General features: G+C 61.6%; 52 protein-coding genes and 1 pseudogene (2 of these 53 running past the window's edge). 31 read left to right on the forward strand and 22 right to left on the reverse strand.

Translation table 11 applies throughout. The annotated features are described in order from the left end of the window. Window positions 1–1,062, reverse strand: the 5' portion of a protein-coding gene (gene sbcB / locus HKK54_RS03285) for an exodeoxyribonuclease I (protein WP_169386137.1). Its footprint begins 366 nt before the window's first position; 1,062 of the gene's 1,428 nt are visible here — the first part of the coding sequence; the start codon lies at window positions 1,060–1,062; the stop codon falls past the left edge of the window. A 192-nt stretch (window positions 1,063–1,254) separates the two neighbouring features. Between sbcB and HKK54_RS03290 the strand changes: the two genes are divergently transcribed. From HKK54_RS03290 to HKK54_RS03315, 6 genes are read left to right on the forward strand one after another with little or no spacing between them, the layout of a single operon-like run. Then, window positions 1,255–1,947 carry an RDD family protein gene (locus HKK54_RS03290; RefSeq protein WP_169386138.1) on the forward strand — a complete coding sequence of 231 codons (693 nt, stop codon included), beginning with the start codon at window positions 1,255–1,257 and terminating at the stop codon, window positions 1,945–1,947. Further along, window positions 1,944–2,924, forward strand: coding sequence for a stage II sporulation protein M (locus tag HKK54_RS03295; RefSeq protein WP_169386139.1), 981 nt, complete (start codon window positions 1,944–1,946; stop codon window positions 2,922–2,924). Before HKK54_RS03290 ends, HKK54_RS03295 begins: the two co-directional genes overlap by 4 nt. Then, window positions 2,911–4,440, forward strand: a complete 1,530-nt coding sequence (locus tag HKK54_RS03300; protein WP_169386140.1) for a DUF4129 domain-containing protein — start codon at window positions 2,911–2,913, stop codon at window positions 4,438–4,440. The genes HKK54_RS03295 and HKK54_RS03300 overlap by 14 nt, the downstream gene beginning before the upstream one ends. After that, complete coding sequence (locus tag HKK54_RS03305; protein WP_169386141.1) at window positions 4,437–5,594, forward strand: DUF4350 domain-containing protein; 1,158 nt, start codon at window positions 4,437–4,439, stop codon at window positions 5,592–5,594. The genes HKK54_RS03300 and HKK54_RS03305 overlap by 4 nt, the downstream gene beginning before the upstream one ends. After that, a complete protein-coding gene (locus HKK54_RS03310; RefSeq protein WP_169386142.1) occupies window positions 5,591–6,571 on the forward strand; it encodes an AAA family ATPase in 981 nt (326 codons plus the stop codon). Before HKK54_RS03305 ends, HKK54_RS03310 begins: the two co-directional genes overlap by 4 nt. A 7-nt stretch (window positions 6,572–6,578) precedes the next feature. After that, window positions 6,579–7,910 carry a DUF58 domain-containing protein gene (locus HKK54_RS03315; RefSeq protein ID WP_169386143.1) on the forward strand — a complete coding sequence of 444 codons (1,332 nt, stop codon included), beginning with the start codon at window positions 6,579–6,581 and terminating at the stop codon, window positions 7,908–7,910. 40 nt (window positions 7,911–7,950) lie between these two features. Here the strand turns inward: HKK54_RS03315 and HKK54_RS03320 are convergent, their stop codons facing one another. Both HKK54_RS03320 and HKK54_RS03325 read right to left on the reverse strand, forming a co-directional pair. Next, window positions 7,951–8,310, reverse strand: coding sequence for a PilZ domain-containing protein (locus HKK54_RS03320; RefSeq protein WP_169386144.1), 360 nt, complete (start codon window positions 8,308–8,310; stop codon window positions 7,951–7,953). 226 nt (window positions 8,311–8,536) lie between these two features. Beyond that, entirely contained in the window at window positions 8,537–8,911 is a 375-nt protein-coding gene (locus tag HKK54_RS03325) for a tetratricopeptide repeat protein (protein ID WP_003214151.1), read from the reverse strand. Between the two features lie 177 nt (window positions 8,912–9,088). Here HKK54_RS03325 and pyk point away from each other — a divergent pair, with 177 nt between their 5' ends. Continuing rightward, window positions 9,089–10,540, forward strand: coding sequence for a pyruvate kinase (gene pyk / locus HKK54_RS03330; RefSeq protein ID WP_010169982.1), 1,452 nt, complete (start codon window positions 9,089–9,091; stop codon window positions 10,538–10,540). Window positions 10,541–10,736: 196 nt separating this feature from the next. On the opposite strand, the gene HKK54_RS03335 is transcribed toward pyk, so the two are convergent. Together HKK54_RS03335 and HKK54_RS03340 are read right to left on the reverse strand one after the other, a co-directional pair. Then, entirely contained in the window at window positions 10,737–11,486 is a 750-nt protein-coding gene (locus HKK54_RS03335; protein WP_169386145.1) for an enoyl-CoA hydratase-related protein, read from the reverse strand. 30 nt (window positions 11,487–11,516) lie between these two features. Continuing rightward, entirely contained in the window at window positions 11,517–12,449 is a 933-nt protein-coding gene (locus HKK54_RS03340; protein ID WP_169386146.1) for an iron-sulfur-binding ferredoxin reductase, read from the reverse strand. Window positions 12,450–12,665: 216 nt separating this feature from the next. Between HKK54_RS03340 and HKK54_RS03345 the strand changes: the two genes are divergently transcribed. The 4 genes from HKK54_RS03345 (at window position 12,666) to HKK54_RS03360 (ending at window position 19,082) form a co-directional block, all read left to right on the forward strand. Further along, window positions 12,666–14,189 (forward strand): fumarate hydratase, encoded by a 1,524-nt coding sequence (locus tag HKK54_RS03345; RefSeq protein ID WP_003214142.1) that lies wholly within the window; start codon window positions 12,666–12,668, stop codon window positions 14,187–14,189. A 201-nt stretch (window positions 14,190–14,390) separates the two neighbouring features. Then, window positions 14,391–16,157: an ATP-binding protein gene (locus HKK54_RS03350; RefSeq protein WP_169386147.1), complete on the forward strand. Its 1,767-nt coding sequence runs from the start codon at window positions 14,391–14,393 to the stop codon at window positions 16,155–16,157. After that, window positions 16,151–17,476 (forward strand): sigma-54-dependent transcriptional regulator, encoded by a 1,326-nt coding sequence (locus HKK54_RS03355; protein WP_169386148.1) that lies wholly within the window; start codon window positions 16,151–16,153, stop codon window positions 17,474–17,476. The genes HKK54_RS03350 and HKK54_RS03355 overlap by 7 nt, the downstream gene beginning before the upstream one ends. A gap of 286 nt (window positions 17,477–17,762) precedes the next feature. Beyond that, complete coding sequence (locus HKK54_RS03360) at window positions 17,763–19,082, forward strand: MFS transporter (protein WP_010169987.1); 1,320 nt, start codon at window positions 17,763–17,765, stop codon at window positions 19,080–19,082. A gap of 63 nt (window positions 19,083–19,145) precedes the next feature. Here the strand turns inward: HKK54_RS03360 and HKK54_RS03365 are convergent, their stop codons facing one another. Then, window positions 19,146–19,901 carry a COG4705 family protein gene (locus HKK54_RS03365; protein WP_169386149.1) on the reverse strand — a complete coding sequence of 252 codons (756 nt, stop codon included), beginning with the start codon at window positions 19,899–19,901 and terminating at the stop codon, window positions 19,146–19,148. Between the two features lie 194 nt (window positions 19,902–20,095). Between HKK54_RS03365 and HKK54_RS03370 the strand changes: the two genes are divergently transcribed. Continuing rightward, the gene (locus HKK54_RS03370; RefSeq protein ID WP_010169989.1) at window positions 20,096–20,719 is read left to right on the forward strand and encodes a flavin reductase family protein; all 624 of its coding nucleotides are present in this window, start codon (window positions 20,096–20,098) and stop codon (window positions 20,717–20,719) included. Here HKK54_RS03370 and HKK54_RS03375 read toward each other — a convergent pair. Further along, a complete protein-coding gene (locus HKK54_RS03375) occupies window positions 20,716–20,961 on the reverse strand; it encodes a hypothetical protein (RefSeq protein WP_169386150.1) in 246 nt (81 codons plus the stop codon). The two genes, HKK54_RS03370 and HKK54_RS03375, sit on opposite strands and share 4 nt — an antisense overlap. Window positions 20,962–21,004: 43 nt before the next feature. Continuing rightward, on the reverse strand, window positions 21,005–21,346 hold the full coding sequence (locus tag HKK54_RS03380; RefSeq protein WP_010169991.1) for an antibiotic biosynthesis monooxygenase family protein: 342 nt from the start codon (window positions 21,344–21,346) through the stop codon (window positions 21,005–21,007). A 326-nt stretch (window positions 21,347–21,672) separates the two neighbouring features. Between HKK54_RS03380 and HKK54_RS03385 the strand changes: the two genes are divergently transcribed. Continuing rightward, window positions 21,673–22,602 carry an AraC family transcriptional regulator gene (locus HKK54_RS03385; protein ID WP_010169992.1) on the forward strand — a complete coding sequence of 310 codons (930 nt, stop codon included), beginning with the start codon at window positions 21,673–21,675 and terminating at the stop codon, window positions 22,600–22,602. A gap of 178 nt (window positions 22,603–22,780) precedes the next feature. Here HKK54_RS03385 and HKK54_RS03390 read toward each other — a convergent pair whose 3' ends face one another. The 4 genes from HKK54_RS03390 to edd form a co-directional block, all read right to left on the reverse strand. Further along, window positions 22,781–24,250 carry an ATP-binding protein gene (locus HKK54_RS03390; protein ID WP_010169993.1) on the reverse strand — a complete coding sequence of 490 codons (1,470 nt, stop codon included), beginning with the start codon at window positions 24,248–24,250 and terminating at the stop codon, window positions 22,781–22,783. After that, the gene (locus HKK54_RS03395; protein WP_010169994.1) at window positions 24,240–24,971 is read right to left on the reverse strand and encodes a response regulator; all 732 of its coding nucleotides are present in this window, start codon (window positions 24,969–24,971) and stop codon (window positions 24,240–24,242) included. Before HKK54_RS03395 ends, HKK54_RS03390 begins: the two co-directional genes overlap by 11 nt. Window positions 24,972–25,111: 140 nt before the next feature. Beyond that, complete coding sequence (locus tag HKK54_RS03400; protein ID WP_010169995.1) at window positions 25,112–26,068, reverse strand: glucokinase; 957 nt, start codon at window positions 26,066–26,068, stop codon at window positions 25,112–25,114. Beyond that, on the reverse strand, window positions 26,065–27,891 hold the full coding sequence (gene edd, locus HKK54_RS03405; protein ID WP_169386151.1) for a phosphogluconate dehydratase: 1,827 nt from the start codon (window positions 27,889–27,891) through the stop codon (window positions 26,065–26,067). The genes HKK54_RS03400 and edd overlap by 4 nt, the downstream gene beginning before the upstream one ends. 221 nt (window positions 27,892–28,112) lie before the next feature. Here edd and gap point away from each other — a divergent pair, with 221 nt between their 5' ends. From gap to HKK54_RS33915, 9 genes and pseudogenes are all read left to right on the forward strand, one after another. Next, window positions 28,113–29,114, forward strand: a complete 1,002-nt coding sequence (gene gap, locus HKK54_RS03410; protein ID WP_003214117.1) for a type I glyceraldehyde-3-phosphate dehydrogenase — start codon at window positions 28,113–28,115, stop codon at window positions 29,112–29,114. Window positions 29,115–29,118: 4 nt separating this feature from the next. After that, on the forward strand, window positions 29,119–29,583 hold the full coding sequence (locus HKK54_RS03415; RefSeq protein ID WP_010169997.1) for a methylglyoxal synthase: 465 nt from the start codon (window positions 29,119–29,121) through the stop codon (window positions 29,581–29,583). Window positions 29,584–29,798: 215 nt separating this feature from the next. Beyond that, complete coding sequence (locus tag HKK54_RS03420) at window positions 29,799–30,317, forward strand: RNA polymerase sigma factor (RefSeq protein ID WP_003214115.1); 519 nt, start codon at window positions 29,799–29,801, stop codon at window positions 30,315–30,317. Between the two features lie 61 nt (window positions 30,318–30,378). Then, window positions 30,379–31,347: a FecR family protein gene (locus HKK54_RS03425; RefSeq protein WP_169386152.1), complete on the forward strand. Its 969-nt coding sequence runs from the start codon at window positions 30,379–30,381 to the stop codon at window positions 31,345–31,347. A gap of 118 nt (window positions 31,348–31,465) precedes the next feature. Next, window positions 31,466–34,045, forward strand: a complete 2,580-nt coding sequence (locus tag HKK54_RS03430) for a TonB-dependent receptor (RefSeq protein WP_010170001.1) — start codon at window positions 31,466–31,468, stop codon at window positions 34,043–34,045. 130 nt (window positions 34,046–34,175) lie between these two features. Next, a complete protein-coding gene (locus tag HKK54_RS03435; protein WP_169386153.1) occupies window positions 34,176–34,784 on the forward strand; it encodes a biliverdin-producing heme oxygenase in 609 nt (202 codons plus the stop codon). 171 nt (window positions 34,785–34,955) lie between these two features. Further along, a complete protein-coding gene (locus HKK54_RS03440) occupies window positions 34,956–35,357 on the forward strand; it encodes a YbaN family protein (protein ID WP_169386154.1) in 402 nt (133 codons plus the stop codon). Window positions 35,358–35,620: 263 nt separating this feature from the next. Then, window positions 35,621–36,760, forward strand: a pseudogene (locus tag HKK54_RS33910) (PDC sensor domain-containing protein); the annotation flags it as partial. Window positions 36,761–36,862: 102 nt separating this feature from the next. Next, window positions 36,863–37,618 carry a methyl-accepting chemotaxis protein gene (locus HKK54_RS33915; RefSeq protein ID WP_442962329.1) on the forward strand — a complete coding sequence of 252 codons (756 nt, stop codon included), beginning with the start codon at window positions 36,863–36,865 and terminating at the stop codon, window positions 37,616–37,618. Here HKK54_RS33915 and HKK54_RS03450 read toward each other — a convergent pair. Beyond that, entirely contained in the window at window positions 37,615–38,178 is a 564-nt protein-coding gene (locus tag HKK54_RS03450; protein WP_010170004.1) for an NAD(P)H nitroreductase, read from the reverse strand. The two genes, HKK54_RS33915 and HKK54_RS03450, sit on opposite strands and share 4 nt — an antisense overlap. A 139-nt stretch (window positions 38,179–38,317) precedes the next feature. Between HKK54_RS03450 and HKK54_RS03455 the strand changes: the two genes are divergently transcribed. The 3 genes from HKK54_RS03455 to HKK54_RS03465 are packed head-to-tail and all read left to right on the forward strand — an operon-like array spanning window position 38,318 to window position 41,941. After that, complete coding sequence (locus HKK54_RS03455) at window positions 38,318–39,745, forward strand: di-heme oxidoreductase family protein (RefSeq protein WP_169386156.1); 1,428 nt, start codon at window positions 38,318–38,320, stop codon at window positions 39,743–39,745. A 31-nt stretch (window positions 39,746–39,776) separates the two neighbouring features. Then, complete coding sequence (locus tag HKK54_RS03460; RefSeq protein WP_010170006.1) at window positions 39,777–40,841, forward strand: imelysin family protein; 1,065 nt, start codon at window positions 39,777–39,779, stop codon at window positions 40,839–40,841. Between the two features lie 2 nt (window positions 40,842–40,843). Beyond that, a complete protein-coding gene (locus HKK54_RS03465; protein ID WP_169389240.1) occupies window positions 40,844–41,941 on the forward strand; it encodes a DUF1513 domain-containing protein in 1,098 nt (365 codons plus the stop codon). A gap of 920 nt (window positions 41,942–42,861) precedes the next feature. Here HKK54_RS03465 and HKK54_RS03470 read toward each other — a convergent pair. From HKK54_RS03470 to colR, 5 genes are all read right to left on the reverse strand, one after another. Next, window positions 42,862–43,092, reverse strand: a complete 231-nt coding sequence (locus HKK54_RS03470; protein WP_010170008.1) for a hypothetical protein — start codon at window positions 43,090–43,092, stop codon at window positions 42,862–42,864. Next, window positions 43,092–43,808 (reverse strand): lipopolysaccharide kinase InaA family protein, encoded by a 717-nt coding sequence (locus tag HKK54_RS03475; RefSeq protein WP_029615863.1) that lies wholly within the window; start codon window positions 43,806–43,808, stop codon window positions 43,092–43,094. Before HKK54_RS03475 ends, HKK54_RS03470 begins: the two co-directional genes overlap by 1 nt. Window positions 43,809–43,812: 4 nt before the next feature. Further along, window positions 43,813–44,493 carry a class I SAM-dependent methyltransferase gene (locus HKK54_RS03480; RefSeq protein ID WP_003208584.1) on the reverse strand — a complete coding sequence of 227 codons (681 nt, stop codon included), beginning with the start codon at window positions 44,491–44,493 and terminating at the stop codon, window positions 43,813–43,815. 188 nt (window positions 44,494–44,681) lie between these two features. Continuing rightward, on the reverse strand, window positions 44,682–45,962 hold the full coding sequence (locus HKK54_RS03485) for a sensor histidine kinase (protein WP_169386157.1): 1,281 nt from the start codon (window positions 45,960–45,962) through the stop codon (window positions 44,682–44,684). Next, window positions 45,952–46,635: a two-component system response regulator ColR gene (gene colR, locus HKK54_RS03490; RefSeq protein WP_003175870.1), complete on the reverse strand. Its 684-nt coding sequence runs from the start codon at window positions 46,633–46,635 to the stop codon at window positions 45,952–45,954. Before colR ends, HKK54_RS03485 begins: the two co-directional genes overlap by 11 nt. 201 nt (window positions 46,636–46,836) lie before the next feature. Here colR and HKK54_RS03495 point away from each other — a divergent pair, with 201 nt between their 5' ends. The 5 genes from HKK54_RS03495 (at window position 46,837) to HKK54_RS03515 (ending at window position 53,154) form a co-directional block, all read left to right on the forward strand. After that, window positions 46,837–48,786, forward strand: a complete 1,950-nt coding sequence (locus HKK54_RS03495) for an LTA synthase family protein (RefSeq protein WP_169386158.1) — start codon at window positions 46,837–46,839, stop codon at window positions 48,784–48,786. A gap of 54 nt (window positions 48,787–48,840) precedes the next feature. Then, the gene (locus tag HKK54_RS03500; RefSeq protein WP_169386159.1) at window positions 48,841–49,551 is read left to right on the forward strand and encodes a phosphatase PAP2 family protein; all 711 of its coding nucleotides are present in this window, start codon (window positions 48,841–48,843) and stop codon (window positions 49,549–49,551) included. 74 nt (window positions 49,552–49,625) lie between these two features. After that, complete coding sequence (locus HKK54_RS03505; RefSeq protein ID WP_169386160.1) at window positions 49,626–50,324, forward strand: response regulator transcription factor; 699 nt, start codon at window positions 49,626–49,628, stop codon at window positions 50,322–50,324. After that, window positions 50,314–51,609 (forward strand): sensor histidine kinase, encoded by a 1,296-nt coding sequence (locus HKK54_RS03510; RefSeq protein WP_169386161.1) that lies wholly within the window; start codon window positions 50,314–50,316, stop codon window positions 51,607–51,609. Before HKK54_RS03505 ends, HKK54_RS03510 begins: the two co-directional genes overlap by 11 nt. A gap of 117 nt (window positions 51,610–51,726) precedes the next feature. After that, on the forward strand, window positions 51,727–53,154 hold the full coding sequence (locus HKK54_RS03515) for a glycosyl hydrolase family 8 (protein WP_169386162.1): 1,428 nt from the start codon (window positions 51,727–51,729) through the stop codon (window positions 53,152–53,154). A gap of 70 nt (window positions 53,155–53,224) precedes the next feature. Here HKK54_RS03515 and groL read toward each other — a convergent pair whose 3' ends face one another. The 4 genes from groL to HKK54_RS03535 form a co-directional block, all read right to left on the reverse strand. Further along, on the reverse strand, window positions 53,225–54,868 hold the full coding sequence (groL, locus tag HKK54_RS03520; RefSeq protein WP_003208597.1) for a chaperonin GroEL: 1,644 nt from the start codon (window positions 54,866–54,868) through the stop codon (window positions 53,225–53,227). A 50-nt stretch (window positions 54,869–54,918) separates the two neighbouring features. Beyond that, window positions 54,919–55,215, reverse strand: coding sequence for a co-chaperone GroES (locus tag HKK54_RS03525; protein WP_003208599.1), 297 nt, complete (start codon window positions 55,213–55,215; stop codon window positions 54,919–54,921). A gap of 248 nt (window positions 55,216–55,463) precedes the next feature. Continuing rightward, complete coding sequence (locus HKK54_RS03530; RefSeq protein WP_008433587.1) at window positions 55,464–55,940, reverse strand: FxsA family protein; 477 nt, start codon at window positions 55,938–55,940, stop codon at window positions 55,464–55,466. A gap of 66 nt (window positions 55,941–56,006) precedes the next feature. Continuing rightward, a complete protein-coding gene (locus tag HKK54_RS03535) occupies window positions 56,007–56,738 on the reverse strand; it encodes a HugZ family pyridoxamine 5'-phosphate oxidase (protein ID WP_169386163.1) in 732 nt (243 codons plus the stop codon). Window positions 56,739–56,813: 75 nt separating this feature from the next. On the opposite strand from HKK54_RS03535, the gene HKK54_RS03540 reads away from it, so the two are divergent. Then, on the forward strand, window positions 56,814–56,877 hold the 5' end (the start) of the coding sequence (locus tag HKK54_RS03540; RefSeq protein ID WP_169386164.1) for an SDR family oxidoreductase. 695 nt of this gene lie beyond the right edge of the window; 64 of the gene's 759 nt are visible here — the first part of the coding sequence; it begins with the start codon at window positions 56,814–56,816; the stop codon falls past the right edge of the window.

A 56,877-nucleotide genomic window follows, 5' to 3' on the forward strand; every position in this document is an offset into this window, starting at 1 on the left:
CGGATCGGCGCTCGACGCAAAATCTTCCTCGGCATAAATCGCCGCTAATTTATCGCGCCATAGTTCTTGTGCGTCGCTTAGCCGCAGGGCACGGGCAGCGTACTCATCCATATCCAGTTGCAGACGCTCACGGTCTTGCGCCCGAAGCACACTTAACGGCGCAACCACCGGGCAGCGATTGATGTGCAGCAACTTGAGCGGCACCGGCAACTGACCTTCGGCAAGGTCGTCACGGCGGGTATACAGACGCTTGCGCAAGGTATCGGCGTCCTCGTCCAGCAACCCCTGGGGATCAAGCCCCAGGTCGCAGACGATCAACGCATTGCGATTGCGTGGATGCCAGGCCAACGGCAGCACCACGCCCAGGTAATGACGCTCGGCAGAAAAACGACCGGAAATGTGCACCATCGGCTGCAACAAGCGCACCTGGTCCATGACCTGCTGCTTGCTGCGCAATTTAAACAACCAGTCGTAAAGCTTGGGCTGCTTCTCGCGGACCAACCGGGCCAGGGCGATGGTGGCACGCACATCGGACAAGGCATCGTGGGCCTGCCCGTGATCGATGCCATTGGCGGCGGTCAATCGCTCAAGCTTGAGGGTGACGCGCCCGTCCTGTTCCGGCCAGACGATCCCGTCCGGGCGCAGCGCGTAGGCGGTGCGTACCACGTCGATCAGGTCCCAGCGGCTGTTACCGCCTTGCCATTCCCGGGCATAAGGATCAAAAAAGTTGCGGTACAAACTGTAGCGCGTCATCTCATCGTCAAAACGCAAGGTGTTATAGCCGGCCCCGCAGGTGCCGGGCGCCGCCAGTTCAGCGTGCACCCGGGTCATGAAGTCGGCTTCGGCCAGGCCCTTCTCCGCCAGCACGCCGGGGGTGATGCCGGTAATCGCGCACGCCGCCGGGTGCGGCAGGATATCGTCGCTGGGCTGGCAGTAGAGGTTGACGGGCGGCCCGACCTCGTTGAGCTCAAGGTCGGTGCGAATGCCGGCTACCTGCAGCGGGCGGTCGGTACGCGGGTTGATGCCGGTGGTTTCATAGTCGTACCAGAAAATGGTGGTCACGGGCTATTCCTGTGCTGAAGACCGCCAAAGTCTAGGCGCTTGAAGGTACCGGGGGCCAGCGCTGTGTTCACTGTACAAACATTCAGTAAATCGTTGAGTGGTTGCTTCCACCGTCGACACTGCTAGCATCCGTGTTTCCAACCCCGCCGCCGCCGCCGCCCAGGCGCCAGCGCTGCACTGCCAAGGACCGCGATGCCACCTGCGCCACTGGATACCCGCTACCAGATCGAGACCCCGGAGGGCGTCGACCTGCCCCTGCGCCCCGCCGGGCTGCTGGTACGCTCGCTGGCCTTTGCCTTCGACCTGGGGTTGCGCGGCCTGATTCTCGGCATCCTGTTCATCGCGCTGGCCTTTCTCGGCAACCTGGGCATTGGCCTGGGTTCGCTGCTGCTGTTCCTCGTCAGTTGGTGGTACATGGTGCTGTTCGAAGTGCTCAACCAGGGCTGCTCGCCCGGCAAGCAGATCATGGGCCTGCGGGTGGTACAGGACGATGGTACGCCCATCGGCTGGTCCGCCTCGCTGGTCCGCAACCTGCTGCGCTTTGTCGACATGCTGCCCTTCGGCTATTTCCTCGGCGCCATCAGTTGCCTGCAACACCCCCACTTCAAGCGCCTGGGCGACCTCGCAGCAGGGACCCTGGTGATCTACCGCGAACAAACGCTTTCCCGTCCGCAAGTACCGCAAGCCCCGGCACTGCGCCTGCCATTCGCCCTTGAACTGAGCGAGCAACGAGCCATTCTCAGCTTCGCCGAACGCCAGGGCGAACTGTCCGCCGAGCGGGTCAATGAACTGGCTGCGATCCTTGCCACGCCCCTGCAAGTCTCCCCTGCCCGCGCCGTAGCGGAACTCAATGGCGTGGCCCGCGGATTGTTGGGGCCAGCATGAAGCAGAGTCTCTTCGAAAGCCGCCACCAGCCACGATGGCAAGCCTTTGCCACACAGCTGACACAGCTCGAAAAAGGTCAAGCCAGGCACGCTGATTTCGCCGACTTCCCTCATCAATACCGGCAGCTGTGCCAGCACCTGGCCCTGGCACAGGAGCGCGGCTACAGCAGCTACCTGGTTGACCCGCTGCAGCAACTGGCCTTGCGTGGCCATCAACAGTTGTATCGACATCGCAGCCAACTGGGAGCAAACGTGCTGGGCTTCCTGCTGGCCGACTTCCCCAGGCTGGTTCGCGCGCAATGGCCATTTGTGCTGGCCGCCAGCCTGCTGTTCTTTGGCAGCCTGATCGGCATCGCCTTGCTGGTGTACCTGTTTCCGGACCTGATCTACAGCATCGTCAGCCCGCAACAAGTGGCCGAGATGCAGGGCATGTACGATCCCGATGCCAGCCGGTTGGGCCGGGCAGCCGAACGCGCCTCAAGCGAAGACTGGATGATGTTCGGCTACTACGTCATGCACAACATCGGTATCGCCTTCCAGACCTTTGCAGCCGGGCTGCTGTTCGGCCTGGGCAGCGTATTTTTCCTGTTCTTCAACGGCCTGATAATCGGTGCCGTTGCCGGGCACCTGACACAAATCGGCTATGGCCAGACCTTCTGGTCGTTTGTGATTGGCCATGGCGCCTTCGAACTCAGCGCCATTGCCCTGGCCGGCGCAGCAGGCCTGCAAATGGGCTGGGCATTGATTGCACCGGGGCAACTGACAAGAGGCGAATCCCTGCGACTGGCTGCGCGCAAAAGCGTGCAAATGATTTGTGGGGTGATGGTGTTCCTGCTGATCGCCGCGTTTATCGAAGCGTATTGGTCCTCCACCACTGCCGTGGCACCGTGGATCAAGTACCTGGTGGGCGCCGCGCTGTGGTTGCTGATGGCTGCCTACCTGCTGTTTGCCGGACGGAATCGCCATGCGCCTGAGTGACGCCAGCGTCGTGATCCGCCCGCGTACCTCGTGGGAAGCCATGGACCTCGGCATCCTGCTGGCCCGCGAACACCGACTGCTGCTGATGAGCAGTTGGGCCATCGTGACCTTGCCGGTCTTCGCCCTGTTCAGCGTGCTGCTGTGGAACCACCCCTCCACCGCGCTGTTGCTGTTCTGGTGGTTGAAACCCGCCTTCGACCGCCTGCCACTGTATATCCTGTCCAAGGCCCTGTTCGGCGAAACACCCAGCCTGAAGCAGGCTCTGCGCCAATGGCCGCGCCTGCTCAAGAGCCAAATGCTGGCCAGCCTGACCTGGCGGCGCTTCAGCCTGAGCCGTAGCTTCGAGATGCCGGTAGTCCAGCTCGAAGGCCTGCACGGCCAGGCGCGCCAACAACGTCTTGGAGTGCTGCAACAACGCAACGCGGGGGCCGCCCGCTGGTTGACCCTGATCGGGGTGCACCTGGAAATCGCCCTGTGGTTCGGGTTGATGGCCGCGTTCTATTTCTTCCTGCCGCAACAGGTCGAGCGGGACTGGGATTGGCAACAGCTGGTGCTCACTGCGGGACACGACTGGCGGTGGCTGGAACACCTGACCAATGCCTTCTATGTCCTGATCCTGGTGCTCTGGGAACCCATCTATGTCGCCTGTGGCTTCAGCCTGTACCTGAACCGCCGCACCGTACTGGAAGCCTGGGACCTGGAACTGGTGTTCCGCCGATTGCGCCAGCGCCTGAGTGGTGTGGCACCGGTCCTGCTGCTGATGATCGGGCTGATGCTGGTCCCGACGGCGCCACCGGTGTGGGCGGATGAGCCGGTTCCCCAAAAGCCCCTGAGTACGCAATCGGCCAATCAGTCGATCAAGGCGCTGCTGGAGCAGCCACCGTTCAAAAACCCGGAAACCGTCACCCGCTATCGCTTCGGCGAAGATAAAGCCACAGACAAAAACAAAGCGGCAGGTGACGCCAAGCTGCCGGCCTGGCTGGAAGCATTCCTGAAAAACCTCAACAGCGATTCGTTCAAGCACATCGCGAAAGGGCTTGAGGTACTGCTCTGGGGATTGCTTGTGGGTGGGCTGGCCCTGGTGATCTGGCGTTATCGCGACTGGCTGCATGCGTTTGTCAGCCGACGCAGACCGCACAAGCCCAAGGCTGCCAACCCAGCTCCCCCACAACTGTTCGGCCTCGAACTGGGGGCCGACACGCTGCCGGAAGACATCGCCGGCACCGCCGAACAGCTCTGGGCAACCCAGCCCCGGGAAGCCCTCGGTTTGCTTTACCGTGGCTTGCTCAGCCGCCTGCTGCACGACTTCAACCTGCCGCTGAAAAGCGCCGACACCGAAGGTCAGGTCCTGGAGCGTATCCGCCAACTGCAACAACCGCAGTTGCTGGCATTCAGTGATGAGCTGACCCGCTACTGGCAAAACCTTGCCTATGGCCACCGCCTGCCGCCCGCACTGGCGCAACAACAGCTGTGCAGCAACTGGCGAGCCCTGTTCGGCTCCGGAGCGGCGCAATGAACCGGCCATTGCTGTGGGTGGGGCTGCTTGTTGCATGTCTGTTGGCCGCAGGCGGCTTTTATGCCTGGCATAAGGCGATTCCCTACCAGGAGGTGGTCGATCGCGGCCCTTCGCCTGAAGCCCTCGCCAACCCCTACCTCGCGGCGGAACACTTTCTGCGCCAGCAAGGCCTGGTGGTGGAGCAGACCAACAGCCTGGAGCGGCTGGCCAGCCTTTCGCCCGAAGGCAACAGCCTGTTGTTGCTGGGCGAGCGCAGCAACATGAGCCCGCCGCAGGTGGATCAACTCCTGCAATGGACCCGGGCTGGCGGCCACCTTCTACTGGTAGCCGAAGCGTTGTGGGATGAGGACACCGGCAAAAGTGGTGACCTGCTGCTGGATCGCGTGCAGATACATCAATCCTTCAGTGAAGAATTCGACGCTCCAGCGCCCGCGCGTAAAAAGAAAGCGCCGGACCTGACCAAACTCTATGTGGATAACGAAACGGCGCCGGCCTATTTCAGCTTCGACACCGACTTCAACCTCACCGATCCCAGGCACCTGGCGCAATTCTCGGCCAACAGCGCCCGGTCGACGCACCTGATGCAGGTCAACCTCGGGCAAGGCCGCGTCACCGTGGTCACCGACAGCGACCTGTGGAAAAGCCCGGCCATTGGCAAACACGATAACGCCTGGCTGCTCTGGTACCTGAGCCAGGGCACTCAGGTTACGCTGCTGTTCAACACCGACGTCGAGGATCTGTTCAGCCTGTTGCTGCGCTACTTCCCCCAGGCCCTGGTGGCACTTGCCGCACTGATCGCCCTGGGGTTATGGCACGCCGGCATGCGCCAGGGCCCGATCCGGCCACCGGCACCCAAGGCACGCCGGCAACTGCAGGAACACTTGAAAGCCAGTGCCGACTTCCTGCTGCGACGCAGTGGGCAAAACAGCCTGTTACTTGCCTTGCAGCGCGACATCCAGCGCACAGCCCGGCGCCGTCATCCCGGGTTCGAACACCTCGACACCGCCGAACAATTGCAGGTCCTTGAACGCCTGACCCGCCAACCCGTCCTCATCATCAGCCAGGCCCTCGGCCCACTCCCGGCGAAACGGCTTTCCAGCGCCGACTTCAGCCGCCAGGTGGCCTGCCTGCAAACCCTCAGGAATGCCCTATGAGCGAATTTCCAGCCGCTGACCCTATTCAGCGCGCCAGCCAACTGGCCCAGGCCTTGCGCGTGGAATTGCGCAAGGCAGTCATCGGCCAGGACCCGGTAATCGATGACGTGCTCACTGCGTTGATCGCAGGCGGCCATGTCCTGCTTGAGGGGGTGCCCGGGCTGGGCAAGACCTTGCTGGTACGGGCCCTGGCTCGTTGCTTTGGTGGCGAGTTCGCGCGCATCCAGTTCACACCGGACCTGATGCCCAGCGACGTGACCGGCCATGCCGTGTACGACCTGCATACCGAACAGTTCAAGCTGCGCAAGGGGCCGCTGTTTACCAACCTGCTATTGGCCGACGAGATCAACCGCGCCCCGGCAAAAACCCAGGCGGCACTGCTGGAAGCCATGCAGGAACGCCAGGTGACCCTCGAAGGCGAGGCGCTGCCCATCGGCCAGCCGTTCATGGTGCTGGCCACCCAGAACCCCATCGAGCAGGAAGGCACTTACCCGTTGCCCGAAGCCGAGCTGGATCGTTTCATGCTCAAGGTGCGCATGGACTACCCCGAGGCGCAGCAGGAACTGGACATGGTGCGCGAAGTCACCCGCTCGTCCCGGGCCGACATGCTCGATGTCCAACCGCTGCGCACGGTGCTGCACGCTGAAGACGTGCTGCTGTTGCAACAGATTGCCAGCGAACTGCCGCTGGATGAGCAGGTACTCGACTACGCCGTACGCCTGGCCCGCACCACCCGCAGTTGGCCAGGCCTGACCATCGGCGCCGGCCCCCGGGCCTCCATCGCCCTGGTGCGTGGCGCTCGGGCCCGGGCCTTGCTGCGCGGTGGCGAGTTCGTGACCCCGGACGACATCAAGGGCTGCGCCCTGGCGGTGTTGCGCCACCGCGTGCGGATCGCGCCGGAGCTGGATATCGACGGGTTGGAAGTCGACCAGGTGCTCAGGCAACTGCTGGACCAAGTCCCGGCGCCACGGCAATGACACGCCCATGAGACCGGCCCGCCTGCTATTGATCTGGCTCAGTGTGCTGCTGGGCCTGGGCATCGTGCTCGGCGCGTTGGTGGCGCTGCAGTTCAAGGTACCCGGCACCCTGCACTCAGTAACCTGGGGCTTGCTGCTCGCCCTGTTGCTGCTGGCCTTGCTGGACGCCAGCCGCTTGCGCCGCCGGCCCTCCCCGCGCGTACGACGGCAGATGCCCGGCAGCCTCGCTTTGGGTCGCTGGGGAGATGTGCGGGTGACACTGGAACACGATTATCGACAGCCGCTGGTAGCCCGTGTATTCGATCATGTGCCTGACGGCTTGGCGGTGGAGAACCTGCCACAGTCCATCGAACTGCGACCCGGTGAGCAGAGTGAATTGGGTTATCGCCTGCGGCCACTGCGGCGCGGGCATTTCAGTTTTACCCGGTGTGAAATCCATCTTCCCAGCCCATTGGGGCTGTGGTCGGCACGGCGCTTGATAGATGTCAGCGATGCCACCCGCGTCTACCCGGACTTCGCGCGCCTGTACGGGGCTCAGTTGCTGGCGGTGGACAACTGGCTCAACCAGCTTGGCGTACGCCAGCGGCAACGACGCGGGCTGGGCCTGGAGTTTCATCAACTGCGCGAGTTTCGCGAGGGCGACAGCCTGCGCCAGATCGACTGGAAAGCCACCGCCCGGCAACGCACGCCGATCGCCCGGGAGTACCAGGATGAGCGCGACCAGCAAATCATGTTCATGCTCGATTGTGGCCGGCGCATGCGCAGCCAGGACGCCGAACTGTCGCACTTCGACCACGCCCTCAACGCCTGCCTGTTACTCAGTTATGTCGCCTTGCGCCAGGGGGATGCCGTAGGGCTTTGCACGTTTGCCAGCGACCAGCCGCGCTACCTCGCCCCGGTCAAGGGCAGTGGTCAGCTCAACCTGTTGCTGAATACCGTGTATGACCTCGACACTTCACGGCGTACGGCCGATTACCAGGCGGCCGCCAGCCAACTGCTGGCCCGGCAGAAACGCCGCTCGCTGGTGATCATCGTGACCAATCTGCGGGATGAGGATGATGAAGAGTTGCTGGCCGCCGTCAAACGCGTCAGCCGCCAGCACCGGGTGCTGGTCGCCAGCCTGCGGGAGGAGGTCCTTGACCAGTTGCGCCAGGCCCCCGTGCAAACCCTGCCCGAAGCCCTGGCCTATTGCGGCAACATCGACTATCTCAATACCCGGGACGAACTCCACGACCGCCTGACCGCCCACGGCCTGTCGGTCCTGGACGCGCTGCCTTCGGAATTGGGAGCCGCTTTGGTGACCCGCTACCTGGGCTGGAAAAAAGCCGGAGCGTTATAAGGACTGGCGCGCCGCCCAGAGAGCAGCGCGCCGACAGAACCTAGGCAGAAGCCTGCAAGGGATCAAAGCTGAAGTAATTCAACAGTGCGGTGATCACCTCGCCATATTCGGCAGGCGCCCGGGACACACTGAACCCGGAGTCGTAATGCTGAGGGTTGATATCCTCATGGCACCACAGGCAGGTAGCCGTGAGGTCTACCGCATGCACCTCGCCCTCGGGGCCGGGAATCTTCAAGCGCAGTTCGAATTCCACGTCGATCATCATGGGCAATTGGCTGATCAACATCAGCCCCTGCTCGGACACATTGCCCAGATAGCCAATGGGCTTGTCCGTCAGGCGATTGAACACTTGCAGGAAGCAGGGTAACTGATGCCGCTCGATCCGCCGGTGAGTAAACATGATGAGGTCGCCATCCAATGGCCATGAATTTGGCCGCTCCAGTGATTCGGAACGAGCCCGACAGGCCCGCTCTCCCCGGATATCGGTGCGACAACAGCCAGTGCCTTGTCACTTTACAGCCGCCAAATCCGGGCATTCCATCCGTTCGAATAGAAACCTATACAAACCGACATTTAAAGATTAGCCCAAGACTGGCAACGAGCCAGCTATAGCATGACAAATATCATCACAATGACGCCGGACGCGGCTGGGCAACGCTCGCGCCGGGGTAATGCCCCAGTTGTTGCAGGGTATCCAAACGGGCACGCGCGCGGAATGCGTACTCGCTCGCCGGGTACTGGCTGATGATGAACTGATAGGTTTGCGCCGCATCGACGAACAGTTTCTCGCGCTCCAGGCACTGCCCGCGCAGCATCGAGACCTCCGGTTGCACGTAGCGCCGGGAACGGCTTTCACGGTCGACCTGGGACAACTCAAGGGTGACCCGCTGGCAATCGCCTACGCCGTAAGCGCGGTACGCATTGTTCAAATGATGGTCCATCGACCAACGGGTGCAGCCGACAACACTGACGGCCAGGGCAGCAATGATCACGATTCGCATGGGGGGGTTCTCCTGTCTTGTGCAGTGTATCGACCCTTCATCGAAAATCTTCAAGGTTGTTCATCTGTTCATGCAGAGTGAAAACAAGCGAATCATCGATAAGTAGTGCAAACGAACAATGACTACAACCAAAGAGCATAGTAGCCTTCCCCAGCGCTTGAACTCAGGAGTCCGTGCATGTCCGTCCGTCGTACCAAAATCGTCGCCACCCTTGGCCCGGCCAGTAACTCGCCGGAAGTCCTCGAACAGCTGATTCTGGCTGGCCTGGACGTTGCCCGTCTGAACTTCTCCCACGGCACCCCGGACGAGCACAAGGCTCGCGCCAAGCTGGTGCGTGACCTGGCCGCCAAGCATGGCCGCTTCGTTGCACTGCTGGGTGACCTGCAAGGCCCGAAAATTCGTATCGCCAAATTCGCCAACAAGCGGATCGAGCTGAAGATCGGTGACAAGTTCACCTTCTCCACCAGCCACCCGCTGACCGAAGGCACCCAGGACGTAGTGGGTATCGACTACCCGGACCTGGTGAAAGACTGCGGCGTCGGCGACGAACTGCTGCTGGACGACGGTCGCGTGGTCATGCGCGTCGACACCGCGACGCCAACTGAACTGAACTGCACCGTGATCATCGGCGGCCCGCTGTCCGATCATAAAGGCATCAACCGTCGCGGCGGTGGCCTCACAGCTCCAGCCCTGACTGAAAAAGACAAGGCCGACATCAAGCTCGCCGCCGAAATGGAAGTGGATTACCTCGCGGTATCCTTCCCGCGCGACGCTGCCGACATGGAATACGCCCGTAAACTGCGCGACGAAGCCGGCGGTACCGCCTGGCTGGTGGCGAAGATCGAACGCGCCGAAGCCGTGGCCGATGACGAAACCCTCGACGGCCTGATCAAGGCTTCCGACGCCGTCATGGTTGCCCGTGGCGACCTGGGCGTGGAAATCGGCGACGCCGAGCTGATCGGCATCCAGAAGAAAATCATCCTGCACGCACGTCGCCACAACAAAGCGGTGATCGTAGCGACCCAGATGATGGAGTCGATGATCCAGAACCCGATGCCGACCCGTGCCGAAGTGTCCGACGTGGCCAACGCCGTGCTCGACTACACCGACGCCGTGATGCTCTCGGCTGAAAGTGCGGCTGGCCCGTACCCGCTGGAAGCCGTGCAGGCCATGGCGCGCATCTGTGTCGGCGCTGAAAAGCACCCGACCAGCAAGACCTCCAGCCACCGTATCGGCAAGGTCTTCGAAAGCTGCGACCAGAGCATCGCCCTGGCCGCCATGTACACCGCCAACCACTTCCCGGGCGTGAAAGCGATCATCGCCCTGACCGAAAGTGGCTACACGCCGTTGATCATGTCGCGCATCCGTTCTTCGGTGCCGATCTACGCGTTCTCCCCGCACCGCGAAACCCAGGCCCGCGCGGCCATGTTCCGTGGCGTCTATACCGTACCGTTCGACCCGGCTTCGTTGCCGCCTGAGCAAGTCAGCCAGGCCGCGATCGACGAGTTGCTCAAGCGCGGCGTTGTGGAGAAAGGCGACTGGGTCATCCTGACCAAGGGCGACAGCTACCACACCATCGGCGGCACCAACGGCATGAAGATCCTGCACGTTGGCGACCCAATGGTCTGAGTGACACGCTGAAAAACAAAAGCCCCGCCATGTGAATGGCGGGGCTTTTTGCATTTCAGATCGGGATATTCCATTGGCTATCAGGGCCTCATCGCAGGCAAGCCAGCTCCCACAGTTGACCGAGTTGACTTGCAGAAACGCGATTAACTGTGGGAGCTGGCTTGCCTGCGATGGTGCCCGTTCCCACAACACTTCTTCATCGCCTGGCGATAAACCCCGACAACGCGGCAATCGCCTCCGGCGACTTCAACCGCTGGGTAAACAACGCCCCCTCCTCTTCGATCACCTTGCGCAACTGTTCGCGATCGACGCTTTTCATCAGGTGCTTGCTGACTTGCACCGCGCCCGGCGCAAGGACTTCGAACCGGCCGGCGACTTCCCGCGCCTTGGCCAATGCCGCCTCACCACTTCCCAACGCTTCGGTCGCAATGCCCCAGATAGCCGCCTGCTCACCGCTGAATCCTTCACCCAACAGCAACAACTCCGCCGCCTTGGCATGCCCCAACAAGCGCGGCAGGATCAAACTTGAACCAAACTCCGGGCAGAGGCCCAGGTTGACGAACGGCATGCGCAACCGCGCATCCCGGCTGACGTACACCAGGTCACAATGCAGCAGCAGCGTTGTACCGATTCCCACCGCCACACCCGCCACTGCGGCAATCACCGGCTTGCGGCAATTGAGCAAACTGCGCATGAAGTGAAACACCGGGCTGTCGAGATCCGCCGGTGGTTGTTCAAGGAAGTCGCCAATATCATTACCGGCGGTGAAGCACTCACTGCTGCCCTGGATCAGTACCGCATTGACGCCGGTATCGGCATCGGCCTGCTCCAGCGCGTTGGCCAGTTGGCTGTACATGGCGCGGGTCAGGGCGTTTTTCTTGTCCGGGCGGTTGAGCTGCAGGATCAGCAACCCGCGTTCGCGTTGCTGCAGGATGGCATCGGTCATGGCAAATCTCGCGGCTGGAAAATTCAGCGCTCAACCACGGGGCAGGAACACATCGGCCAGCAGTTGATTGCGCGGCAGTCCGGCCAGGAACAGGCGCTTGGAGAAGGCCTCGACGCTGGCAGGGTGCCCGCAGAGTAAGGCCAGAGTTTGCCGGGAAACAAGCCGCAGTTGCGCCAAAGCCTCGGTTGCCTCAGCCGCTGTCCATCGCTCAACCGTCACGTTCGGGTGCACCGCAGCCAGTTGCGCCAAAGGCTCGGCCAGATAATGACCGTCTGCATCATGGGCCAGGTGAATGACCCGGATGGCGCCCTGGTGATCCTGACGCAGGGCCTCGCGCAACACGCCCCACAACGGCCCAAGGCCAGTGCCCGAAGCCAGCAGCCACAGCGGCCGGGATTGCCAGTCGGGGTCGTACTGCAACGCGCCGCCCCGCAGTTCGCCCAGGCGCAGGCCGTCACCGGCCTTGAATTGGCGGGCGGCGTCACTGAATTCACCCGGCAGCCGGCAATCGATATGAAACTCGAGGAACGGGTCTTCCTGGGGCAAGCTGGCCAGGGAATACGGCCGCGCAACGCTGCCCGCCCACAGCACCAGATGTTGCCCCGCCCGGTAGCGCAAGCCGCGTTCGGGTTGCAGCCGCAGGCGCAATACACTCGGGTTCAACCAATCAACGCTCAGCACCGTCGCCGGCAACCCGTCACGCAACGGGTCAAAGGTCTCGACCTGCACGTCAGCCGTGACCTGGCACTGGCAGGCCAGGCGCCAGCCGTCCTGGCGTTGTGCCGGGCTCAGGGCATCCGGCTGGTTGTCCTGGATATCACCCTGGCAACGCACCAGGCAGGCATGGCAGCTACCGGCACGGCAGCTGTAGGGCACGGCCACCCCCGCCTGGTTCAGGGCATCCAGCAGGTTGCTGCCGGTGGCTACCGACCAGTGGCGTTCGCCGACGTGAAGTTCAGGCATCAAGGGTCTCGGATCAAAAAGGCGTCTACAGGGAATCACGCCCGGTAGAGTTTGACCATAGTCGGGTGTATCGGCCACCGTGGCGGGTTATACTGCCGCGCCTTTTTAGCGTCGCGCCTGCACCACTTTGGCGTGCCTTGGAAAGGTGGCTTCAGCCGACCGATGCAACACTGACGCCACCTTTATTGAATGTTCCCTTATAGAGGAGCGCGACTCATGACCGTGATCAAGCAAGACGACCTGATTCAGAGCGTTGCCGACGCCCTGCAATTCATTTCCTACTACCATCCCGTTGACTTCATCCAGGCGATGCACGAAGCCTACCTGCGCGAAGAATCGCCAGCGGCCCGTGACTCCATGGCACAGATCCTGATCAACTCGCGCATGTGTGCCACCGGCCACCGCCCGATCTGCCAGGACACCGGGATTGTCACCGTATTCGTACGTGTAGGCATGGACGTGCGCTGGGATGGCGCCACCATGAGCCTGGACGACATGATCAACCAAGGCGTGCGCCAGGCTTACAACCTGCCGGAAAACGTCCTGCGGGCTTCGATCCTCGCCGACCCGGCCGGTGCGCGTAAAAACACCAAGGACAACACCCCTGCGGTGATCCACTACTCCATCGTCCCGGGTAACACCGTGGAAGTGGACGTGGCCGCCAAGGGCGGTGGTTCCGAGAACAAGTCGAAAATGGCCATGCTGAACCCGTCCGACTCGATCGTCGACTGGGTGCTCAAGACCGTTCCGACCATGGGCGCCGGCTGGTGCCCACCGGGCATGCTCGGCATCGGCATCGGCGGCACCGCCGAGAAAGCTGCGGTGATGGCCAAGGAAGTGTTGATGGAATCCATCGACATTCACGAGCTGAAGAAGCGCGGCCCGTCCAACCGTATCGAAGAGATGCGCCTGGAGCTGTTCGAGAAGGTCAACCAACTGGGCATCGGCGCCCAGGGCCTGGGTGGCCTGACCACCGTGCTCGACGTGAAGATCATGGACTACCCGACCCACGCTGCTTCGCTGCCGGTGTGCATGATCCCCAACTGCGCCGCCACCCGTCACGCGCACTTCGTGCTCGACGGTTCGGGCCCTGCGTCGCTGGAAGCGCCACCGCTGGACGCCTACCCGGAAATCGTCTGGGAAGCCGGCCCGTCGGCCCGTCGCGTCAACCTCGACACCCTGACCCCGGAAGACGTGCAGAGCTGGAAGCCGGGCGAAACCGTGTTGCTCAACGGCAAGATGCTCACCGGTCGCGACGCGGCGCACAAGCGCATGGTCGAGATGCTGAACAAGGGCGAAACCCTGCCGGTGGACCTCAAGGGTCGCTTCATCTACTACGTCGGCCCGGTTGATCCGGTGCGCGAAGAAGTGGTTGGGCCTGCCGGTCCGACCACCGCCACGCGGATGGACAAGTTCACCCGCCAGATCCTCGAGCAAACCGGCCTGTTGGGCATGATCGGCAAATCCGAGCGCGGCCCGACCGCCATCGAAGCGATCAAGGACCACAAGGCGGTTTACCTGATGGCCGTCGGCGGCGCGGCTTACCTGGTGGCCCAGGCCATCAAGAAATCCCGCGTGGTGGCATTCGCCGAACTGGGCATGGAAGCGATCTACGAGTTCGACGTGAAAGACATGCCGGTCACCGTTGCCGTTGATAGCAAGGGCGAGTCGGTACACATCACCGGTCCTGCCATCTGGCAGAAAAAGATCAGTGAAAGCCTGGCGGTAGAAGTGCAGTAAGCACGTCCCCTGCGGGATAAATGACCTTGTGGCGAGGGGGCTTGTCCCCCGTTGGGCTGCGCAGCGGCCCCGAAAAGAGCGGGAGTGCTGCGCACTCCAACGGGGGACAAGCCCCCTCGCCACAGGACAATCCCTCCCATCGCAACAAGCCATGCGCCTCATGCTATGGTGCTCGCCCCCAATTGCACTGTTCATCTTCGTATGATCGCGATTCCCCGCCCGTTGCGTTTGACCTTCTACTCCCTGCTGATCATTGCCGGTGCGATGCTGGCTGCCGCCCTGGCCACCCGCCACGCCGAACGCCTGGCCCTGGTGGACGACGCCGCCCGCGCCAATCAGCAGCTCATGCTTTATGGCAACTCCCTGCACACCCTGATCGAACGCTACCGCGCCCTGCCCGCCGTGCTGGCCCTCGACTCGGAAATGATCAGCGCCTTGAAAGGCCCGCTGGACGCCGCCACCCAGGATTTGCTCAACCGCAAACTGGAACGCATCAACGGTGCCGCCCAGTCTTCCACCCTGGAACTGATGGACCGCAACGGCCTGGCCGTGGCCGCCAGCAACTGGAACCTGCCCAGCAGTTACGTCGGGCACAACTATGCGTTTCGTCCCTACTTCAGCCAGACCCTGAGCCAGGGCACCGGGCGTTTTTATGCGGTGGGCGTGACCACCGGGATTCCCGGGTATTTCCTCTCCAGCGCGGTAGTGGGCGAGAACGAGCAGTTCCTCGGTGCCATGGTGGTCAAGCTGGAATTCCCGGAACTGGAGCGCGAGTGGGCACAGGGCAATGACCTGCTGCTGGTCAGCGATGCTCGAGGCATTGTGTTTATCGCCAACCAGCCGGGCTGGCGCTACCGCGCGTTGCGCCCGCTCTCAGACAGCGACCACGCCGAACTCAAGGCCACGCGCCAATACGACAAGAAACAGCTGCTGCCGCTGGACACCGAAGCCTTGCAACGCTTTGACGAAAACAGCCACCTGATGCGTGTCGACGGCCCCGACGGCAAGGCCAATTACATTTGGGAATCCCTGCCGCTGAAGGCCGAGGGCTGGACCTTGCACCTGCTGCGCAAGCCACAGGTTGCCTTTGAAGACCAACGCAACGCCGGCCTCGCCGCTGCCGGATCATGGCTGGCGCTGGTGTTCCTGGTGCTGTTCCTGACCCAGCGCTGGCGCCTGGCCCGCCTGCGTCAGCGCAGCCGCGAGGAACTTGAACAGTTGGTGGAAGAGCGCACCCGCGCCCTGCGTACGGCGCAGGATGGTTTGGTGCAATCCGCCAAGCTGGCAGCGCTGGGCCAGATGTCTGCCGCCCTCGCCCACGAAATCAACCAGCCGCTGACCGCCCAGCGCATGCAGTTGGCGACCCTGCGGCTGCTGCTGGACCACGGCCGGGTGGACGACGCCTACCAGGCCCTGACCCCGCTGGACGACATGCTCACCCGCATGGCCGCCCTCACCGGCCACCTCAAGACCTTCGCCCGCAAGAGCCCCAGCGGCCTGCGCGAACGCCTCGACCTGGCCACGGTGGTGGACCAGTCCCTGCATTTGCTCGACGCCCGCCTGCGGGACGAAGCCATCGGCACCGTGCTGGACCTGACCCGCCCGGCCTGGGTACGTGGCGACGCGATTCGCCTGGAACAGGTGCTGATCAACCTGCTGCGCAATGCCCTCGACGCCATGGCCGACAAGCCGCGCAAGCGCCTGGAAATCCGCCTGCACGCCGACCAGCAACTGTGGTGCTTGACCGTCAGCGACAGCGGTGGCGGAATTGCCGAAGAGCACCTCAACAGCGTGTTCGACCCGTTCTTCACCACCAAACCGGTGGGCGACGGGCTCGGCCTGGGGCTCGCCGTGTCGTACGCTATCGTCCACGAACTCGGCGGCCGCCTGAGCGCCGGCAACCAAGGTGACGGGGCGATCTTTACCCTGACCTTGCCCATCGCCCTGGAGACGCCAGACCTATGTTGAATGCGGTGATTGTGGTCGACGACGAAGCCAGTATCCGCACGGCCGTCGAGCAGTGGCTCAGCCTGTCGGGTTTTGACGTGCAGTTGTTCAGCCGGGCCGAGGAATGCCTGGCGCAATTGCCCAGGGATTTTCCCGGGGTGATCCTGAGCGACGTGCGCATGCCCGGCCTCAGCGGTCTGGAGTTGCTGGCCGAAGTGCAGCGGCGCGACGCCGACCTGCCGGTGATTCTGCTCACCGGCCACGGCGATGTGCCGATGGCCGTCGAGGCCATGCGCGATGGCGCCTACGACTTCCTCGAAAAACCCTTCAGTCCTGAAGCCCTGCTCAGCAGCCTGCGCCGGGCGCTCGACAAACGCGGGCTGGTGCTGGAGAACCGCCGCCTGCATCAACAGGCCGATCACCGGGCCCAACTGGAATCCAGCCTGCTGGGGGTGTCCCGGGGTTTGCAGAACCTGCGCCGGCAAGTGCTGGACCTGGCAGGTCTTCCGGTCAATGTGCTGATTCGCGGCGAAACCGGCAGCGGCAAGGAACTGGTCGCCCGTTGCCTGCATGATTTCGGCCCCCGTGCGAAGAAGCCGTTTGTGGCGCTGAACTGCGCAGCGATTCCCGAGCAGCTGTTTGAAGCCGAGCTGTTCGGCCATGAAAGTGGCGCGTTCACCGGCGCCCAGGGCAAGCGTATCGGCAAGCTGGAATACGCCGACGGCGGCACGCTGTTTCTCGATGAAATTGAAAGCATGCCCTTGGCCCAACAGGTGAAATTACTGCGGGTGTTGCAGGAGCAAAAACTGGAGCGGCTCGGCTCCAATCAAAGCATCAAGGTGGACTTGCGGATCATCGCCGCCACCAAGCCGGACCTGCTGGACGAAGCCCGCGCCGGGCGTTTTCGCGAGGATTTGGCCTATCGCCTGACCGTCGCGCAACTGCGCCTGCCGCCGCTGCGCGAGCGCCGGGAAGACATTCCGCTGCTGTTCGAGCACTTTGCACAAAGCGCCGCCGAACGCCTGGGCCGCAGCTTCGCCCCATTGAGCGGGCCTGCGCTGGGCCGCCTGCTCAGCCATGACTGGCCGGGTAACGTGCGGGAACTGGCCAACGTCGCTGAACGCCAGGTATTGGGGCTGGGTGAACCGGAGCCGGAAGGCATCGAAGCCGGGCAATCGTTGGCGGCGCAGCAGGAAGCGTTTGAAGCCCATTGCCTGAAAGCCGCATTGACCCGGCACAAAGGCGATATCAAGGCGGTGCTGGCCGAGCTGCAACTGCCCCGGCGCACCTTCAATGAAAAAATGCAGCGCCATGGCCTGGCGCGGGACACGTTCCTCTAAACCGGTTCTTGTATCGCCTGGTAGGGCGCCATCGCAGGCAAGCCAGCTCCCACCTTTTGATTTGTGAATACATTCAAAGGTGGGAGCTGGCTTGCCTGCGATGAGGCCCGCAGCCATAAGCGGATTTCCGCTCATCACCCTCCAATCATCAGCGACTTTCCGCTCAAAAAAATCTGCAAACCCTTCTAGACCGGGCCTTCACCTGTTTGGCACAGCTCCTGCTATAGCCCCGACCAGGCTGCGCTACCGCGCGCTCCACAAAAACAATTAGATGAAGGATCCTTAAATGGATAACTCCAACTCCCTGCCTCTGGGGTCGGCGGCTGCGCCGGCAAAAGAACGCACCACCTCCAGCCGTATCAGGTCGATCTTCAGCGGGTCGGTCGGCAACATGGTCGAGTGGTACGACTGGTACGTCTACGCGGCCTTCTCGCTGTACTTCGCCAAGACCTTTTTCCCGAAAGGCGACACCACCGCACAACTCTTGAACACCGCCGCGATCTTCGCCGTGGGCTTCCTGATGCGCCCGATCGGTGGCTGGCTGATGGGCCTGTACGCCGACAAGGTCGGGCGTAAAAAGGCCTTGATGGCGTCGGTATACCTGATGTGCTTCGGCTCATTGCTGATTGCCCTGAGCCCGGGCTATGAAGCCATCGGCATTGGCGCACCGATCCTGCTGGTGTTCGCGCGTTTGCTGCAAGGCCTGTCGGTCGGTGGCGAATACGGCACCTCCGCCACCTACCTCAGCGAGATGGCGACCAAGGAACGTCGTGGTTTCTACTCCAGCTTCCAGTACGTGACCCTGATCTCTGGCCAGCTCATCGCCCTGGCGGTATTGATCGTACTGCAACAATTGCTGACCACCGAGCAACTGTACGACTGGGGCTGGCGTATCCCGTTCGCCATCGGCGCGTTGTGTGCGGTAGTGGCGCTGTACCTGCGTCGCGGCATGGAAGAAACCGAGTCGTTCACCAAGAAAGAAAAGGCCAAGGAAAGCGCAATGCGCACCTTGATGCGCCACCCCAAGGAACTGATGACCGTGGTCGGCCTGACCATGGGCGGCACCCTGGCGTTCTACACCTACACCACCTACATGCAGAAATACCTGGTGAACACGGTCGGCATGAGCATCTCCGACTCAACCACCATTTCGGCGGCCACGCTGTTCCTGTTCATGTGCCTGCAACCCATCATCGGCGGGCTGTCGGACAAGGTTGGCCGCCGACCGATCCTGATCGCCTTCGGCGTCCTCGGCACGCTGTTCACCGTGCCTATCCTCACCACCCTGCACACCATCCAGACCTGGTGGGGCGCGTTCTTCCTGATCATGGCGGCGCTGATCATCGTCAGCGGCTACACCTCGATCAACGCGGTGGTAAAGGCTGAGCTGTTCCCGACCGAAATCCGTGCCCTGGGTGTTGGTCTGCCCTATGCGCTGACCGTGTCGATCTTCGGCGGCACCGCTGAATACATCGCGCTGTGGTTCAAGAGCATTGGCATGGAGACCGGCTACTACTGGTACGTCACCGCGTGTATCGCCGTGTCGCTGTTGGTGTACGTGACCATGAAGGACACCCGCAAGCATTCGCGGATCACCACGGACTAAGGGTTCGCCAGGTGTAAAAAAGGGGCCATGTCATTGACTGACATGGCCCCTTTTTCATTGGCTTCAGGACAGCTCGGCCACCGCCTGGCGCCCATACCGGCGCTGGGCATACGCCGCCCCGGCAATCATCACCACCAGCACCGCCACCAATACGGCCGACGAGCCGATGGTGCCAAAGTCCAACCCGCCCTTTTCATGGGGTTTGGTCAGGAAGTCACCCAGGGTTGCGCCGAACGGCCGCGTCAGCACAAACGCGACCCAGAACAGCAGCACCGACGAAATCCGCGTGAAGTATTTGAGCAACACCACCACCGCGATACTCGCGCCGATCAGCAAGGCCCCACCGGCAAACCCCAGCCCGGAATCATCCGCCAGGAAATCCCCCAGCGCCGTGCCCAGGGTGTTGGAAAACAGAATCGCCATCCAGTAGAACAGCTCGCCGCGAAAGGTCTGGACCTTGTTCACGTTCAACGAGTCGCCGCTGATACGCCACAGGGCAAAGATCGCCACCAGGATCGACACCAGAATCATCGAGCCCGTGGCATAACCCAGCCCCAGCGTGCGGTCCATGAAGTCGGACATGGTGGTGCCGGCAGTGCTGGTGGACAGGATCACGATCCAGTACAGCACCGGGTTATAGGTTTTCGACCAGAGTTGCGTCACCAGGGTGACCAGGAACACGCTGATCAGGATCATCGAGCTGATGGCGTAACCGACATTCAAGGTCATCGACAGCAAGTCCCCGGCGGTTTCGCCCAGGGTCGTGGCGCAGATTTTCATGACCCAGAACGCCAGGGTGATCTGAGGAAGTTTGTTCATTGTGCAGAAGGCTCCAAAGGCTCAGTCGTTCAAACGGTCGACTTATCGGGGGTGTCGACCTGGCGCGCAGACTGAACCGGGAGCTGTGAAAAATAGGTGGGGGCTGTATGAAAATTCCATATGGATGATAGAAATCCGCAGCATAGGATTGCACTATGATGCCCTCCCCGAACCGCGCAGCAGGAACCCCGGCCATGTCCGACGATATCCATTTCTACGAACCCGCCAACGGCCACGGCCTGCCCCATGACCCGTTCAATGCGATTGTCGGCCCGCGCCCGATTGGCTGGATCTCGTCCCACGACAGCCAGGGTCGCCTGAACCTGGCGCCCTACAGCTTCTTCAACGCCTTCAACTACATTCCGCCGATCATTGGGTTTTCCAGTGTCGGGCGCAAAGACAGCCTGAACAACATCGAACAGACCGGCGAATTCGTGTGGAACCTGGCCACCCGTCCGCTGGCCGAGCAGATGAACCAGAGTTGCGCGCCGGTATCACCCGAGGTCAACGAGTTTGAATTGGCCGGCTTGACGCCGGTGGCGTCGAAGGTGATCGCCGTGCCTCGCGTCGGAGAAAGCCCGGTGTCGTTCGAGTGCAAGGTGACGCAGATCATTCAGCTGCAGCGCGCCGACAAGGAACGGGTGCCCAGCTGGTTGGTGCTTGGCGAAGTGGTCGCGGTGCATATCGCCAAATGGCTGCTGAAAGACGGCGTGTACGACACCGCTGCCGCCGAGCCGATCCTGCGTGGCGGCGGCCCGGCGGATTATTTTCAGTTGGGGCCAGAGGCCTTGTTCAAGATGTACAGACCGAAAGCTTAGGAAACCGCTGCCCAGGTCAACTGGCCTTCCTCGTCGACATCGACCAGGCGCTCCAGTTGCCGGGCAGCCGCATCGTCGGCGTCATCAGCGGTCTTGAAGGTTTGTCCATCGAGGATCTTGTGAAAGCGCGGTGCGCCCATGCCATCCAGCGCCTTGACGGCGATGGCGGCGCTATAGCCACCCTCATCTTCACGCACCAAGGCGGAAACGGCTTCGTGGTGGGCAAACTCTTTACGTGCCATGTTGCAGGTCCTGGCCAATGGGAAAGGCGGCCATTCTAAAGCACTAACCCGCCAGTTGCAGGTACTCGCCATAGGCATTGACGGCCGACGCGTCGGTAAAGGTCTGGAAGTCCATGCTGCGAACCACCATGTCATTCAACAACTCGGTGAAGACCATCAGCGCTGGCGAGCTGAAGTAGGCACTCATCGCCTGCTCGCTGCTCCAGAAGCCCGACACCAACCACACATCCGGGTCAGCCTGGGAATGCTGCAACGAGAATTGCAGGCAACCCGGCGCCTGACGGCCCGGTTCAATCAAACTGCTCAAGCGTGCACCGAGTTCGGTGCTGTACCCGGTACGGGCACGGATAAAGGCCATATGGCTCGCGGGAATGGGGGTGGACATGTTCGACTCTCCCGTTGAGAAGTGATGCTCGGCAAGCACTGTGAGGGCGTGTTGCCACAGGATCAAAGATACTGGCGCAGGTGTGGATGCAGCTAGTCGATTCCTGCCGGCTTATTGCACAATCCTGCGAGATGCGTAGAGATAACAATCGGCCCGCGGGTTTTATTCCCGGCATGACTGCCGTATTTCAGGCGCATGACAGCCCCTGGCTTGCCTGATTCACGATTTATCGCAGGATCAGGCAAGGATTGTGCAGAATCGAAGTACCACTCTTTGCAAAGCCGCCTTTAAGCTGTGCCCATCGTCAAAGCACCAGAGGATGTCCCATGTCGTCGCCCGAACTTCGCTCCACGCCCCTCGACGCCGATATGGAAAAGCAGCGCGCAGAACTCGCCGGCATCGTGCGCCGGCATACCTGGGAGGATGGTTCCTACGGCACGGCGATCACGTCGCTGTACCTCAACCGCCACAACACCCCGCGCGACTTCATGCCGGTGCTGGTGGAGCCTGCGCTGTGCATCCTCGCCCAGGGCCGCAAGGAAGTGCGCCTGGCAGATGAAGTCTTCGCCTACGACCCGCTCAATTACCTGGTGTTCTCCGTATCGATGCCGGTGGCCGGGCGCATCCTCGACGCCACGCCGGAAGACCCCAACCTGTCGATTCGGGTCAACATCGACCCGGCGCAAATCACCGCGCTGATCGCCGAAGCCGGCCCAATGGGCGTGCCCACACGCCCGACCTCCCGCGGGATGTATGTCGACCGCCTGGACAACCAGTTGCTCGATGCCGTGCTGCGCCTGACGCGCTTGCTGGACACGCCGAAAGACATCGCGATGCTGGCGCCGTTGATCAATCGCGAAATTCTCTACCGCTTGTTGCGTGGCCCACAGGGTTATCGGCTGTATGAAATCGCCGTGGCCAATAGTCAGAGCCATCGGGTCAGCCAGGCGATCAGTTGGTTGAACGGCAACTACGAACAACCTCTTCGCATTGATGACCTGGCCAAGGAAGTGAACCTCAGCGTCTCGACCTTGCACCACCGCTTCAAGGCAATGACCGCCATGAGCCCGTTGCAGTATCAGAAGCAGTTGCGCTTGCAGGAAGCCCGGCGGTTGATGATCGCGGAAGGCCTGGAAGCCTCGGCGGCGGGTTATCGGGTGGGCTATGAAAGCGCCTCGCAATTCAGCCGCGAATACAGCCGGCTGTTTGGTGCGCCACCGTTGCGGGATCTGGCCAGGTTGCGCCAGAGCCTTTAACGCAGACCCTGCGGTGAGAAGTTTTTTGTGGCGAGGGGGCTTGTCCCCCGTTGGACTGCGCAGCAGTCCTGAAATCTGCAACAGTGATCTGCCTGAAAGACTGCGGTGATCGTGATGGGGCCGCTACGCAGCCCAACGGGGGACAAGCCCCCCTCGCCACAAAAGCAACTTCGCGCAACTAGTCGAGGCTGCGGGGCAACTGCAAGGTCACCCGCAATCCACCCTCACGCAGATTCTGCAAACTCACTTCTCCCCCGTGGCTGTGGGCAATGTTGCGGGCGATGCCCAGCCCCAACCCATACCCCTGCTGCTGCCCGGACAGGCGGAAGTGCGGTTCGAAGACTTGCTCCAGGCGCTGTTCCGGCACGCCCGGGCCTTCGTCGTCGACGTGAAGGATGAACTCCGCGCCATCGTCTTCAATGTGCAAATGGGCGTTCTGCCCGTACTTCAACGCGTTGTCGATCAGGTTGCCGATGCAGCGCTTGAGCGCCAGCGGCTTGCCCGGGTAAGTCGTCAGTGCCCGGCCATGCTGGGTCACGCGGCCATTGCCGTTGGGCGCCAGGTAAGGCTCCACCAGGCAGTCGAGCACGTGGTTGAGGTCTACCGGTTCGATGTTTTCGTGGATGTCGGTGTCTTTGACGCACTGCAGCGCGCCTTTGACCAGCAACTCCAGCTCGTCCAGGTCGCGACCGAATTTGGTTTGCAGGTTCTCGTCTTCCAGCAACTCCACCCGCAACCGCAGGCGCGTGATGGGGGTGCGCAGGTCGTGGGAAATCGCGCTGAACAACTGGCTGCGTTCGGTCAGGTAGCGGCTGATGCGTTCGCGCATGGCGTTGAAGGCGCGCCCCACTTCCACCACTTCGCTGCCACCACCTTCGGCCACCGGCTCCACGTCGGCACCCAGGGACATGTCCCGCGCGGCCCTTGCCAGGCGCTTGAGCGGCCGGCTTTGCCAGTGCACCAACAGGCCGATAAACAGCAGCAGGAAGCCGCTGGTGAGCACGATAAACCACACCTGCTGGTACGGCAGGCCTTGTTCCTCAAGGCTGGTGTAAGGCTCCGGCAGCAACGACGCGATGTACAGCCATTCGCCCTGGGCCAGTTGGATCTGGGTCACCAATACCGGCGGATTCACCGGCTCCAGGGTCAGTGCGTAATGCGCCCAGGAACGCGGCAGCTCATCGAGCTTCAAGCCGGCATTGAAAATACGCAGGTCTTCGGCGCTGACAAACTCCACCGAGACATGCACGTCGCTGCCCAGGGTCTGGCGCAACACTTCTTCAACGGCGCCGAGCACCGCCTGCTTGCGCGGGGTTTGCGGCAACACCGCCATGTCCAGCGGCTTGTCGTTGAGGGTGACGACAAAACGCGTACCGCCCATGCTGCGCAATTGGTCAAGCACCAAGGGCCGAAAAGCCACCGGCAAGGAACGGAAATAACTGACGCTGGCGGTCATCGAATGCGCCAGGCTACGGGCTGCCGTCACCAGGCCTTCGAGCTGGGTAGCGCGCAGTTGCGACACCCAGATCACGCTGGATAACGCCTGGGCAAACAGCACCGCCAACAGGGTCAGCAGTAACATCCGCCCCAGCAGCGAGCGCGGTACCGGGATCCGCCGGCGCAGCTCACGCAGGCGCTCAGTGGGCATTGCCGGCAACCACGCTGGCTGCCAATTGATAGCCACTGCCACGCACGGTGCGGATCAGCCGGGGTGGTTTTTCGGTGTCGCGCAGGCGTTGGCGCAATCGGCTGACGGCCATGTCGACAATTCGGTCAAGAGGCATCAGGTCACGGCCACGGGTGGCGTTGCCGATGGTGTCGCGGTCGAGAATTTGCTGAGGGTGGTCAAGGAACAGTTTCAACAGGGCAAAGTCGGCGCCGGAGAGAATCACTTCCTCGCCGTCTACGTGGAACAGCCGGTGGCTGACCATGTCCAGGCGCCACTCGCCAAACACCAGCACCTCGCCACCGCTGCGCTCCTGGCCAAACTGGGCGCGACGCAACAAGGCCTTGACCCGCGCCTGCAACTCACGGGGGCTGAAGGGTTTGCCGATGTAATCGTCGGCGCCCAGTTCCAGGCCGATCACGCGGTCGGCTTCGTCGGAACTGGCGGTAAGCATGATGATCGGCACCTGCGCCTGGCGCGGGTGCTGGCGGATCCAGCGGCAGAGGCTGAAGCCGTCTTCGTCCGGCAGCATCACGTCGAGGATCACCAGGTCGCACGGCGCTTCGTTCATCGCCTGGCGGAACCCCGCGCCATCCGGCACGCCACGCACCTGGAAACCGGCGCGGCTGAGGTAGGTTTGCAGCAACTCGCGGATTTCCTGGTCGTCGTCGACCAGGAGAATGGATTTACTGATTACGCTCACGGGGTCGTCCTTGTTGTTAGGGATGGGACGGGCTTAATAATTCGTTGTTCTGGAGGGCCTCATCGCAGGCAAGCCAGCTCCCACATGTGGAATGCATTTCCCTGTGGGAGCTGGCTTGCCTGCGATGGCGCCATCACTGCCTACGCAAATGCCTGCTCCAGCGCTACACCTGCCCCGGTCAAACCGGAATACGGTGCGGTCACCAGCCACACCGGAATGCCTTTGAAGTAGTCGCTCATGCAGCCTTTGTCGCCAAAACTCCTGGCAAAACCACTCTTGATAAAGAAATCGGCAAAGCGCGGGATCACGCCGCCCACGATGTACACCCCGCCACGACCACCGGTGGTTAGCACGTTGTTACCGGCGACGCGGCCCAGCCAGATACTGAACTGGTCCAGCACTTCCAGGGCAATCGGATCGCCCGCCAGGCCAGCGGCAGTGATGGCCTCGGGGGTTTCCAGTACCGCTTCATGGCCGTCCACCGCGCAGATCGCCCGGTACAACCTGGGCAAGCCACCACCACTCAAGGCGGTTTCCGCGCTGACATGGCCGATCTCAGTGTAGATGTGCTGCCACAGCTGGGCTTCCCGCGGGCTGCTCACCGGCAGGTCGACATGGCCGCCCTCACCCGGCAATGCGGCCCAACGGCCATGGCCGAGGTCGAGCAAGGTGCCCACGCCCAGGCCAGTGCCCGGGCCAATCACCACCGCGGGGCGCAACGGCTCCGGCGTGCCTTCGCACACCACACGGAATTCGTCGGGCTTCAGGCGCGTCATGCCCAGGGCCATGGCCGAAAAGTCATTCACCAGCAGCAACTCGTCCACCTGCAACGTCTTGCAGAAAGCAGTCTTGCTCAGGCGCCAGTGATTGTTGGTGAATTTAAATTCATCTCCACTCACCGGCCCGGCGACCGACAGGCACACCGCGCCAATCGAGCCGATGGCCAGGCCTTCTTCCTTGAGATAGACCTGGATCGCCTCTTCCGGGCTGGCATGATCCGCCGTCGCATGGACGCGGATCGAATGCAGTTCCTGATCACGCCACAACGCAAAACGGGCGTTGGTACCCCCAATATCACCGACCAGCGCAAGCTTCACTTAAGTGTCTCCAGGGCAGAGGTAAAGGCGCTGGCGCCCTGCTCTGCGGAGCTTGCGGCCAAACGCATAAACGCAAACAGCTCGCGACCGGCCCCCACGTTATTGCCCAGAAGGCCCGTGGCAGGCGCGCGCGCTGCAAATTCTTCGGCGTCCACCTTAAGCTCCAAGGTGCCTTTGACGCCATCCACGCGAATGATATCGCCATCGCGCACGCGTGCCAGTGGCCCGCCGCTCTGGGCTTCAGGGTTGACATGAATCGCGGCGGGAATCTTACCCGACGCGCCGGACATGCGCCCGTCTGTTACCAGGGCAACTTTGAAGCCACGGTCCTGCAGCACGCCGAGGAACGGCGTCATCTTGTGCAATTCCGGCATGCCGTTGGAACGTGGCCCCTGGAAACGCATGACGGCAACAAAGTCTTTTTCCAGCTGGCCGGCCTTGAACGCGTCGGCCAGGTCCTGTTGGTCCTGGAACACTACGGCCGGGGCTTCGACGATTTGGTGTTCGAGCGCCACGGCAGAGACCTTCATCACGCCACGGCCCAGGTTGCCTTCCATCACGCGCAGACCGCCTTCCGGGGAAAACGCCCGGGCCACGGGGCGCAGGATGGTTTCGTCGAGGCTTTCGATCGGGCCTTCACGCCATACCAGCTCGCCGTCCACCAGGAACGGTTCCTGGGTGTAGCGGCTCAGGCCGTGACCGGCCACAGTATTGACGTCGTTGTGGAGCAGGCCGGCTTCCAGCAGTTCGCGGATCAGGAACGACATGCCGCCCGCCGCCTGGAAGTGGTTGATGTCGGCCTTGCCGTTTGGATACACGTGGGACAGGGTCGGCACCACCTCGGAGAGGTCGGCCATGTCATCCCAGGTGAGGATGATGCCCGCCGACATGGCGATGGCCGGCATGTGCAGGGTGTGGTTGGTGGACCCGCCGGTGGCGTTGAGGGCGATGATGGAGTTGACGATGGATTTTTCGTCGACGATCTCGCCGATCGGCGTGAAGCTGCCGTTGGCCTTGGTCAGACGGGTGACCTGGTGCGCGGCTTCGCGGGTCAGGGCGTCACGCAGCGGCGTGTACGGGTTGACGAACGAAGCGCCCGGCAAGTGCAGGCCCATCACTTCCATCAACAACTGGTTGGTGTTGGCGGTGCCGTAGAAGGTGCAAGTGCCCGGGCTGTGGTAGGACTTCATCTCCGATTCCAGCAGCTCTTCGCGAGTGGCCTTGCCTTCGGCGTAGCGCTGGCGCACGTCGGCTTTCTGTTTGTTGGAGATACCCGACGGCATCGGGCCGCCCGGCACGAAGATCATCGGCAGGTGGCCGTAGCGCAAGGCGCCCATCATCAGGCCGGGGACGATCTTGTCGCAGATGCCCAGCATCAGCGCGGCGTCGAACATGTTGTGGGACAGCGCTACCGCCGTCGACATCGCAATCACTTCACGGCTCAGCAGGCTGAGCTCCATGCCCGGCTCGCCCTGGGTCACGCCGTCGCACATGGCAGGGGTGCCGCCGGCGAACTGGCCAACAGAGCCGACTTCACGCAGGGCTTTTTTGATTTGCTCGGGGAAATGTTCGTACGGCTGGTGGGCCGACAGCATGTCGTTATATGACGAAACAATTGCCACGTTGGCGGCATTCATCATGCGCAGGCTGTTTTTGTCTTCGGTGCCGCACCCGGCCACACCGTGGGCAAAGTTGGCGCATTGCAGCTTGCCGCGCATCGGGCCGTCGCTGGCAGCGCCGCGAATGAGCGCAAGGTATGCCTCACGGGTTGCACGGCTGCGGGCGATAAGCCGTTCGGTGACCTCAAGTACGCGGGGATGCATGTATAGAACTCCAGGCTAACGGATGTGGCGACCTGAGTGTCTATGCTGGTCAAAAGCCCGCCGCGAAGAGGTTGGCAGGGTGTTGCTTGACCAATCGGACCAGTTGATTCAGGTCACTCGTTGTAGATTGAACAAAATATTGCCACTAAAAAGGCTTGTTTTCTATTTTTATGCGAATAATCTTGTAATTCTTACAACAAATCGACGACAGGCACCTTCCAATGACTCTACGTATCGCTATCAATGGTTTTGGCCGTATTGGCCGTAATGTCCTGCGCGCACTTTATACCCAAGGCTACCGTCAGGATTTGCAGATCGTCGCCATCAACGATCTTGGCGACAGTTCGATCAATGCTCACCTGCTTAAATACGACACCGTCCACGGTACTTTCGACGCAGAGGTCGCCCACGATCAGGAAAGCCTGACCGTCAACGGTGACCGGATTGCCGTGAGTGCCATTCGCAACCCGGCCGACCTGCCGTGGGCTGCACACAAGGTGGACGTGGTCTTCGAATGCACCGGTCTGTTCACCGACCGTGACAAGGCCGCCGCCCATATTACCGCCGGCGCGCGCAAGGTGATCATCTCGGCCCCGGCCAAGGGCGCCGATGCCACCGTGGTGTACGGCGTGAACCATGACATTTTGCGTCAATCCCACCAGATCATCTCCAACGCTTCCTGCACCACCAACTGCCTGGCGCCGGTGGCCCAGGTGCTGCACCGCGAGCTGGGCATCGAAAGCGGCTTGATGACCACTATCCACGCCTACACCAACGACCAGAACCTGACCGACGTCTACCACACCGACCCGTACCGCGCGCGTTCGGCCACCCAGAACATGATCCCGAGCAAGACCGGTGCCGCCGAGGCCGTGGGCCTGGTACTTCCGGAACTCGCAGGCAAGCTGACCGGCATGGCCGTACGTGTGCCGGTGATCAACGTGTCGCTGGTAGACCTCACCGTGCAACTGAAAAAAGAAGCCAGCGCCGAGCAAGTCAACGCGCTGCTGAAAGAAGCCAGCCAGCACTCGAAAATCCTCGGCTACAACACCCTGCCGCTGGTTTCCAGTGACTTTAACCATAACCCGCTTTCGTCGATCTTCGACGCCAACCACACCAAAGTCAGCGGCAAACTGCTGAAAGTGCTGGCCTGGTACGACAACGAGTGGGGCTTCTCGAACCGCATGCTGGATAACTGCCTGGCGCTCTGCAACGCGGAGTAACGGCATGGTCGGCATCGGCTTCATGAACAAGACCATGGCGGCGCGCAAGCGTATCGCCCTGGTTGCCCATGACCATTGCAAGGTGTTTCTCCTGGACTGGGCCGAGCGGCAACAAGACCGCCTGGCCCGCCACGACCTCGTGGCGACCGGCACCACCGGGCACCTGTTGAGTGCCCGCCTGGGCTTGCCCATCGACACCATGATCAGCGGCCCGCTGGGCGGTGATCAGCAACTCGGCGCGCAAATCGCCGAGCAGCGGGTGGACATGCTGGTGTTCTTCTGGGACCCCTTCGAACCACAGCCTCACGACCCGGATATCAAGGCGCTGCTGCGGGTGGCCGCGGTGTGGAACATCCCGGTGGCCTGCAATGAATGCAGCGCCGACTACCTGCTCAGCAGCCCGATGATGGAACAGGCCCATGAGCACCGGATTCCGGACTACCAGGCGTATCTGCGGGACCGCGTATAACCCCGTAACACCTTAAGTGGCCACAAGGCTGCGATCGACTGCGAAGCAGCCGTAAACCAGGCGAACAGGTACTTCAGACATATCGGCAGCGTCTGGAATACGCCGGCTTCGCAGTCGATCGCAGCCTTGGGCCAACGCAAGGCTCTCAAAGTGCCACTTGCCATTTGCGTTGATGATAAGCATTATCATTCGCTGCAAATCGGTCTGGTATCACTGTGAGCCAATCTCGCTTCAATCAAGTCTTCCTCACCCAGCGCGTGATTCTGCTGCGCACCTTGCAGCGGATGGTGAATAACCACAGCACCGCCGAGGACCTGCTGCAGGAAACCTACCTGCGCGTCACCCGGGCCTTGAGCGAACGGCCGATCGACCACCTCGAACCCTTCGTGTACCAGACGGCACGCAACCTGGCGCTGGACCACCTGCGCGCCCGCAGGATTCAGGCCCGTACCCTGCAGGAAGATGTCCCGCTGGACGTCCTGCAAAGCGTCGCCTCCCCGGTCAGCACCCCCGAAGATGCGACACAGGCCGAGCAATTGCTCGAACACCTGAGCGTCAGCCTCGGCCAGTTGAGCGCCCGCCAACAGCAAATCTTTATCCTCAGCCGCCTGCACGGTTGCAGCTATCAGGAGATCGCCGACAAGCTCGATGTGTCCCTGAGCACCGTGCAAAAGGAACTGAAATTGATCATGGCCATCTGCATAGGTGTGGCCGAAAGACTGGATCGCCCTTAAGCTTTGTCGGCACAGTCTGTAGGACTATTGATTAAAACGTGGCGAAGACCCGAGGAACACCGTGACGGATCCGAATAAACTGCACCCCCATGAGCTGGCTCATGAGGTGTTGCAAGACACGGCTATGGACCAAGCCCTCGACTGGCTGATCGCCTTGCAGTGCCCGCAACCCGGGCAGCAGGCCGAATTTGAAGCCTGGCTCGCCAGTGACCCGCTGCACGCCGAAGCCTTCATCAAGGCCCAGGCCGCCTGGGGCGGCGCGCCCGTGCACAGCGCGGCCGTTGCCCTGAATGCGCCGCGCAAGCCCAGCGCCTGGCGCCGTATCAAACCCCACTGGAAGCCCCTGGCCACCGCCGCCGTGTTGCTGCTGGGCCTGTTCAGCTTCAGCAACCTGCCGATGCGCCTGCAGGCCGACCACCTCACCGTAGTCGGCGAGCGCCAGCGCCTGCAGCTGGACGATGGCTCGAAAGTGTTGCTTAACACCAATTCTGCATTCTCCAGCAGCATCAAGGACCACCAGCGCATCGCGCGCCTGTATCAGGGCGAGGCGTTTTTTGAAGTGCTGCCCAGCCGTGGCCTGCCCCTGGAAATCGACGCCGGCCCGGTGCGCGCCAGCGTGCGCGACACCGCCTTCGCCGTGCGCTACCTGAACGGTGAAGCCCAGGTTCAGGTGCAGCGTGGCGATGTGGACCTGAGCAACACCTTTGACGACGCACGGGTACGCCTGAGCGCCGGCGAAAGTATCCGCATCGGACCAAAGGGCTTCGGCCAACCGGCCAAACTGGACACCACCAAGGACCTGGCCTGGGTCGATGGCCGGCTGATTTTCGAAAACTGCCCGATGAGTGAAGTGCTGGCCGAGTTGCGCCGCTACTACCCCGGCTGGATCGTCAACAACAACGACAAGCTCGCCAGCGTCGCGGTCACCGGCAATTACCGCCTCGACCAACCGCTGGACGTCGTGCGTTCGCTGGCCCACATCACCTCGGCCAAGCTTTCGGAATACCCGGCGCTGGTGATCCTGAACTAAATGAGAATTATTTTTACTCGATAGCCCGCGACGGTACGTCTCGTTATAGCCAATGCAACTGATTCCTATTTGATTCAGTGTCGCACCTATAAGATTCGTACCTTCCGGAGCGCTCTCGATGTCCTCTCGTTTCAACCGCCGGTCCTCTTCGCCCGTTCGCCGCCAGGGCCTGTCCCTGCTGACGGCCGCCATTTTGTTGGCCGGTGCGCCCGTCATGGTCGCCAGCGCCGCAGAGCCTGCCACCCGCAGCCAGGGCAATTACAGTTTCAGCATCGAACAGCAATCCCTGGTCTCGGCACTGAACGCCTTTACCGCCGTGACCGGCTGGCAAATCGGCCTGCCCGCCGAACTGGGCCAGGGTGTGTCGTCCCCTGGCGTGCGCGGCTCATTGCCGGCGGATAAAGCCCTGGACCGGCTGTTGGTGGGGACCAACCTGGGCTATCGCAAACTGAGCAATAACAACATCGTCCTGGAAAAGCGTGCCGCTGCCGGCGCCATCACCCTGCAACAAATGACCATCAGCGCCACCCGCCAGGAACAGGCCGTGGACAGCGTGCCCAGTACCGTGACGGTGCATGACCGCGAAGAACTGGACCGCCAGAACGTCAACACCATCCGTGAACTGGTGCGCTACGAGCCGGGTGTTTCGGTCGGTGGTGCCGGTACCCGCTCCAGCAATGCCGGCTACAACATTCGCGGGATCGACGGCGACCGCATCCTGACCCAGGTGGACGGTGTCGAGGTGCCGGACAACTTCTTCAACGGCCCCTACGCCAAGACCCGCCGCAACTACGTCGACCCGGAAATCGTCAAGCGCGTGGAGATCCTGCGCGGCCCGGCCTCGGCCTTGTACGGCAGCAGCGCCATCGGTGGCGCGGTGAGCTACTTCACCCTCGACCCGGACGACATCATCAAGCCCGGCCAGGATGTCGGCGCCCGCCTCAAGACCGGCTACAGCTCCGCCGACGAGAGCTGGCTGACCTCCGGCACCGTCGCCGGTCGCGTACAGGACTTCGACGGCTTGCTGCACCTGAGCCAGCGCAACGGCCACGAGATGGAGTCCTACGACGGCAACAACGCCACCGGCCTGGCCCGTACCGGCGCCAACCCGGAAGATGCGCGCACCACCAACGTGCTGGCCAAACTGGGCTGGAACTACGGTGAAGAAAACCGCCTGGGCCTGACCTACGAGAAGTTCAAGGATGACCGCGACACCAACCTGAAAAACGCGGTGGGCGGCCCGTTCGTCGGTGGCCAGGGCTTTAACTTCTATCGTGGCCGTACGGGCAACGACACCATTACCCGTGAGCGTTTCGGCATCGAGAACAAGTTCGCCCTCGACTCGCCGATTGCCGATCACATCAAGACCAGCCTCAACTACCAGATTGCCAAGACCGACCAGACCACCGCAGAAATCTACCAGCCATCGCGCAAGGTATTGCGCACACGCGACACACTGTACGAAGAGAAACAGTGGGTTTTCGACGCACAACTGGACAAGGCCTTCAGCATCGGCGAAACCGACCATGTCGTGACCTATGGCACCACCCTCAAGCAGCAGAAAGTCACCGGCTCCCGTGAAGGCTCCGCGACTTGCCTGGCGGTCGGCGCAGGTTGCACCGCCATCGGCGCCCCGAGCCCGTCGGCCTCCGACAGCGTGAAAAAGGCCAGCGACTTCCCCGACCCGACCATCAACTCCTATGCATTGTTTGCCCAGGACCAGATCGCCTGGGACAAGTGGACCTTCCTGCCCAGCGTGCGTTATGACTACATCCAGCTCAAACCCAAGCTGACTCAGGAATTCCTCAACACCGTTGACCCGACACGCATCTACGACCATAGCGATTCGGAAAAGAACTGGCACCGTGTAACGCCCAAGTTCGGCATCACTTACGCGTTGACCGAGCAATACACCTGGTTCGGCCAATACGCCGAAGGTTACCGCACGCCGTCGGCCAAAGCCTTGTATGGCCGCTTTGAAAACCTGCAACAGGGCTACACCGTGGAACCCAACCCGGACCTCAAGCCGGAAAGCAGCCGCGGTGTTGAAACCGGGATTCGCGGCAACTTCGACTCGGGCTCGTTTGACGTGGCGGTGTACTACAACAAGTACCGTGATTTCATCGATGAAGACGCCTCCGTCGCCGGCGGCACCGTCCAGCAGTTCGAAGCCAACAACATCAAGCACGCCACCATCAAGGGCGTGGAGGCCAAGGGCCGCTTGAACCTCGACGCGTTTGGCGCACCGCAGGGCCTGTATACCCAAGGCTCGATTGCCTACACCTACGGGCGCAATGACGACAACGGCGAACCGCTGAACAGCGTCAACCCGCTCAAGGGCGTGTTCGGCCTGGGTTACGACCAGCAAAACTACGGCGCCCTGGTCAGCTGGACCCTGGTCAAGAAACAGGACCGCGTAGACAGCACCACCTTCTTCGCACCCGACGGCAACAGCGCCAACGGCCCGTTCAAGACCCCGGGCTTCGGCATCGTCGACCTGACCGGCTTCTACAAGGTCACCCACGACGTGACCATCAACGGTGGCCTGTACAACCTGACCGACAAGAAATACTGGAACTGGGATGACGTGCGCAGCTACGACAGCGTGGGCGAAGCCGGCGTGACCGGCCCGGCCAACCTGGACCGCCTTACCCAGCCGGGCCGCAACTTTGCGATCAACCTGATCTGGGACATCTGACCCATGGAGCCGCACCCCGGCGGAATTTAATCTCCGCCGGGGTGCGGATTTTTTACTGTGACGCGTCTTCTGGTTCGTCTAGTTCATAACAGCCTGGCAACCAGACGCTTCCCCTCTCAAGGACATCTTCATGACCGCTTCTTCTACTGCTGAACGCCCAAGCCTGCGCTCCCAACGCCTGAACCAGATCACCAACGAGCCGCACACCAAGCTCGACGCTCTGGTGAAGGCCCACGCCCCGTTTGAAACTCAAGCCAACTTCGCCCGCTTCGTGGTCGCGCAGTACCTGTTCCAGTCGGAACTGGTGGCGCTGTACAACGACGCCGAACTGATCAAGATCGTCCCTGACCTGGCCGAACGCTGCCGTGCCGAAGCGGCCAAACTGGACCTGGGCGACCTGGACACCGAAGTACCCGCCCCGGTGGCCGGCGCCGTGAACAACCCGAGCAAGGCCGAAGCGCTGGGCTGGCTGTTCGTGTCCGAAGGCTCCAAGCTGGGCGCCGCGTTCCTGATCAAGCGTGCCGTGGGCCTTGGCTTGAGCGAAACCTTCGGTGCCCGTCACCTGGGCGAACCGGCAGGCGGTCGCGCTGAAGGCTGGAAAAGCTTCACCCGCACCCTCGACGCACTGGAATTCAGCGCCGAGGAAGAAGCCGAAGTGGAAAAAGGCGCAGTTGATGCGTTCGTGCGCTTCACCGTGCTGCTGGAACAGGCGTACGCTACCAGCCCTGAACTGGCCTGATTTTTCTGTAGAAACCCAATCAATGTGGGAGCTGGCTTGCCTGCGATGGCATCAACGGGGTGTACCTGATGCACCGAGTTGTCTGCATTTGCAGGCAAGCCAGCTCCCACAGTTGATCGGGTGCCAGTCTCTATAATCTGCAACCCACTCCACCCTGCAAGCCCCACTAAAATGACCGGCAAAACCCAATCCTCGTCCAAAATCGCCCGCGTCCTGTTCGGCCTGCTGGCCTACGTCAGCCTGGGCATCGGCTTGATTGCGATTGTGGTACCGGGCTTGCCCACCACCGAGTTCATCCTGCTGGCCGCCTGGGCCGCCACCAAAAGCTCCCCGCGCCTGAGTGCCTGGCTGGAAAACCATCGGCTGTTCGGGCCAATCCTGTTCAATTGGCGCAACGGCAAAATCATCGCCCGCCGCGCCAAGGTCAGCGCCACCATCAGCATGTTGCTGTGCGCCGGCCTGATGCTGGTGATGCTCGAACACGGCTGGCCGATCTACCTGGCCATCGCCGGAATGAGCATGGGCAACCTGTGGATCTGGTCACGGCCGGAACGCCTTCCGCAACCCGCCTGACACCCGCCTACCGCTCATCGGCTCCCGCTCATGAACCGCCGGCCCAAGCCGATGTTCCGGGCATAGCGCCGAATGGACTCGCGTGAGCTTGCATACTAATAAGTCCATTCGCGGGTACACCTATGTTCGACACCCTCTCCATTCGCTTGAAAATCGTGCTGTTGTCCGGTCTCTGCCTGCTGGGGGTGATCGCGCTGGTGGTCGGCGTGAACCTCTACCAGACCAACCAGAACGACCAACTGATCAGCGACTCAAGCTCGCGAATGCTCACCGACAGCGTGCAGAACCTGTTGCAGGCCAAGGCCGCCGAACAAGCCGTACAACTGCAAAAGACCTTCGGCGAAAGCCTGTTGGTGGTCACCGCCCTCGCCGACCAGATCAAGGACCTGCGCACCCTGGCCGGCAAGCGCTCGCTGGACGCTGGGGCCTTGCGTGAAGAACTCAACCACAGCCTGAAAACCGCCTTCGACCGCAACAGCAAGGTGCTCGGCATCTGGCTGTCGTTCGAGCCCAACGCGCTCGATGGCAAAGACAGCGAATTCGTCAACGATGCCGCCCGTGTGTCCAACGAAAAAGGCCGCTTTTCCAGCTACTGGAGCCGCGCCGGGGGTGAGGGCCTGAACACGGTGATGGTCGAAGAGGACCTGACCAAGACCACCCTCAACCTCAGCGGCACGCCCTACAACATCTGGTACACCTGCCCGCGAGACACCAAAAACACCTGCCTGCTGGACCCGTATGAAGACACGGTGGCCGGCAAACCGGTGTTGATGACCACCATTTCCCTGCCGCTGCTGGTCGACGGAAAAGTGATTGGCGTGGTGGGTGTCGACCTTGCCCTCAACACCCTGCAAGCCGCGACCGATGCGGCGCAAAAAGAGCTGTTCGACGGTGCCGGGCACCTGGAGATTCTCTCCAGCACGGGCCTGATCGCCGGCTACAGCGGCGAACCTGCCAAAGTCGGCAAGAACCTGATCGACACCCTCGGGGCCGAAGGCAAGGAGATTGTGCAACTGTTGGCCAACGATACTCGCAAGATCCGCGAGGAAGACGGCACGATCCGCGCGGTGTACCCGGTCAAGCCGATTGCCGACGCAAAATCCTGGGGCATCGTCATCAAACTGCCCAAGGAAGTGCTGCTGGCTGATGCCCACAAACTCCAGGCCGTACTCGACAAGGCCCAGGCCAGTGGCACCGTCAAGGCGTTGCTGGTGGGCGCAGCCGCCGGCTTGCTGGGCCTGCTGCTGATCTGGCTGACGGCCACCGGCGTGACCCGGCCGATCAACAGCGTGGCCGCCATGCTCAAGGAAATCGCCAGCGGCGACGGTGACCTCACACAACGCCTGGCCTACGGAAAAAAGGATGAGCTCGGGGAACTGGTGAACTGGTTCAACCGCTTCCTCGACAAGCTGCAGCCGACCATCGCGCAGATCAAGCAAAGCATCACCGAAGCCCGTGGCACCGCTGATCAGTCTTCGGAAATCGCGCGCCAGACCAGTGAAGGCATGCAGGTGCAGTTCCGTGAGATCGACCAGGTGGCCACGGCCTCGAATGAAATGAGCGCCACCGCCCACGACGTGGCCAACAGCGCATCAAACGCCGCCAGCGCTGCCCGGGGCGCCGACCAGTCAGCCCGTGAAGGCATGCAGATTATTGAACGCAGCACCCGCGACATCACCACCCTGGCCGAAGAAGTCAGCAAGGCCGTGACCGAAGTCGAAGCCCTGGCGGTGAACAGCGAACAGATCGGCTCGGTACTGGAAGTGATCCGCAGCATTGCCGAACAGACCAACCTGCTGGCCCTGAACGCTGCGATTGAAGCGGCGCGGGCCGGGGAAAGCGGGCGCGGTTTTGCGGTGGTGGCCGACGAGGTGCGCAACCTGGCCAAGCGTACCCAGGATTCGGTGGAGGAGATTCGCCTGGTGATCGAACGCATCCAGACCGGCACCCGCGGGGTGGTGGCGACCATGCATTCGAGCCAGAACCAGGCCCAGAACAATGCCGGGCAGATTCATCAGGCCGTGCAAGCGCTGGGCAAGATCAGCGACGCGGTGACGGTAATCAGCGACATGAACCTGCAAATCGCCAGCGCCGCCGAGCAGCAGAGTGCTGTGGCCGAAGAGGTCAACCGCAACGTCTCGGCGATCCGCACCGTGACCGAAACCCTGACCGGCCAGGCCACCGAATCGGCCTCCATCAGCAGCCAACTCAATGCCCTGGCCAGCCAACAGATGAAGCTGATAGATCAGTTTCGGGTTTAAGCCCCGGTCCAGGCGGCCACGAACGGCGCCAGGTCTTCCTTCGGCGCCGTACGCGGCGGGTTTTGTGGGGTGCCCAGGTAGAGGAAGCCAATCACTTCCTCATCCCCGGTCAAACCCAAACCTTTGGCGACGTGGGCCGAGTACGACAACTCGCCGGTGCGCCACACCGCGCCGATCCCCTGGGCGTACGCCGCCAGCAGAATCCCGTGGGCCGCGCAGGCCGCTGCCAGGCGCTGCTCGGACTTGGGCACCTTGAAGTGTTCTTGCAGGCGGGCAATCACCACCACCACCAACGGCGCACGCAGCGGGCCATTTTGTGCCTTGTCGATAAACGCCTGGGGCGCGTCGGCGTCTTGCAGACGGGCGGCTTCGGCCAGCAGCGTGCCCATGCGCTCACGTGCCGCACCTTCCACTGTCAGGAAGCGCCAAGGCCGCAGTTGGCCGTGGTCGGGGGCGCGCATGGCGGCGGCGAACAGCAGGTCGCGCTGCTCCTGGGTCGGTGCCGGGTCCAGCAGTCGCGGCACGGAAACACGGTTGAGCAAAGCGTCGAGAGCCTGCATTGGCCACCTCCAGAGAAAAATGTGCAGCCATTCTAGCGGGAATGAATCGGATACCACCAAACGATAATTGCTCTTATTCAATCCGCCCTGCCCTGTTAGACTTTGCGGCCTTATTTTCAGCCTACGTTCAGGAAGACTGATGTCCCGTTCGCCCCTTCGCCTGTCTGCACTGTTGATGGCCCTGAGCCTGAGTGCCTGCGATGACGCCCCGCGATTCACGAAAGCGGAGCCGGGCGAAGCACGTGCCGGTGGCGCGGCAACGGTGAGGAAGACCGACCAGAACGCTTTCTCGCTGCCTTCGGCCAACCTGTCGCCCACCCGGCGCCTGGACTTCAGCGTGGGCAACAGTTTCTTCCGCAGCCCCTGGGTGATTGCACCGTCCACCACCACCGCCCGCGACGGGTTGGGGCCGCTGTTCAATACCAATGCCTGCCAGAACTGCCATATCAAGGACGGCCGAGGTCATCCGCCGCTGCCCGATGCGCCCAACGCGGTGTCGATGCTGGTGCGCCTGTCGATTCCCGATGCGCCGCCCTATGCCAAGGTCATCGAGCAACTGGGCGTAGTCCCCGAGCCGGTCTACGGTGGGCAATTGCAAGACATGGCCGTACCCGGCGTCGCGCCGGAAGGCAAGGTGCGGGTCGACTACACACCGGTCAATGTCCGCTTCAGGGACGGCACCGTGGTCGAACTGCGCAAGCCGGCGCTGCAAATCACCCAGTTGGGTTACGGCCCGATGCACCCCGACACGCGGTTCTCGGCCCGGGTTGCACCGCCGATGATCGGCCTGGGGCTGCTGGAAGCGATTGCAGACGCCGACATCCTGCGCAACACCGACCCGAAAACCGCCGACAAGGAAGCTCTCGTCGGACGGGCGAATTGGGTCTGGGACGATGCGCAACACAAGACTGTCCTCGGTCGATTTGGCTGGAAAGCCGGGCAGCCGAACCTCAATCAACAAAATGTTCACGCGTTCTCTGGTGATATGGGCCTCACCACGTCCCTGAGACCGTTCGATGACTGCACCGATGCACAAGTGGCCTGCAAACAGGCGCCCAACGGCAATGGCCCGGATGGCGAGCCTGAGGTCAGCGACAACATCCTGCGCCTGGTGCTGTTCTACACCCGCAACCTGGCCGTGCCCGCCCGCCGCGACGTCAACGCACCGCAAGTGCTGGCCGGGAAAAACCTGTTCTACCAGGCCGGTTGCCAGGGCTGCCACACCCCGCAATTCACCACGGCGCCCACCGCAGCCGAACCTGAATTGGCCAACCAGGTGATTCGCCCCTACAGCGATTTGCTGTTGCACGACATGGGCGACGGGCTGGCCGATAACCGCAGCGAATTCAAGGCCGGTGGCCGCGACTGGCGCACGCCGCCGTTGTGGGGCATCGGCCTGACGCAAGCCGTGAGTGGCCACACCCAGTTCTTGCATGACGGCCGCGCCCGCAACCTGATGGAAGCCGTGCTGTGGCACGGCGGAGAAGCCCAGGCGGCGCAGCAGCATGTGTTGTCGTTCAATGCCGAACAGCGCGCCGCGTTGCTGGCATTTCTGAATTCTTTATAAGCTTTGTCCTAATTACAGAAGGGAGCTCGACATGTTCCGTCCCAAGTTGTTGTTCACCAGCCTGGCCGCCCTCGCCCTCGGTGCGTGCTCGCCCCAGGACCCGCAAGCGGTGACCTCGGCGGCCATCGCCAAGCAAGTGATCCTGCCGACCTACAGCCGCTGGGTTGAAGCCGACCGCCAACTGGCCGTCAGCGCCCTGGCCTACTGCCAGGGCAAGGAAAGCCTGGAGACCGCCCGCGCCGACTTCCTGCACGCGCAAAAAGCCTGGGCCGAGTTGCAGCCGTTGCTGATCGGCCCGCTGGCCGAGGGCAACCGTTCGTGGCAGGTGCAGTTCTGGCCGGACAAGAAAAACCTGGTGGGCCGTCAGGTCGAACAACTGGTGAGCGCCCAACCGCAGATCGACGCCGCCGCATTGGCCAAATCCAGCGTCGTGGTGCAGGGCCTGTCGGCCTACGAATACATCCTCTACGACGCCAAGACTGACCTGGCGGACGAGACGCAAAAAGCCCGTTACTGCCCGCTGCTGGTGGCCATTGGCGAGCGCCAGAAACTGCTGGCCGAAGAAATCCTCTCGAGCTGGAACAGCACCGACGGCATGCTGGCGCAGATGACCAAGTTTCCTAACCAGCGCTACGCCGATTCCCACGAAGCCATCGCCGACCTGCTGCGGGTCCAAGTGACCGCGCTGGACACCCTGAAGAAAAAACTCGGCACGCCAATGGGCCGCCAGACCAAGGGCATCCCGCAGCCGTTCCAGGCTGATGCGTGGCGCAGCCAGTCGTCCCTGCAAAGCCTGGAGGCCAGCCTGGCTGCCGCCCAGACCGTCTGGGTCGGCGTCGACAACAAAGGCCTGCGCGGCCTGTTGCCGGCCGATCAAAAGCCGTTGGCTGACAAGATCGACGCCGCGTATGCCGCGTCCCTGAAACTGTTCGCCAGCAACCAGCGTTCGCTGAACGAACTGCTGGCCGACGATGCCGGGCGCCAGCAACTCAACGATATCTACGACAGCCTCAACGTGGTCCACCGCCTGCACGAAGGCGAACTGGCCAAGGCGCTGGGCATCCAACTGGGCTTTAACGCCAACGACGGTGACTGATGATGCTCAGGCGACAGGCTTTGGCGATCGGCAGCGTGCTGCTCAGTGCAATCACCCTGGGTGGCTGGACGCTGTTCAAGCAGAAGGGCAAAAGCCCGCTGCTGCTCTCGGCGCGGGATGACAGTGACGGCAAGCACTACGCCGTCGGCTTCCACCTGGACGGCAAGCAGGTGTTTGCCACCCAGGTCGGCCAGCGTTGCCACGACATCATCAACCACCCGACACTGCCGATTGCGCTGTTTGTCGCCCGTCGGCCGGGCACCGAGAGCTACCTGATCGACTTGCGGGACGGGGCGCTGCTGCAAACCATCACCTCCAAGGCCAATCGCCACTTCTATGGGCACGCGGTGGTTCACAAGGACGGCGAGTGGCTGTATGCCACGGAGAACGACACCTCCGACCCGGGTCGCGGCTTGCTGGGCGTGTATCGGTTTGAGGGTGAGCGGTTGGTGCACACCGGCGAGATTTCTACCCATGGGATCGGGCCGCATCAGGTGTCGTGGATGCCAGACGGCGAGACGCTGGTGGTGGCTAACGGCGGGATTCGTACCGAGGCCGAGAGCCGGGTCGAGATGAACCTGAATGCCATGGAGCCGAGCCTGGTCCTGATGCAGCGCGACGGGACACTGTTGAGCAAGGAGACCCTGGGCCAGCAGATGAACAGCGTGCGGCATATGGGGATTGCCAGCGACGGTACGATCCTCGCCGGGCAGCAGTTTATGGGGGCGTCTCATGAGCGCTCGGAGTTGCTGGCGATCAAACGGCCGGGGCAGGCGTTTGTGGCGTTTCCGGTGGCGGATGAGCAGTTGCAGGCCATGGGGCATTACACGGCCAGTGTGGCGGTGCACAGTGAGTTGCGACTGGTGGCGCTGACGGCGCCCCGGGGGAACCGGTTCTTTATCTGGAACATGGACAGCGCTGAGTTGCTGCTGGACGGGCCGTTGCCGGACTGTGCCGGGGTGGGCGCGGTGGCGGACGGGTTTGTGGTGACTTCCGGTCAGGGGCGTTGCCGGTTTTATGATTGTCGGCAGGTGCCGTTGGTGGGTAAGCCGCTGGAGTTGCCGGCGGGGCTTTGGGATAACCATCTGCATCTGGTTTGATCGGGGGTATATCCGTTGCTGCGGTCAGGGCTGATATGGGTTCCGCTCTTACAGCGGGTCACTTTTGGAAAAGAGCCCCAAAAGTAACCAAAAGGGCTCTTGCCCCACCACTCGGCACCTCGCCTAGGCTCGGTGTGCCCTCACTCCGGCTTTGGACCGTGGGCCGCCGCGATGGGCCATCCTTGGCCCAGCGCGGCTAACCCGGCGTCCTGCCGGGTTACCCACGCTCCAAAGCCTGCGTTCGGCCAGCGTGGTTTAACGGGGCGCCTAAGATCAAGATCAAAAGCAGATCAACAGCACAGCGGCCTACAGGCCGGCTTGAGTGGTGTGAAGCAAAGGCAAGATCAAAATCTACAGCGGGCACGGTCCAACTGTAGGAGCTGGCTTGCCTGCGATGGCATCAACTGGGTGTACCTGAGAGACCGAGTTGTCTGCATCGCAGGCAAGCCAGCTCCCACAGAAAAGCAGAGCTGCATCCGTTTCAGATTTGGTTTTCGCTTTGGCTTTTGCTCTGGCTTTTGATCTGGCTTCTACCACTCAAGCCGGCCTGTAGGCCGCTGTGCTCTTGCTTTTGATCTTGATCTGGCTCTGACTGCCCCAATAAGCCCGAGGCCGAACGTAGGGATTGAGGAGCGGGTAAACCGGCAGGACGCCGGTTTAGCCGCGACGGGGCAGGGACGCCCCGTCGCGGCGGCCCGCGGAGCAATGCCGGAGTGAGGGAACACCGAGCCTAAGCGAGGTGCCGACAGGCGGGGCAGAGCCCTTTGCTTACTTTGGGGCTTTTCCAAAGTGAGCCGCTGTAAGAGCGGAACCCATAGCGGCCGTTACCGAAGAAACGGATATACACCCAACCCCCAAAAACCCAAGCCCAAATAAAAGGCCTCGAACCAGCGAGGCCTTTTATTTGGGCTTCAATCTCTTCAACTTTGTGGCCTCATCCCTTGGGACATCCCGAACATGAATAACAACAACTCATGATCAGGCTTGGCCGTGACACCGACCTTGGCGATCCGCGGCATCGGGCACTGCTGCCCGACACCCTGCACCGCACTGAGGACTTGTGTCCGGGGCTGCTCCCAGGCAGCCAGGGCCAGGGCAGCTATGCCCAACGCCCCCAACAGAAACAAACCTCGTGCAATTTCTAGCTTCATTACGTTAAACCTTTGATAGCGCTGCCAAACGCCGTCTCGTAAAAGTAGCTGAGTTTTTTCCAGTCCGTAGAATTCCACGACGAATGGCGACGCAACTGCAACATGTCGTGCCGAGCCGCCCGAAACGCGGTCAACCGCTGGCGGCACTTCTCGAAGTCCAGCAGCGCCACTTCTACCTTGGCCGCATCACCCTCGCCCGTCACCCGCACAAAGATATGCTTGATATACAGGCAACCATGCTGCCAACGGCCCTTGTGCATCCGCGCCAGGGTACCGGCCAGTTCCTTGAGCAGGCGCTCATGCACCAACTCGCCATACTGCTCGCGACCACCGGCGGCGTACCAGTTTTCGATCTCGTCGAAACCGTCCAGCGACGCCGTCACCAACAACGCTTTCCATTGGTGCTCAGGGTCGCGGCGGGCTTCGCAGAACACCAGTTCCGGCACGCGTACATCCAGCAAACGCAGGCCCTTGAGGGCATCGCGCTCACGTAAAACAGTGGGGCGTCCAAAAGGATGGAGCCAACTGCGGTAGATATGGCCGGTCTGGCGCTTGCTGTAGAGCAAACGACCATTGGTGCCCACAACCCGTTGCACACCACTTTCACCGCCACGACGACGATTGGGTTCCTCGACCCACTCGCCCTGCTGGCGCCAGAAATAATCAAATCGCTCTTCGGGAGCTACTTCACTACCTGCTAAACACTCGACAGCCATCCTGTTACCTCTTGCGCAATACATACACTCGCCACATGGCGTAGAGCGGTATGAAGTCCAGAGATTCCTGAACACGGAAACCGGCCTGTTCAAACTCTGCCTCAACAGTAGCAGCCGGTAACACGAACCGATTTTGGTAACCTTCCTGCTCACCTTTCTTGCGACGCCGCACTTCGGCACGCTTGCGTTTCCACGCCTTGAAGTTGCCGTCCACCCACAACGAGATAATCACGCTGTCGCGGGTAACACGCTGAAATTCGCGCAGTATTGCCAGCCTGTGCTCGGGGTCACCAATGTGGTGCATCAAGCGCATGCAGAAAATGCTGTCGACTGCGTTGTCGGGCAAATCAATATCAAAGGCAGACGTCTGCAAGGGGCGTACCCGTTTCACCACATCCGCCGGTTGAGCGACGGTGGCGATCTTCAACATCGACGCTGAATTGTCGGCGCCAATGATCACGCGGTTGGGCTTTTCTGCCAGTAATGGCCAGAAACGCCCGGCCCCACACGGCAAGTCCAGCACCAGGCCAGGCTCACCGGCCATGGCCAGCGCACCACGCGCCAATTGCTCGTCGCGTTTGTGGGACAACCGGCGAGCCAGATTGTCCTGATGTTTGAGCAAATAATTCTGCGCGTGCTGATCGTCGTACTTTTCGGAAAATTCGAGCTTGATCGGAGTAGGCATCAACGGGTCTCCAGTTACTGATGCCTACAACCTTAAGCAGAATCCTGTGATCAACAGGTCAACACATTGTGAAAAACTTGTCCTGTCGAATCGTATACATTACAAAACTTTGCAGATACAAGTCGTGGCATGGTGCCATCTTCGGCGAAAATCGAGGAGTCTGCCGCAGGGTAGCGGCAGGGCAGGCATCAGGGTTTGACCTGACTCAACTCGACGTGAAAACGGCAACCGTTGGGCTCCATGGTACTGAGGCTGACGCTCCAGCCCTGGTTCTCGCAGATGCGCTGGACCAGCGACAAACCCAGGCCCAGGCCTTCACCGCGCTTTTCACTGCCGCGCACAAACGGCTCGAACATCGCTTCGCGCTTGTCCTCGGGAATTCCCACGCCGGAGTCTTCCACCACAAAGCCACTCGGCTCCAGGGTGAGGCGGATAAAGCCTTGCTCGGTGTAATGCAGTGCATTGCGCAGCAGGTTGCCCATCACCGCGTGCAGGAAGGTCGCGTTGTAGCGGGTGTCCAACGGTGCCCCGGGCTGATAAATCAGTTCAAGGCCTTTGCGCTCGATCGGCTCACGCCAGATCCCCAGCAGGTCGTCGGCCACCTGCGCCAGGTTGGCCTGGGGCGACATGCCCGCCTCTTCGCGCTGGGCACGGGCCAGCATCAGGAAGGTCTGAACCAGCTCGCGCATTTCCTCACTGGCCCGCGCAATGCGCTCAACCTGCTTGCGGCCGCGCTGATCAATCGCCGGGTTCTCCAGCAACAGTTCGCAGGAACTGGCGAGCACCATCAGCGGGGTGCGCAACTCGTGGCTGACGTCGCTGGTAAACAGCTGCTCCCGAGACAACGCCTGGCGCAAGCGGCCCAGGGTCGCGTCGAAGGCCACCGCCAACTCACCGACCTCATCCGCGGCATAGTCCGGGGCCAGGGGCGGCGCCAGCCCGAGTAACTGGTCACGATGGCGCACCTGGCGAGCCAGGCGCACCACCGGCGCCATGACCTTGCGCGCCAGTACCCAACCGAGGAACACCGCCAGCGCCAGGCTAAGCACAAACCCCACCAGCACCACGGCAAACAGCACGCGCTCGCGCTCTTCGAAATCGCTCTGGTCTTGCAGCAGGACATAGCGGCGACCGTCGACGATTTCGACCATCGCGTGGTAGGAAAGCTGCTCGCGGAATACCTCGTGAAAACCGGCGTCCAGGTGGCGCAAGTCTTTGGGCAGCTCGAAATCGCCAGGGCCGCCGCTGAAGTAGAACAGCTGGTCCGGCTCGGGACGGTGGCTCCAGTCCTCGACGCTGTCCATCAGCAGCAGGCGTTGCAAGTCACCGCCAAGGCCTGCCGAAATGAGTTTTTCTTCCACCAGGTGCACTGTGGCGACGATGCCCATGGCGAAGGCCCCCGCCACCAATGCGCTCATCAAGGCGAAGGCAATGATGATCCGCTGGGCAAGGCTTTGCTTAAACTCCATCACGACCCTCGGCCAGGCGATAACCCACACCGTGCACCGTTTGCAGCAACGGTTTGGCGAAGGGTTTATCAATCACCTGACGCAGTTGATGGACATGGCTGCGCAAGCTGTCGCTGTCAGGGCAGTCATCGCCCCACAGGGCTTCTTCGAGAATTTCGCGGCGCAACACGTGAGGGCTTTTTTGCATCAGCACCGCCAGCAGCTTCAGGCCGACCGGGTTGAGCTTGAGCAGGCGCCCTTCGCGGGTGACTTCCAGGGTGTCGAGGTCGTAACTCAGGTCACCGACTTGCAAGGCACGGCGACCGCCGCCCTGGGCACGGCGCAGCACCGCTTCGATGCGTGCGGCCAATTCCGACAGCGCAAACGGCTTGAGCAGGTAGTCATCGGCGCCAGACTTGAAGCCCTGCAGCCGGTCATCCAGTTGGTCACGGGCGGTGAGCATGATCACCGGCGTGTCGCGGCGTGCGTCTTCACGCAGGCGTTTGCACAGGGTGTAGCCATCAATGCCGGGCAGCATGATGTCGAGCACGATCAGGTCGTAATGTTCGGTTGCAGCCAGGTGCAAGCCCGACAAACCGTCCTGCGCACAGTCTACGGTGTAGCCCTTCAGCCCCAGGTAATCGGCCAGGTTGGCCAGAATATCGCGGTTGTCTTCAACCAATAAAATTCGCATGGGCAGTGTCTCCGTACGCGGTAACGGCCGTGTTGGCTCGCGCAGCTTAAGGCCAAGTATGGCTCACGGCTAGGGCTGAAGGCCGCGTCAATTACTGTTTTCAACCGATTGCAGGACTTAACGAGTTTTTCACTATAGGTTCACAACCTGACTACAGTGTCAGCGCGAAGATCGCGCCCATCGAAAATAAGGAACATTGACATGGGTTTTCCAAAAACGGCGCCAATGCGCTATTTGCTGTTGGTGACCGGTGCCTGGCTGGTTGTTTTTCTACTGACCCGCCTCCTGCTGCTGGTGACCCACCTGGACGAAGTAAGCGGTAACCTGCTGCCGGTATTTGGCGTAGGCCTGCTCTACGACCTCGGCTTCCTCGCCTATGCTGCGCTGCCTTTGGGCCTGTACCTGCTGCTGTGCCCGCCGGGGTTGTGGCGTCGCCGGGGCCATCGCTGGTTCCTGCAAGCCGTACTCACCGTCAGCCTGTTCGCCATGCTCTTCACCAGCGTCGCCGAGTGGCTGTTCTGGGACGAGTTCGGCGTGCGCTTCAACTTTATTGCCGTGGATTACCTGGTTTACTCCAAAGAGGTGCTGAACAACCTGCTGGAGTCCTATCCGATCGGCAAGCTGCTGAGCCTGCTGGCGGTGATGGCCATCGTCTTGAGCGTGGCCTTGCGTAAACCGTTCAACGCGGCGATGAATGCGCCGTTGCCGGCGATGCGCAAGCGCCTGCTCAACGCACTCGGTTTGTTGGTGGTGGCCGGCCTGAGCCTGCAATTGATCAACCAGGACAGCCCGCGCAGCCAGGGCGGTAACGCCTACAACAATGAACTGGCGAGCAACGGCCCGTATCAGTTCTTCGCCGCCTTCCGTAATAACGAGCTGGACTATAACCAGTTCTACAAGAGCCTCCCGGCGGATGTGGTCGCCAAGCAGTTGCGCGCCGAACTCAGCGAGCCGAACGCACGGTTTATCGGCACTGATCCGCTGGATATCCGCCGCGCCATTACCAACCCGGGCACGCTGCGCAAACCCAATATCGTGTTGGTGACCATCGAAAGCTTCAGCGCCAAGTACATGGGCAGCAACGGCGACCCGAATAACCTCACGCCCAACCTCGACGCGCTGCGCAAGCAAAGCCTGTACTTCAATAACTTCTACGCCACCGGTACCCGCACCGACCGAGGCCTGGAAGCCATCACCCTGGCCATTCCGCCAACGCCGGGACGCTCCATCGTCAAGCGCATCGGCCGGGAGAGCGGCTTCGGGAGCCTGGGCCAGCAGCTCAACGCCATCGGCTATGACAGCGTGTTTGTCTACGGCGGCCGTGGCTACTTCGATAACATGAACGCGTTTTTCAGCGGCAACGGTTACCGCGTGGTCGACCAGAGCAGCGTGCCCGAAGCGGAAATCAGCTTCAAAAACGCCTGGGGCATGGCCGACGAAGACCTCTATAAACAGACGCTGAAACTGGCGGACGAAGACTATGCCAAGCAGCAACCATTCCTGCTGCAACTGATGACCACCTCCAACCACCGCCCGTACACCTATCCGGCAGGCCGCGTTGATATCAAATCCGGCGACGGGCGCAATGGCGCGGTGAAGTACACCGACTACGCCATCGGCCAGTTCCTGGAGACGGCGCGCCAGAAGCCCTGGTTCGACAACACCATCTTTATCTTCGTCGCCGACCACACGGCAGGCAGCGCGGGCAAGGAAGACCTGCCCATGGTCAATTATCAGATCCCGCTGTTCATCTACGCGCCCAAGCTGATTGATGCCGCCGAGAACGCGAAGCTGGCCAGCCAGATCGACCTCGCGCCGACGCTGCTGGGCTTGTTGAACCTGAGCTATGAGTCGACGTTTTTTGGCCGCAACCTGCTGCAAGACAACCCGCTGCCGCCACGGGTAGTGGTCGGCAATTACCAGTACCTGGGTTTGTTCGACGGTAATGACCTCGCGATCCTCAGCCCACGCCAGGGCCTGCGCCGCCATGACCAGGCGCTGGGTGACAGCCATGAGTCCCGTGTTGGCAGCGATGACCCGTTGATCCAGCGGGCCATTACCTACTACCAGGGCGCCAGTTACGGCTACAAACAACAGTTGCTGAGCTGGAGGGCGCCCAAGGACGAGGTCCCCCAGGTGAGCGCACGCTAACCGAAAAGCCCCGGCCAGGTCTGCCCGGGGCTTTTTTTAGAATCTGAGTTCACCATGCACGCAATCGCTGTTCGCCCGGTTTCCAAACCCCTCAACTTTTGGCTCGGTCTCGGCGTGCCAGCCGTTTTGGCGGTGGTCATGCTGTTGCTGGAGCTGACATCGCTGGACATGGACGTGGCCAAACTGTTCTACAACGCTGCCGAAGGCGGCTTTGTGGGCCGGCACAGTTTTTTTCTCGAAGACATTCTTCACGATCGCGCCAAACAGATGGTGATCGTGTTTTCCGTACTGGCGATCGCCGGGTTTGCAGGAGCCTTTATTGTTGAACGGCTTAAGCCCTATCGTCGGGAGCTGGGCTGCCTGGTGCTGTCCCTGGCTCTGGCCACCTCGTTTGTCTCACCCTTGAAGACGGTAACCGCGGTGCAATGCCCGTGGAGCGTCAAGGAGTTTGGCGGCCAGGAGACTTACAGCGAACTGCTTAGCCCCAGGCCGCCTACCGACAAGCCGGGCCGTTGCTGGCCGGGTGGGCATGCGGCGACCGGGTTTGCCTTGTTTGCGTTGTTTTTTGCCCTGCGGGATCGCCGGCCACGAATGGCGCGCTGGGCTTTTATATTTGCGCTGGGGCTGGGCACGGTGCTTTCGGTGAGCCGCACCATGCAAGGCGCGCACTTTCTTTCCCATAACGTGTGGACGGCGATTTTCAGCTGGCTGATTTGCTTGGGAGCGTATTACTTTTTGCTGTACCGCCCCGCCGCAACCGCTTGATGAACACCCCTTGCCTCGCCGGGGGCAAGGGCGCAACACTCTGCGCACTTTTTTGGCAATGATCCCGCTGAGCCATGTCCGATACCCTGCTGCTGATCGAAGACGACTTGCCCCTGGCGGCGCTCACCGCCGAGTTCCTGCGCGCCGAGGGGTTTACCGTGGCGGTAGAACACCGTGGCGACCGCGCCGCCCAACGCATCCGCGATGAGCAGCCGGCCTTATTGATCCTCGACGTGATGCTGCCGGGCATCGACGGTTTTACCCTGTGCCGACAGATTCGCGACCATTACCCCGGGCTGATCCTGATGATGACCGCCCTGGACGAGAACGCTGAACAATTGGTGGGGTTTGCCGCCGGGGCCGACGACTACGTGGTCAAGCCGATCGACCCGCTGTTGTTGTTGGCGAGAATCCGCTCGCTGCTGCGCCGCCATCCCCAGGCACCCCGCAGCTACTATCAGTGGGGCACGTTTCGGCTGGACCTGAACAACCACTTCGCCTGGCTTGGCGAGGCGCCCTTGCAGTTTTCGGTGGCCGAATTCGAGTTGCTCGCCATCTTCGCCCGCCATTGCGGCGTATTGCTCACCCGGGAAAAACTGCTCCAGCGCCTGCGTGGCCTGGAGTACGACGGCCTGAATCGTTCAATTGACATGCGGGTGTCACGCTTGCGCAAAAAACTGATGAGCCTTGAGTGCCCCGTGACCATCCAGACCATCACGGCGCAGGGTTACCTGTTCGTCGAAATCCCGCCGGGGGCCCAGCATGCTGTCTAAAGTGCGCCCGTGGATGGCCATCGCCGCCGGCACCAGCTGGGCGGCCCTCACCTTCTATCTGTTGTGGCTGTGCACGAACGCAGCAGTGTTTGTCGGCGACTACAGTTTTCTGCGCTTGATGGCCGGCCCGGGTTATCTGGTGGCCGAACAACTCAAGGCCTTGCCCGCCGAACAGCGGGAGGCGCATATCGAGGCGCTGCAAGCCCGCTTTCAGTACCCGGTCAGCCTGGTGAAAAAAGATGATATTGAGCTGCCGCCGGAAGCCCTGGTCATGCTCGACCACCATCAGCCCGCGCAGAACAGTGATGAGGACGTCACCTACTTCCCGCTGGACGACGACACGGTGATTCAATTCGGCCCCATGTGGGGAACCGCCGAAGTGAAAGACCTGCTGCAATATCCGGTGTATTGGGTGACCGCCTGTGTCGCCGGCCTGCCGGTGGTGCTGTTTCTCTGGATCGCGTTGCGTGCCCGGCGCAAGTACACCCACGACCTCAACACCCTCAACGCCAGCATTGCTACCCTCGCCCGCACGCCGAACACGCTGCTGCCGGCGATGAGCCAGGAATGGGCACCGTTGCAGCAGACCTTGCGCCAGCATGCCCAGGACATCACGTCGATGGGCGAGCGGCACCGGGAGGTCTCGCAGGCGGTGTCCCACGAACTGCGCACGCCCCTGGCGCGGATGCGGTTTGCCCTGGCGCTGCTGAGCAAAAGTGCCGACCCCGACACCCGCACCCGCCTGCAGGAGCGCCTGCAAACCGACATCGAGGAGTTGGAGTCGCTGGTTCGCGCCAGCCTCGCCTTTGCCCGGCTGGCCGATGCGCCCAGTGACCTGCAGCATGAGCCGATCAATATCCATGACTGGCTACAACAGGAGTTCGCCCTGCTGGACGGGCACCATCGCTTGCTGACCCTGGACACCGACCCGGCCGACCTGGAGCTGATCGGTGATCGCGCCCTGCTGCATTTGATCGTGCGTAACCTGCTGAGCAACGCCATCACCTACGCCCGCGAACGGGTGAATGTCAGCGCTTCATCTCAGGGCCAACAGCTGGTGCTGCATGTGGACGATGACGGCCCCGGCGTGCTGCCGGAAAACCGCGAAAAGATCTTCGAGCCCTTCGTGCGCCTGGCCATGGGCGGCGACGAGCCCAGTGGGTTTGGCCTGGGCCTGGCGCTGGCCAAACGCGCCAGCCATTGGCACCGTGGGGAACTGTCGATCACCCGCAGCCCGTTGGGCGGTGCACGCCTGACCCTGACCCTGGCGCTGCGCCCGGGTTAGGCTGTTACAGCCTGTGACAGTGGAACCTCCCCGCTGCCGCTAACCTCGCGACCTGATTCAGGATCGCACGCGCCATCCTGAGTCCATGCCCTTTGGATCAGGTTGGAGAGTCATTTCATGCGTCACCTTAAACGGCATCTGCCTACGCTGGTGTTGTCACTGTGCATGGCCGCCGGTTCATGGTCAGGCAGCCTCGCGGCCCAGAGTGTCCACGCGCCCTATTACCCCGGCACCATCCTGCCCAATCGCCAGTCCCAGGCGATCATGGATCAGCAACTGGTCACGTTCTACAAGGACTGGAAGGCGGTGTATCTGTCGAGCGAATGCGGCAGCGGCCGGTTTTTCGTCAAGGTCAACGCCGACCACAAACCGGTGGGCGGTGGCACTGCGCCCGGCACGATCACGGTGTCTGAGGCCCATGGTTACGGCATGCTGCTCACGGTGATGATGGCGGACTACGATGACGACGCGCAAAAGACCTTCGACGCCATGGTGCGCTACTTCCAGGATCACCCGGCAGCGTCCGATCCCGGCTTGATGGCCTGGAACCAGATCGAGGGATGCGGCGACTCCACCGACGCCTTTCGCGGCGACGTCAGCGCCACCGACGGCGACCTGGACATCGCCTACGCCCTGCTGCTGGCCGACCAGAAATGGGGCAGCCAGGGCACGATTGACTATCGCAGCGAGGCCAACACGGTCATGGCGGCGATCATGAAACACGAGGTGCACCCCAGGACCCACCATTTGATGCTCGGCGACTGGGCCGGTACCGACGGCGATGCAGAGCTGGAGTACACGACTCGCAGCTCGGACTTCATGCAGTCGCACCTCTACAGCTTTTTCGCCATGACCGGGGATAAACGCTGGCAGGCGGTTCGCGACAAGACCTATTCGATCATCAGCACCTTTACCCAGCGCTACAGTGCCAAAAGTGCTTTGGTGCCGGACTTTATCAGCCACCTGGACACCTCGCTCACCCCGGCGCGGCCCGAGCTGGTGGAAGGCAAATACGACGGAGCCTACGCGTGGAATGCCGCCCGTTACCCGTGGCGCATCGGCCTGGATTACCTGATGTACGGTGACCCTCGCGCGCTGTACACCTTGACCACATTCAACCGCTGGGCACGCGCCACCACTCACGATGAGCCGGGTCACTTCAACAGTGGTTACCGGATCGACGGCAGTACCATTGATGAAGCGCAGAATGAGCCGGCCTTTGTGGCGGCACTCGGGGTCAGCGCAATGATCAGCCCCGACAATCAGCTGTGGCTCAATAACATCTGGGACAACCTGCAACACCAGTCCATCCGGGACCATGACTACTACGGCAACACCCTCAAACTGCTGGGCATGGTCGTCATGTCCGGCCATTGGGAGCGGCCCCAACCGGCGCCCCTCAAAAAAACCGCAAACGTGCCTGTCCCTCCGTCATCCGGCACTGCGGCACCGGGACCCGTGGCATCTTTGCCGCCCGCCTCGCACCTGATGCTGGCCCGTGGTTTCATGTTCAAGAAACTCCTCGGGCGTCGCGGCGTCAGTTGACCTGCGCGCATAAAAAAACCCCGCCTGCATCGCTGCAGGCGGGGTTTTTCAGTATCGGGGTAAGGCTGGCTTACATCATGCCGCCCATGCCACCCATACCGCCCATGTCTGGCATACCGCCGCCAGCTGGAGCATCTTCTTTGATCTCGGCGATCATTGCTTCAGTGGTGATCATCAGGCTGGCAATCGACGAAGCCGCTTGCAGAGCCGAACGAGTCACTTTAGCCGGGTCCAGGATGCCCATTTCGATCATGTCGCCGTATTCGCCGGTAGCAGCGTTGTAACCGAAGTTACCCGAACCCTGCTTGACCTTGTCGACGACTACGCTTGGCTCGTCGCCGGAGTTGGCAACGATCTGGCGCAGAGGTGCTTCAACCGCACGACGCAGCAGAGCGATACCAACGTCCTGGTCAGCGTTGTCGCCTTTCAGTTCGGAGATAGCCTGCAGAGCGCGAACCAGTGCCACGCCGCCGCCAGGTACCACGCCTTCTTCAACGGCTGCACGGGTAGCGTGCAGGGCGTCTTCAACGCGGGCTTTCTTCTCTTTCATTTCAACTTCGGAACCCGCGCCAACCTTGATCACTGCAACGCCGCCGGACAGCTTGGCCAGACGCTCTTGCAGTTTTTCACGGTCGTAGTCGGAAGTGGTATCAGCCACTTGAGCGCGGATCTGGGTAACACGTGCCTGGATGTCAGCTTCAACACCAGCACCGTCGATCACGGTGGTGTTTTCCTTGGTCACGGTGACGCGCTTGGCATTACCCAGGTGTTCCAGGGTAGCGCTTTCCAGGCTCAGGCCGATCTCTTCGGAGATAACGGTACCGCCAGTCAGAACAGCGATGTCCTGCAGCATGGCCTTGCGACGATCGCCGAAACCAGGTGCTTTAACAGCAACCACTTTCACGATACCGCGCATGTTGTTCACAACCAGGGTCGCCAGGGCTTCGCCTTCAACGTCTTCGGAAACGATCAGCAGTGGGCGGCCGGCTTTGGCAACAGCTTCCAGAACTGGCAGCAGTTCACGGATGTTGGAGATCTTTTTGTCAACCAGCAGGATCAGCGGGCCGTCGAGCTCGGCGGTCATGGTGTCTGGCTTGTTGACGAAGTACGGGGACAGGTAGCCACGGTCGAACTGCATGCCTTCAACAACCGACAGTTCGTTTTCCAGGCCCGAGCCTTCTTCAACGGTGATCACGCCTTCTTTACCGACTTTTTCCATGGCTTCGGCAATGATGTCGCCGATGGAGCTGTCGGAGTTGGCCGAGATGGTGCCGACCTGAGCGATTGCCTTGGTGTCAGCGCATGGCTTGGACAGGGACTTCAGCTCTTTGACAATGGCGATGGTCGCCTTGTCGATGCCGCGTTTCAGGTCCATCGGGTTCATGCCGGCAGCGACGGCTTTCAGGCCTTCGTTGACGATCGACTGAGCCAGAACGGTGGCGGTGGTGGTGCCGTCGCCTGCGTCATCGTTGGCACGGGAGGCAACGTCTTTGACCAGCTGCGCGCCCATGTTTTCGAAGCGATCTTTCAGCTCGATTTCTTTGGCGACGGAAACGCCGTCCTTGGTGATGGTCGGAGCGCCGAAGCTCTTCTCGATGATCACGTTACGGCCTTTAGGGCCCAGGGTCGCTTTTACTGCGTCAGCCAGGACGTTGACACCGGCGAGCATTTTCTTACGGGCGGAATCGCCGAATTTAACTTCTTTAGCAGCCATGATCGATATTCCTTAAATACTTTGTAGTAACGGGAAGATGAGCGGGGAAGTCAGCCTTCCAGAACAGCGAGAATCTCGTTCTCAGCCATTACCAGCAGGTCTTCGCCGTCGATTTTCACAGTGTTGCTGCCGGAGTAAGGGCCGAAAACAACCTTGTCACCCACTTTCACAGCCAGCGCACGTACTTCACCGTTTTCCAGGGTTTTGCCTGGGCCAGCAGCGAGAATCACACCGTGGTTGGCTTTTTCAGCAGCCGAACCTGGCAGAACGATACCGCCAGCGGTTTTCTTTTCTTCTTCACTGCGACGGATGACGACGCGGTCATGCAGAGGACGAAGCTTGCTCATTGTCGATCTCTCCTAATTGTGTTTTTCATCGGCCGGTGTCAATTCCGGCTAGTTAAATTCCGGCGGTGCCGGTCGCGGTTCGCGGTGCGAAACGCGGAAGTCTGTCTGGTGTCGCCACCAGAAACCTTGCGGTGACCGTTACATAAGGGCGCATAAGCTTATTACAAGGGTGCAGAGATGAAAATTTTTGTGTCGGGGGCGTCTTTAAAAGCCACACGGCACCCGAAGGTGCCGTGCCAGTGAGGGGATTACTTGGGGTCGCGGTGTTCGAACTCGCCTTCGATCACGTCACCTTCACGCCCCAGGGGCTGGCGCGGAGCCGGGCCGCCGCGGGGTTGCAGGTCGTCGGCAAAGGCGCGCTGGCGGATCGCCGCCTCTTCGGCACGCTGGCGCATCTTGCCCGCCAGCAGCTTGCGAGTGAACGGCAGCAGCATCACCAGGCCGACCACATCGCTGATGAAACCCGGGAGGATCAGCAGGCCACCGGCCAACGCCATCATCAGGCCTTCCAGCATGGTCTGGGCCGGCAGTTCGCCGCGATTAAGGCTTTCACGGGCACGCAGCGCCGTGGCCAGGCCGGCGACGCGCAGCACCAGAACGCCGAGCATCGAGCCGAGAATGATCAGCAGCAGCGCCGGGAAAAACCCGATTGCCCCGCTGACTTGTACGAATACGAACAGCTCCAGCACCGGAAACAACAAAAAGAGCAACAAAAAAGGGCGCATCAAATGGTTCCTCAACGCAAGAATGCCTTGCTACTTCACCTTAGATGACGTCGCCGTTTCGTGAATTCAAGCTTCAGCGGCTGCTTTTTTCGGCCAGACCTCGGCGTGAGCCAGGAAAACCAAGGCTTCGCGTACTTGTGTCGGCGTGTTGCAAGGCTCTGCAAAGGGCAGCCAATAGAGGGCCTGGCCAATGCGCAGGTGCATGCCTTCGCTGTCGATACCGGCCAGTTGCGCAGGCTCGGAAGTCGGTAGCCCAGCCAGCTCGACGTAGTGAGCGATGGCCTTGGTGTGGTCGCTGTTCATGTGCTCGATCATGCTCAGCTCGGCCTTGGCGGCGAACGGGTTGGCCAGGGTCAAGTTGTCGACCCAGTGGATCGCACCAAACCCGCCGATGTAACGGTGGCGTACCGGCTTGAGCACCCAGAAGTCAAAATCATGGGCCTTGTGGTAGTTCGCCGAATCCGGGAAGTAGCGGTAATAACGCTCGGCGGCGGCTTCAATCGCAGCACTGTCTTCGAGCTTTTCGGCTTCGGCCAGGTAGGTCAGGCGCCCTACGGCTTGCACATCGTCCGCCTCACGCTCACCCACCAACAGGGAGCACTTGGGGTCTTTCTGCAGGTTATGGGTGTGCTGGGCGATCCGGCTGATCAGGATCAGCGGCCGGCCCTCGGCGTCCAGGCAGTACGGCACCACTGAGCCAAACGGGAAACCGGGCATGGCCTTGGACAAGGTGGAGAGTGCCCCACGGTATTCCTTGAGCAGTAGTTCTCGGGCATTCTTGGCAACGTGCGCGCTCAACTTATGACTCCTTTGATAAATTTCGTCAAAAAACAAACTTGGATAGCCGCTTAATTCTGCCCACAGGACTTGCGAATGCATCTCAACGACAAAGTAATCATTATCACCGGCGGTTGCCAGGGTTTGGGCCGTTCCATGG

This window comes from Pseudomonas sp. ADAK13 (assembly GCF_012935715.1).
Taxonomy (GTDB): domain Bacteria; phylum Pseudomonadota; class Gammaproteobacteria; order Pseudomonadales; family Pseudomonadaceae; genus Aquipseudomonas.

Excerpts from the sequence above, each read along its gene's own strand:
- HKK54_RS03290 (WP_169386138.1), top strand. The coding sequence starts at position 1,255 with ATGCCACCTGCGCCACTGGATACCCGCTACCAGATCGAGACCCCGGAG.
- HKK54_RS03295 (WP_169386139.1), top strand. The coding sequence starts at position 1,944 with ATGAAGCAGAGTCTCTTCGAAAGCCGCCACCAGCCACGATGGCAAGCC.
- HKK54_RS03300 (WP_169386140.1), top strand. The coding sequence starts at position 2,911 with ATGCGCCTGAGTGACGCCAGCGTCGTGATCCGCCCGCGTACCTCGTGG.
- HKK54_RS03305 (WP_169386141.1), top strand. The coding sequence starts at position 4,437 with ATGAACCGGCCATTGCTGTGGGTGGGGCTGCTTGTTGCATGTCTGTTG.
- HKK54_RS03310 (WP_169386142.1), top strand. The coding sequence starts at position 5,591 with ATGAGCGAATTTCCAGCCGCTGACCCTATTCAGCGCGCCAGCCAACTG.
- HKK54_RS03315 (WP_169386143.1), top strand. The coding sequence starts at position 6,579 with ATGAGACCGGCCCGCCTGCTATTGATCTGGCTCAGTGTGCTGCTGGGC.
- HKK54_RS03320 (WP_169386144.1), bottom strand. The coding sequence starts at position 8,310 with ATGTTTACTCACCGGCGGATCGAGCGGCATCAGTTACCCTGCTTCCTG.
- HKK54_RS03325 (WP_003214151.1), bottom strand. The coding sequence starts at position 8,911 with ATGCGAATCGTGATCATTGCTGCCCTGGCCGTCAGTGTTGTCGGCTGC.
- pyk (WP_010169982.1), top strand. The coding sequence starts at position 9,089 with ATGTCCGTCCGTCGTACCAAAATCGTCGCCACCCTTGGCCCGGCCAGT.
- HKK54_RS03335 (WP_169386145.1), bottom strand. The coding sequence starts at position 11,486 with ATGACCGATGCCATCCTGCAGCAACGCGAACGCGGGTTGCTGATCCTG.
- HKK54_RS03340 (WP_169386146.1), bottom strand. The coding sequence starts at position 12,449 with ATGCCTGAACTTCACGTCGGCGAACGCCACTGGTCGGTAGCCACCGGC.
- HKK54_RS03345 (WP_003214142.1), top strand. The coding sequence starts at position 12,666 with ATGACCGTGATCAAGCAAGACGACCTGATTCAGAGCGTTGCCGACGCC.
- HKK54_RS03350 (WP_169386147.1), top strand. The coding sequence starts at position 14,391 with ATGATCGCGATTCCCCGCCCGTTGCGTTTGACCTTCTACTCCCTGCTG.
- HKK54_RS03355 (WP_169386148.1), top strand. The coding sequence starts at position 16,151 with ATGTTGAATGCGGTGATTGTGGTCGACGACGAAGCCAGTATCCGCACG.
- HKK54_RS03360 (WP_010169987.1), top strand. The coding sequence starts at position 17,763 with ATGGATAACTCCAACTCCCTGCCTCTGGGGTCGGCGGCTGCGCCGGCA.
- HKK54_RS03365 (WP_169386149.1), bottom strand. The coding sequence starts at position 19,901 with ATGAACAAACTTCCTCAGATCACCCTGGCGTTCTGGGTCATGAAAATC.
- HKK54_RS03370 (WP_010169989.1), top strand. The coding sequence starts at position 20,096 with ATGTCCGACGATATCCATTTCTACGAACCCGCCAACGGCCACGGCCTG.
- HKK54_RS03375 (WP_169386150.1), bottom strand. The coding sequence starts at position 20,961 with ATGGCACGTAAAGAGTTTGCCCACCACGAAGCCGTTTCCGCCTTGGTG.
- HKK54_RS03380 (WP_010169991.1), bottom strand. The coding sequence starts at position 21,346 with ATGTCCACCCCCATTCCCGCGAGCCATATGGCCTTTATCCGTGCCCGT.
- HKK54_RS03385 (WP_010169992.1), top strand. The coding sequence starts at position 21,673 with ATGTCGTCGCCCGAACTTCGCTCCACGCCCCTCGACGCCGATATGGAA.
- HKK54_RS03390 (WP_010169993.1), bottom strand. The coding sequence starts at position 24,250 with ATGCCCACTGAGCGCCTGCGTGAGCTGCGCCGGCGGATCCCGGTACCG.
- edd (WP_169386151.1), bottom strand. The coding sequence starts at position 27,891 with ATGCATCCCCGCGTACTTGAGGTCACCGAACGGCTTATCGCCCGCAGC.
- gap (WP_003214117.1), top strand. The coding sequence starts at position 28,113 with ATGACTCTACGTATCGCTATCAATGGTTTTGGCCGTATTGGCCGTAAT.
- HKK54_RS03415 (WP_010169997.1), top strand. The coding sequence starts at position 29,119 with ATGGTCGGCATCGGCTTCATGAACAAGACCATGGCGGCGCGCAAGCGT.
- HKK54_RS03430 (WP_010170001.1), top strand. The coding sequence starts at position 31,466 with ATGTCCTCTCGTTTCAACCGCCGGTCCTCTTCGCCCGTTCGCCGCCAG.
- HKK54_RS03435 (WP_169386153.1), top strand. The coding sequence starts at position 34,176 with ATGACCGCTTCTTCTACTGCTGAACGCCCAAGCCTGCGCTCCCAACGC.
- HKK54_RS03440 (WP_169386154.1), top strand. The coding sequence starts at position 34,956 with ATGACCGGCAAAACCCAATCCTCGTCCAAAATCGCCCGCGTCCTGTTC.
- HKK54_RS33915 (WP_442962329.1), top strand. The coding sequence starts at position 36,863 with ATGCAGGTGCAGTTCCGTGAGATCGACCAGGTGGCCACGGCCTCGAAT.
- HKK54_RS03450 (WP_010170004.1), bottom strand. The coding sequence starts at position 38,178 with ATGCAGGCTCTCGACGCTTTGCTCAACCGTGTTTCCGTGCCGCGACTG.
- HKK54_RS03455 (WP_169386156.1), top strand. The coding sequence starts at position 38,318 with ATGTCCCGTTCGCCCCTTCGCCTGTCTGCACTGTTGATGGCCCTGAGC.
- HKK54_RS03460 (WP_010170006.1), top strand. The coding sequence starts at position 39,777 with ATGTTCCGTCCCAAGTTGTTGTTCACCAGCCTGGCCGCCCTCGCCCTC.
- HKK54_RS03465 (WP_169389240.1), top strand. The coding sequence starts at position 40,844 with ATGCTCAGGCGACAGGCTTTGGCGATCGGCAGCGTGCTGCTCAGTGCA.
- HKK54_RS03470 (WP_010170008.1), bottom strand. The coding sequence starts at position 43,092 with ATGAAGCTAGAAATTGCACGAGGTTTGTTTCTGTTGGGGGCGTTGGGC.
- HKK54_RS03475 (WP_029615863.1), bottom strand. The coding sequence starts at position 43,808 with ATGGCTGTCGAGTGTTTAGCAGGTAGTGAAGTAGCTCCCGAAGAGCGA.
- HKK54_RS03480 (WP_003208584.1), bottom strand. The coding sequence starts at position 44,493 with ATGCCTACTCCGATCAAGCTCGAATTTTCCGAAAAGTACGACGATCAG.
- HKK54_RS03485 (WP_169386157.1), bottom strand. The coding sequence starts at position 45,962 with ATGGAGTTTAAGCAAAGCCTTGCCCAGCGGATCATCATTGCCTTCGCC.
- colR (WP_003175870.1), bottom strand. The coding sequence starts at position 46,635 with ATGCGAATTTTATTGGTTGAAGACAACCGCGATATTCTGGCCAACCTG.
- HKK54_RS03495 (WP_169386158.1), top strand. The coding sequence starts at position 46,837 with ATGGGTTTTCCAAAAACGGCGCCAATGCGCTATTTGCTGTTGGTGACC.
- HKK54_RS03500 (WP_169386159.1), top strand. The coding sequence starts at position 48,841 with ATGCACGCAATCGCTGTTCGCCCGGTTTCCAAACCCCTCAACTTTTGG.
- HKK54_RS03505 (WP_169386160.1), top strand. The coding sequence starts at position 49,626 with ATGTCCGATACCCTGCTGCTGATCGAAGACGACTTGCCCCTGGCGGCG.
- HKK54_RS03510 (WP_169386161.1), top strand. The coding sequence starts at position 50,314 with ATGCTGTCTAAAGTGCGCCCGTGGATGGCCATCGCCGCCGGCACCAGC.
- HKK54_RS03515 (WP_169386162.1), top strand. The coding sequence starts at position 51,727 with ATGCGTCACCTTAAACGGCATCTGCCTACGCTGGTGTTGTCACTGTGC.
- groL (WP_003208597.1), bottom strand. The coding sequence starts at position 54,868 with ATGGCTGCTAAAGAAGTTAAATTCGGCGATTCCGCCCGTAAGAAAATG.
- HKK54_RS03525 (WP_003208599.1), bottom strand. The coding sequence starts at position 55,215 with ATGAGCAAGCTTCGTCCTCTGCATGACCGCGTCGTCATCCGTCGCAGT.
- HKK54_RS03530 (WP_008433587.1), bottom strand. The coding sequence starts at position 55,940 with ATGCGCCCTTTTTTGTTGCTCTTTTTGTTGTTTCCGGTGCTGGAGCTG.